At 63.5% G+C, this 57671-nt stretch carries 51 protein-coding genes (2 of these 51 running past the window's edge); 31 read left to right on the forward strand and 20 right to left on the reverse strand.

What is annotated here, in order from left to right:
- The 6 genes from ilvA to N826_RS22255 form a co-directional block, all read right to left on the reverse strand.
- Positions 1 to 940, reverse strand: the 5' portion of a protein-coding gene (gene ilvA / locus N826_RS22230) for a threonine ammonia-lyase, biosynthetic (protein WP_044432428.1). The gene continues 584 nt to the left of window position 1, outside the view; only the first 940 of its 1524 coding nucleotides appear in the window; it begins with the start codon at positions 938 to 940; the stop codon falls past the left edge of the window.
- 124 nt (positions 941 to 1064) lie between these two features.
- Positions 1065 to 2318, reverse strand: a complete 1254-nt coding sequence (locus tag N826_RS22235; protein WP_044432430.1) for an MFS transporter — start codon at positions 2316 to 2318, stop codon at positions 1065 to 1067.
- Between the two features lie 27 nt (positions 2319 to 2345).
- Positions 2346 to 2528, reverse strand: coding sequence for an aminotransferase class V-fold PLP-dependent enzyme (locus tag N826_RS45765; RefSeq protein ID WP_044432435.1), 183 nt, complete (start codon positions 2526 to 2528; stop codon positions 2346 to 2348).
- Positions 2529 to 2548: 20 nt separating this feature from the next.
- Positions 2549 to 3571, reverse strand: a complete 1023-nt coding sequence (locus N826_RS22245) for an aminotransferase class V-fold PLP-dependent enzyme (RefSeq protein WP_052831799.1) — start codon at positions 3569 to 3571, stop codon at positions 2549 to 2551.
- On the reverse strand, positions 3568 to 5034 hold the full coding sequence (locus tag N826_RS22250) for a phenylacetate--CoA ligase family protein (protein ID WP_044432437.1): 1467 nt from the start codon (positions 5032 to 5034) through the stop codon (positions 3568 to 3570). Before N826_RS22250 ends, N826_RS22245 begins: the two co-directional genes overlap by 4 nt.
- A gap of 622 nt (positions 5035 to 5656) precedes the next feature.
- Complete coding sequence (locus N826_RS22255; RefSeq protein ID WP_052831800.1) at positions 5657 to 6127, reverse strand: NUDIX hydrolase; 471 nt, start codon at positions 6125 to 6127, stop codon at positions 5657 to 5659.
- A gap of 254 nt (positions 6128 to 6381) precedes the next feature.
- Between N826_RS22255 and N826_RS22260 the strand changes: the two genes are divergently transcribed.
- The 6 genes from N826_RS22260 (at position 6382) to N826_RS40385 (ending at position 12860) form a co-directional block, all read left to right on the forward strand.
- Positions 6382 to 7290, forward strand: a complete 909-nt coding sequence (locus N826_RS22260) for a diacylglycerol/lipid kinase family protein (protein WP_044432439.1) — start codon at positions 6382 to 6384, stop codon at positions 7288 to 7290.
- The gene (locus N826_RS22265; protein WP_044432441.1) at positions 7287 to 8147 is read left to right on the forward strand and encodes an inositol monophosphatase family protein; all 861 of its coding nucleotides are present in this window, start codon (positions 7287 to 7289) and stop codon (positions 8145 to 8147) included. Before N826_RS22260 ends, N826_RS22265 begins: the two co-directional genes overlap by 4 nt.
- Positions 8148 to 8272: 125 nt before the next feature.
- Positions 8273 to 9946: an alpha-amylase family protein gene (locus tag N826_RS22270; RefSeq protein ID WP_044432442.1), complete on the forward strand. Its 1674-nt coding sequence runs from the start codon at positions 8273 to 8275 to the stop codon at positions 9944 to 9946.
- A 224-nt stretch (positions 9947 to 10170) separates the two neighbouring features.
- On the forward strand, positions 10171 to 10803 hold the full coding sequence (folE, locus tag N826_RS22275; RefSeq protein WP_044432444.1) for a GTP cyclohydrolase I FolE: 633 nt from the start codon (positions 10171 to 10173) through the stop codon (positions 10801 to 10803).
- Positions 10804 to 10813: 10 nt separating this feature from the next.
- Positions 10814 to 11395 carry a putative pterin-binding protein gene (locus N826_RS22280; RefSeq protein WP_147040923.1) on the forward strand — a complete coding sequence of 194 codons (582 nt, stop codon included), beginning with the start codon at positions 10814 to 10816 and terminating at the stop codon, positions 11393 to 11395.
- 64 nt (positions 11396 to 11459) lie between these two features.
- Positions 11460 to 12860: a sensor histidine kinase gene (locus tag N826_RS40385; protein ID WP_169789398.1), complete on the forward strand. Its 1401-nt coding sequence runs from the start codon at positions 11460 to 11462 to the stop codon at positions 12858 to 12860.
- Positions 12861 to 12897: 37 nt separating this feature from the next.
- Here the strand turns inward: N826_RS40385 and N826_RS22290 are convergent, their stop codons facing one another.
- A complete protein-coding gene (locus N826_RS22290) occupies positions 12898 to 13605 on the reverse strand; it encodes a class I SAM-dependent methyltransferase (RefSeq protein WP_052831805.1) in 708 nt (235 codons plus the stop codon).
- A 305-nt stretch (positions 13606 to 13910) separates the two neighbouring features.
- Here N826_RS22290 and N826_RS22295 point away from each other — a divergent pair, with 305 nt between their 5' ends.
- The gene (locus tag N826_RS22295) at positions 13911 to 15029 is read left to right on the forward strand and encodes a spore photoproduct lyase family protein (protein ID WP_244619669.1); all 1119 of its coding nucleotides are present in this window, start codon (positions 13911 to 13913) and stop codon (positions 15027 to 15029) included.
- A gap of 58 nt (positions 15030 to 15087) precedes the next feature.
- Here the strand turns inward: N826_RS22295 and N826_RS22300 are convergent, their stop codons facing one another.
- Positions 15088 to 15276 (reverse strand): hypothetical protein, encoded by a 189-nt coding sequence (locus N826_RS22300; protein ID WP_044432447.1) that lies wholly within the window; start codon positions 15274 to 15276, stop codon positions 15088 to 15090.
- A gap of 214 nt (positions 15277 to 15490) precedes the next feature.
- Between N826_RS22300 and N826_RS22305 the strand changes: the two genes are divergently transcribed.
- Positions 15491 to 15970, forward strand: coding sequence for a 2'-5' RNA ligase family protein (locus tag N826_RS22305; protein ID WP_244619670.1), 480 nt, complete (start codon positions 15491 to 15493; stop codon positions 15968 to 15970).
- Between the two features lie 533 nt (positions 15971 to 16503).
- A complete protein-coding gene (locus N826_RS22310) occupies positions 16504 to 17103 on the forward strand; it encodes a peptidoglycan-binding domain-containing protein (RefSeq protein WP_044432452.1) in 600 nt (199 codons plus the stop codon).
- Between the two features lie 42 nt (positions 17104 to 17145).
- Here the strand turns inward: N826_RS22310 and N826_RS22315 are convergent, their stop codons facing one another.
- Complete coding sequence (locus tag N826_RS22315) at positions 17146 to 17904, reverse strand: SDR family oxidoreductase (protein WP_044432453.1); 759 nt, start codon at positions 17902 to 17904, stop codon at positions 17146 to 17148.
- A 195-nt stretch (positions 17905 to 18099) separates the two neighbouring features.
- Here N826_RS22315 and N826_RS22320 point away from each other — a divergent pair, with 195 nt between their 5' ends.
- The 4 genes from N826_RS22320 to N826_RS22330 all read left to right on the forward strand — a co-directional run bounded on the left by N826_RS22320 (position 18100) and on the right by N826_RS22330 (position 20407).
- Positions 18100 to 18369, forward strand: coding sequence for a hypothetical protein (locus tag N826_RS22320; protein ID WP_044432455.1), 270 nt, complete (start codon positions 18100 to 18102; stop codon positions 18367 to 18369).
- A gap of 146 nt (positions 18370 to 18515) precedes the next feature.
- Positions 18516 to 18722: a hypothetical protein gene (locus tag N826_RS43250; protein ID WP_147040925.1), complete on the forward strand. Its 207-nt coding sequence runs from the start codon at positions 18516 to 18518 to the stop codon at positions 18720 to 18722.
- Positions 18723 to 18746: 24 nt separating this feature from the next.
- Complete coding sequence (locus tag N826_RS43255) at positions 18747 to 19256, forward strand: hypothetical protein (RefSeq protein WP_147040927.1); 510 nt, start codon at positions 18747 to 18749, stop codon at positions 19254 to 19256.
- Positions 19257 to 19414: 158 nt separating this feature from the next.
- Complete coding sequence (locus tag N826_RS22330) at positions 19415 to 20407, forward strand: TerC family protein (RefSeq protein WP_063772298.1); 993 nt, start codon at positions 19415 to 19417, stop codon at positions 20405 to 20407.
- A gap of 21 nt (positions 20408 to 20428) precedes the next feature.
- Here the strand turns inward: N826_RS22330 and N826_RS22335 are convergent, their stop codons facing one another.
- The gene (locus N826_RS22335; RefSeq protein WP_044432460.1) at positions 20429 to 21739 is read right to left on the reverse strand and encodes a hemolysin family protein; all 1311 of its coding nucleotides are present in this window, start codon (positions 21737 to 21739) and stop codon (positions 20429 to 20431) included.
- 435 nt (positions 21740 to 22174) lie between these two features.
- Between N826_RS22335 and N826_RS22340 the strand changes: the two genes are divergently transcribed.
- From N826_RS22340 to N826_RS22375, 10 genes are all read left to right on the forward strand, one after another.
- On the forward strand, positions 22175 to 25087 hold the full coding sequence (locus N826_RS22340) for a PAS domain-containing protein (RefSeq protein ID WP_169789399.1): 2913 nt from the start codon (positions 22175 to 22177) through the stop codon (positions 25085 to 25087).
- Between the two features lie 334 nt (positions 25088 to 25421).
- Positions 25422 to 26420: a ParA family protein gene (locus N826_RS41865; RefSeq protein WP_211099346.1), complete on the forward strand. Its 999-nt coding sequence runs from the start codon at positions 25422 to 25424 to the stop codon at positions 26418 to 26420.
- Positions 26421 to 26432: 12 nt separating this feature from the next.
- Complete coding sequence (locus N826_RS43260; RefSeq protein WP_147040929.1) at positions 26433 to 26855, forward strand: hypothetical protein; 423 nt, start codon at positions 26433 to 26435, stop codon at positions 26853 to 26855.
- A gap of 167 nt (positions 26856 to 27022) precedes the next feature.
- Positions 27023 to 27328 (forward strand): hypothetical protein, encoded by a 306-nt coding sequence (locus N826_RS22345; RefSeq protein ID WP_044432462.1) that lies wholly within the window; start codon positions 27023 to 27025, stop codon positions 27326 to 27328.
- Between the two features lie 335 nt (positions 27329 to 27663).
- A complete protein-coding gene (locus N826_RS22350; protein ID WP_044432465.1) occupies positions 27664 to 28521 on the forward strand; it encodes a branched-chain amino acid ABC transporter permease in 858 nt (285 codons plus the stop codon).
- A 2-nt stretch (positions 28522 to 28523) separates the two neighbouring features.
- Positions 28524 to 29774 carry a substrate-binding protein gene (locus tag N826_RS22355; RefSeq protein ID WP_044432466.1) on the forward strand — a complete coding sequence of 417 codons (1251 nt, stop codon included), beginning with the start codon at positions 28524 to 28526 and terminating at the stop codon, positions 29772 to 29774.
- A gap of 23 nt (positions 29775 to 29797) precedes the next feature.
- Positions 29798 to 30859 carry a branched-chain amino acid ABC transporter permease gene (locus N826_RS22360; RefSeq protein WP_044432467.1) on the forward strand — a complete coding sequence of 354 codons (1062 nt, stop codon included), beginning with the start codon at positions 29798 to 29800 and terminating at the stop codon, positions 30857 to 30859.
- Positions 30856 to 31620: an ABC transporter ATP-binding protein gene (locus N826_RS22365; protein ID WP_044432469.1), complete on the forward strand. Its 765-nt coding sequence runs from the start codon at positions 30856 to 30858 to the stop codon at positions 31618 to 31620. The genes N826_RS22360 and N826_RS22365 overlap by 4 nt, the downstream gene beginning before the upstream one ends.
- Entirely contained in the window at positions 31604 to 32347 is a 744-nt protein-coding gene (locus N826_RS22370; RefSeq protein WP_044432470.1) for a branched-chain amino acid ABC transporter ATP-binding protein, read from the forward strand. Before N826_RS22365 ends, N826_RS22370 begins: the two co-directional genes overlap by 17 nt.
- 45 nt (positions 32348 to 32392) lie before the next feature.
- Positions 32393 to 33910 (forward strand): amidase, encoded by a 1518-nt coding sequence (locus N826_RS22375; RefSeq protein ID WP_044432472.1) that lies wholly within the window; start codon positions 32393 to 32395, stop codon positions 33908 to 33910.
- A gap of 33 nt (positions 33911 to 33943) precedes the next feature.
- Here the strand turns inward: N826_RS22375 and N826_RS22380 are convergent, their stop codons facing one another.
- Positions 33944 to 34513 carry a hypothetical protein gene (locus N826_RS22380; protein WP_044432473.1) on the reverse strand — a complete coding sequence of 190 codons (570 nt, stop codon included), beginning with the start codon at positions 34511 to 34513 and terminating at the stop codon, positions 33944 to 33946.
- A gap of 519 nt (positions 34514 to 35032) precedes the next feature.
- Between N826_RS22380 and N826_RS22385 the strand changes: the two genes are divergently transcribed.
- The 4 genes from N826_RS22385 to N826_RS22400 all read left to right on the forward strand — a co-directional run bounded on the left by N826_RS22385 (position 35033) and on the right by N826_RS22400 (position 37016).
- Entirely contained in the window at positions 35033 to 35674 is a 642-nt protein-coding gene (locus N826_RS22385) for a YgjV family protein (RefSeq protein WP_169789400.1), read from the forward strand.
- 142 nt (positions 35675 to 35816) lie between these two features.
- The gene (locus N826_RS22390; protein WP_211099347.1) at positions 35817 to 35978 is read left to right on the forward strand and encodes a hypothetical protein; all 162 of its coding nucleotides are present in this window, start codon (positions 35817 to 35819) and stop codon (positions 35976 to 35978) included.
- A gap of 231 nt (positions 35979 to 36209) precedes the next feature.
- Complete coding sequence (locus N826_RS22395; protein ID WP_044432477.1) at positions 36210 to 36557, forward strand: hypothetical protein; 348 nt, start codon at positions 36210 to 36212, stop codon at positions 36555 to 36557.
- 108 nt (positions 36558 to 36665) lie between these two features.
- Positions 36666 to 37016 carry a hypothetical protein gene (locus N826_RS22400; protein ID WP_044432478.1) on the forward strand — a complete coding sequence of 117 codons (351 nt, stop codon included), beginning with the start codon at positions 36666 to 36668 and terminating at the stop codon, positions 37014 to 37016.
- Positions 37017 to 37045: 29 nt separating this feature from the next.
- Here the strand turns inward: N826_RS22400 and N826_RS22405 are convergent, their stop codons facing one another.
- Entirely contained in the window at positions 37046 to 37774 is a 729-nt protein-coding gene (locus N826_RS22405; protein WP_044432480.1) for a Crp/Fnr family transcriptional regulator, read from the reverse strand.
- A gap of 271 nt (positions 37775 to 38045) precedes the next feature.
- Between N826_RS22405 and N826_RS22410 the strand changes: the two genes are divergently transcribed.
- Positions 38046 to 41723 carry an alpha/beta fold hydrolase gene (locus tag N826_RS22410; RefSeq protein ID WP_044432482.1) on the forward strand — a complete coding sequence of 1226 codons (3678 nt, stop codon included), beginning with the start codon at positions 38046 to 38048 and terminating at the stop codon, positions 41721 to 41723.
- A gap of 46 nt (positions 41724 to 41769) precedes the next feature.
- On the opposite strand, the gene N826_RS22415 is transcribed toward N826_RS22410, so the two are convergent.
- Complete coding sequence (locus tag N826_RS22415; RefSeq protein ID WP_044432484.1) at positions 41770 to 42933, reverse strand: mandelate racemase/muconate lactonizing enzyme family protein; 1164 nt, start codon at positions 42931 to 42933, stop codon at positions 41770 to 41772.
- A gap of 128 nt (positions 42934 to 43061) precedes the next feature.
- Between N826_RS22415 and N826_RS22420 the strand changes: the two genes are divergently transcribed.
- The gene (locus N826_RS22420; protein WP_044432485.1) at positions 43062 to 43979 is read left to right on the forward strand and encodes a LysR family transcriptional regulator; all 918 of its coding nucleotides are present in this window, start codon (positions 43062 to 43064) and stop codon (positions 43977 to 43979) included.
- Positions 43980 to 44005: 26 nt separating this feature from the next.
- Here N826_RS22420 and N826_RS22425 read toward each other — a convergent pair whose 3' ends face one another.
- The 3 genes from N826_RS22425 to N826_RS45770 form a co-directional block, all read right to left on the reverse strand.
- Positions 44006 to 45349 (reverse strand): HlyD family type I secretion periplasmic adaptor subunit, encoded by a 1344-nt coding sequence (locus tag N826_RS22425; protein ID WP_052831813.1) that lies wholly within the window; start codon positions 45347 to 45349, stop codon positions 44006 to 44008.
- 10 nt (positions 45350 to 45359) lie between these two features.
- Positions 45360 to 47075, reverse strand: coding sequence for a type I secretion system permease/ATPase (locus tag N826_RS22430; RefSeq protein WP_044432487.1), 1716 nt, complete (start codon positions 47073 to 47075; stop codon positions 45360 to 45362).
- A 103-nt stretch (positions 47076 to 47178) separates the two neighbouring features.
- Entirely contained in the window at positions 47179 to 48351 is a 1173-nt protein-coding gene (locus tag N826_RS45770) for a calcium-binding protein (RefSeq protein WP_052831815.1), read from the reverse strand.
- Positions 48352 to 48674: 323 nt separating this feature from the next.
- Between N826_RS45770 and N826_RS22440 the strand changes: the two genes are divergently transcribed.
- Complete coding sequence (locus N826_RS22440) at positions 48675 to 49064, forward strand: response regulator (RefSeq protein ID WP_044432488.1); 390 nt, start codon at positions 48675 to 48677, stop codon at positions 49062 to 49064.
- Between the two features lie 232 nt (positions 49065 to 49296).
- Here N826_RS22440 and N826_RS22445 read toward each other — a convergent pair whose 3' ends face one another.
- From N826_RS22445 to N826_RS22455, 3 genes are all read right to left on the reverse strand, one after another.
- Positions 49297 to 50970: an alpha-D-glucose phosphate-specific phosphoglucomutase gene (locus N826_RS22445; RefSeq protein ID WP_147040931.1), complete on the reverse strand. Its 1674-nt coding sequence runs from the start codon at positions 50968 to 50970 to the stop codon at positions 49297 to 49299.
- Positions 50971 to 50985: 15 nt separating this feature from the next.
- Positions 50986 to 52299, reverse strand: coding sequence for a glucose-1-phosphate adenylyltransferase (gene glgC / locus N826_RS22450; protein WP_280178487.1), 1314 nt, complete (start codon positions 52297 to 52299; stop codon positions 50986 to 50988).
- Positions 52300 to 52441: 142 nt separating this feature from the next.
- Complete coding sequence (locus N826_RS22455) at positions 52442 to 52906, reverse strand: response regulator (RefSeq protein ID WP_211099348.1); 465 nt, start codon at positions 52904 to 52906, stop codon at positions 52442 to 52444.
- Positions 52907 to 53234: 328 nt separating this feature from the next.
- On the opposite strand from N826_RS22455, the gene N826_RS22460 reads away from it, so the two are divergent.
- On the forward strand, positions 53235 to 57623 hold the full coding sequence (locus N826_RS22460) for a chemotaxis protein CheB (RefSeq protein WP_084721042.1): 4389 nt from the start codon (positions 53235 to 53237) through the stop codon (positions 57621 to 57623).
- Between the two features lie 24 nt (positions 57624 to 57647).
- Here the strand turns inward: N826_RS22460 and N826_RS22465 are convergent, their stop codons facing one another.
- Positions 57648 to 57671 carry the end of a hypothetical protein gene (locus N826_RS22465; RefSeq protein WP_044432490.1) on the reverse strand. 195 nt of this gene lie beyond the right edge of the window, so the window shows 24 of its 219 coding nt (coding positions 196–219); its start codon lies off the right edge, out of view; its stop codon occupies positions 57648 to 57650.

Below are 57671 nucleotides of genomic sequence, written 5' to 3' on the forward strand. Positions count from 1 at the left end.
GCAGGCGGTCGAAGTTCATGTTGGCGCCGCTGTTGACGGTGATCAGCGCGCGTGAACACGGGCCTTCCCGCTCGACATACTTCTTCAAGCCCGCAAGGCCGACGGCGCCCGACGGTTCGGCGATCGCGCGGGTATCGTCGAAGATGTCCTTGATGGCGGCGCAGATGGCGTCGGCATCGACGGTGACGATCTCGTCCAGCAGGTCGCGGCACAGCCGGAAGGTTTCCGCTCCGGCCTGACGCACGGCGACGCCGTCGGCGAACAGGCCGACCTGTTCCAGGACGACGCGGTCACCGGCCTTGAGGGCGGCATGCATGCTGGCGGCGTCGTCCGGTTCCACGCCGATCACCTTGACGTCGGGCCTCAGGAACTTGACGTAGGCGGCGATCCCCGCCGCCAAGCCGCCGCCGCCGATCGGCACGAAGATCGCTTCTATCGGGTCGGGGTGCTGGCGCAGGATTTCCATCCCGACCGTGCCTTGGCCGGCGATAACGTCGGGATCGTCATAGGGATGGATGAAGGTCAGGCCGTGTTCGGCCTCCAGCCGGCGAGCCTCGGCATAGGCCTCGTCGAAGCTGTCGCCGTGCAGCACGACGCCGCCGCCCAGCCGCTCGACCGCCTGCACCTTGATGGCGGGTGTCGTCCGGGGCATCACGATCATCGATCTCGCACCGAGCTTGGCCGCCGCGAGCGCCACCCCCTGGGCATGGTTGCCGGCGGAGGCGCAGATGACTCCCTGGTCCAACTGGCAGCGGTCCAGTCGGCTCATCCTGTTGTAGGCGCCCCGGAGCTTGAAGGAGAAGACCGGCTGAAGATCCTCCCGCTTCAGGTGGACGGGGCCGCCGATCCTCGACGACAGGCGCGGCATCGGGTCAAGCGGGCTTTCGATGGCGACATCGTAGACGCGGGCGGTCAGAATCTTCTTCACATAGTCATGCACTGTAATGGGGCTCCTGCCACGATGCGCATCGGTGGCCGGATAATACGCCGCCGCGACGCCGGGAGAAGGGGCGGTTCACGCGGGCCTCTGAATTCCGACCTTTTCTCGCGGCTTAGCCGGGTCGTTAGGCTTGGAGGAGGTGGTCGAGCTTTCGGCGGCGGCTGGCGGCGATGGCGAGGCAGGCCATGACGGCGATCGGTATGCAGCCGAGGACGACGAGATGAAACCAGCCGATGACCGCCAGGACCCATCCCGACGCCCCGGCGGCGGCGGCCGATGCCGCCCAGATGAAAAGCTCGTTGATCATCTGGGCCTTGGATTGATCCGCCTGCGGCAGAGTGGTCACCAGCAATGTCGATGCTCCGACATAGACGAAGCTCCATCCGAAGCCCAGGAACACGAGGCCCAGGTTGAAGTCGATCAACCGCTGGCCACCAAGGAGAATCAACAGGCTCCCCATAAGGAAGCAGCAGCCGAGACCGACGATCCGCCAAAGATGCCGATCGATATCGATGAACTTCAGCACGAGCGACGGACTGAACATCGCGACGAGATGCCATTGGACGACCTGCGCCGCAGCGTCGGGCGGGAAGCCGCAGCCGACGACGGCGATGGGCGTCGCGGTCATCAGGTAGGACATCATGAGATGCGAGAACGACGCGAGGGAGCAGGCGATGACGAAGTTCGGGTCCCTGACGATCCGGCCGGCCGTCCTGCCCGGCCGGTCCGGGTCGGCGACCGTGGCCGGTGCGTCCCGGACTGCCGCGAACAGGCCGGCGTTGAGCGCCAGGATGCCGCCCAGGACGACGAACGGCCCGATGAAGATGAAGGGCGGAAACATTTCCTGTGAAAAGCTTGCGATCACCGGACCCAGGAACGCCGCCAGGATGCCGCCCACCAGCACGGTCGATATCGCTTGACCCTTTTCGGTATCGCGGACCGCTCCGGCGGCGGAGAAACGGTAATACTGGGCGAATGCGTGATAGAACCCGATGGCGACGCATCCAAGGCATAGCAGGGGAAAGCTGTGCCAGGGAATAGCCAGCGCCACGGCGAGCGATCCGGCAGATCCGGTCAGGTTGGACAGGACATAGTTCCGGCGGTGGCCGAACCTTGCCAGCAGCAGGGATGCGGGCAGGGTGATCAGGCCGGCGCTGAGCAGGACGACCATCATCGGGACCGTGCCATAGGCCGCGTCGCCGGCCAGGTCGCCGCCCACGATGCCGACGAACGACACCGTTATCGAGGTAACGAGGATCTGCGCCATCTTCGACCCGGACAGCAGCCAGACGAACCTCCAGGCGGCCTTGTCCTTGATTGCGCCGGTGGCAGCCTGTGTCTCGGCAGGGGCTGAGGCAGGGTTGTCGGCAGAGTTCACGGCGGGGTCCATTTCCGGCAGCCCGGCTTACCCGCCGAACCGGCGCAGCAGTTTCAGGATACAATCGCCGAGATAGTCGATCTCGGCGATCTCGTTGTATGCGTAAGCCGATGCGCGCAACGCGCCTTTTTCGGCGTCGATGCCTTTGAACAGCGGATGCGCGCAGTGGTGTCCCGCCCGGACCATGACGCCGTGGCAATCGCTGAGCATGCTTCCCAGGTTGGCGGGGCCTAGCCCGCCGCCGACCAGCAGGCTGGCGAGCGGCAGCTGGGACCGGTCTTCGCCTGGAGAAGCCGAACGCCCGGAATCCCGGACAGGACGACTTCCAGCCTGTCCGCCAACTGCTCGTGGTGCCGCGTCATCCGCTCCCCCATCAGGCCGCGCAGATACCCGACCGCGGCTCCCAGCCCGATCGCCCCGCTTATGTTGGGCGTCCCCGCTTCAAGCCGATGGGGAATGTCCTTCAGCGAATATCCCGTCAGCGTTACCTCGCGGACGGCTCCTCCCCCCAAGAGCAGCGGTTCAAGCCGTTCCAGGGCGTCGAGGCGCCCCGCCAGGACGCCGATGCCGGTCGGTCCCATCATCTTGTGGCCGCTGAAGGCGAGGTAATCGCAGCCGAGCGCCGAGATGTCGACCGGCAGGTGGGCGATGGCCTGGGATGCGTCCACGCAGGTCTTCACGCCGAGCGATCCGGCGAGTGCGCAGATCTCCGCCACGGGATTGATGACGCCGGTCACGTTGGAGGCGTGGCTGAAGGTGAGAAGATCGGGTTCGGTTCGCCGCAGATGCGCTTCCAGGGCCGCGATGTCGAGCGGTTCGCGGGGATCGTGATCGATCCATTCGACCTGGGCGGCGCGCATCCACGGAACGATGTTGGAATGATGCTCGCCGGTCGGGATCGAGACGCGCCGGATGCCCGACGCGCGCAGACCCGATGCGACCATGTTGAGGGCTTCGGTGGCGTTGCGGACGAATACGACCTGACGGGCGCCCGCTCCGATGAAGTGGCCGACCGTGCGCCGGGCGTCCTCGTAGGCCTCGCTCGCCTCCTCGGAGAAGAGATGGTTCCCCCGGTGGATGTTGGCGCAGTAGTTCAGGGAGTAGTCCCGCTCGGCGTCGAGGACCGGCAGGGGTTTCAGCGTCGTCGCGGCCGAGTCCAGGTAGACGGCGGGACGCCCCTGGACCCGCCGTCGCAGGATCGGGAAATCGTCCCGGATCGAGGCGGCGAAGGTCGAACCGGAGGAGACGGTCATGCGCGGCGCGTCAGCTGGAACTTCTGCGATGGCCCCGCGTCGAAGCCTTGGACTGGCACGACCTTGACGCGGCAATCCAGCCGCTCGCCGAGCGTCTTCGCGACCGCGCCGACCGACAGGTCGCCGGCGGTATCGGGCAGGACTTCGACCAACAGGTCGTTTTCATCGGCCTGGGTGCAGCGATAGAGTGCCACGCCCGAGGTGAACGCCATCACGGCGTCGAATTGCCTGGTCGTGACGCGTTCGCCGTTGATGAGGAGCGCTTCGCTTGCCCGGCCGTGAAGTTCGAAGCACTGCCAGTCTTCCAATGCGCAATCGCAGACCGCGTCGGACAGGCGTCCAAGGTCGCCGAGCTTATACCGGGCCAGGGGCAGAAGCCGGTTGGCGTGCGTGGTGACGAGCAGGTTCCCCACGCGAACCTCCGAGGGCGCGCCGTCGTCGTCCACGACTTCCAGCAGGGAGTGATCCTCCCTGACGTGCCAGTTGCCATGCGAGCATTCGACACCCAACTGGCAGCCGCACAGCTCGGTCGCGGTGTAGATGTTGTAGACCGGTGCGCCGGTCAACCGGCCCAGCACGCCGCGTTGCAGGTTCGACATGTACTGGTAGCTGGAAAGGACGAGTTCGACCGGGGGAAGGTCGAGGCCCAGCGATACCGCCCGGCTGCAGAAGATTTGCAGGTAGGTCGGGTTGACCAGCAGAAAATCGGGCCGGAACTCCCAAAGTTCATCGACGAAGGTCCGGATCGCGGCTTCCGGCACGTTGAAGATGTCGATATGGGAGTTCATGAACAACCTAGTGCCGAAACGGGTCCGCTCTTCCAGGGTCGCGGCGCTCAGCCAGCATTCCGTCGGCGAACAGCGCGGCGTCGTCAGAACAGCGGTCCGCGGGATCTTGTCGCCATGGTCGAGATTCCAGATCCTGTCGTAATCCGGCGGGACCCGGTCCAGGTCCAGGTCGACGGGAACCTGGATCCTCTCGCTCGTCGTCCCGCTGGTGCGGGTCCAGACCATCCGGCCTTCGGCAAGATGGTCGGAATAGCTGACGCCGTCGGACAGAAGTTCGTTGAAGTGCTCCCGCAGGTCCGCGCGCGCAAGGATCGGCAGGCGCCGAAGACCGTCGCGTCCGGTCAGATCCGACGGATCGAGCTTGAGCGTGTCCCTGTAATAGGGGACGTTCTTCGTGATGAATTCGCCATAGCCGCGTATCGCGTCATCCCGGACTTCGCCTTGAAGACGTATCCTGATCTCGTGCTGGCGCGCCCTGAGTTCCGCTATGGCTATGTCTTCGAAGAAGCCGAGCTGCCCGATCGCCCGGTAAAACTCGTCTCCCAGCATGGCCCTCAGGTCGTCCGCGGCGTTCAAGCGGGGGAAGCCGATATGAAGTCCCGTCCGCTGATCCAGCAGTTCAACGAAGTCGTCGGTTGTTTCGGAGACTATGGCTTCGTGAAGTGTGTTTCCCATCCGGACGACACTCGCTGGATATCGCTACAAGTAATGATGAACATCTTTTCGATCAGGGTTCAAACGATCCGGTTTCTGGAGATATCCTCGAGAAAACTCGAATCAGACAGATGAATCCTGAAACGACACGATGAGCCGTAGCTCATCGTGTCGTAAACCGATGCGCCGGTAATTAATCGGCGTCGATGCAGGCAATGCGCTTCTTGTTGGGAACTTTACGGACGAGCTTCATGTTAGCCTCATCTTACCTTGATTATTCAAAGTGTGAGTATAGGTGGAATATTCACACCTGAAGCTGGGCGGTTGTCGCCAGCGGCCAACCTGTTAGCACAGGCAAATTAATTATGTCAAGTTACTTGAAATTTTTCGGAAATTGCATAATAAAATTGTCTGCTTGCTTGAGGTTTTTACAGTCCATGGTATGCCGAACCCAGGGACCGGCAACGGCTCACGTTTGCCAGCGTCGGCTGCGTGCCGACGGATCTTGAAACCCGGGATCGATGCCATTTCCCCGGGAAACTCGTTTCCGGGTCCGGCTTGGTGTAAGCGCATTGGGAGAGGGTCGACACCGTCCGACCATACCGTCAGACCACCTGGCCTGACCACCCGGCTCAGGCGGATGTCAGGCGCGAAGCCGATGTTCCCATTGGGTTGCCGCCCTTCCTCCGCCGGAGGCCGCGACCGGCGGACGGACAGCCATGCTCAGCAGCAGCGCCGCCAGGGCGCCTTCCTGCACGGCCATGGCGGCCTGCGCCGGCGTCATCCAGCGGCGTTCCCGTTCGGCCATTTCCGGCCAGTCGTCCAGCAGTTCACAGACTTCCAGGCAGTATACGGCGACGTCGATCGCCTTGACCCGGCCGTCCTTCAGGCGTTTGTCGTAGCGGTAGCCGCCTACCGGCTTGTCGCCGAGGATGCCGATGGCGCCCGCCTCCTCGAAGGCTTCGCACAGGGCCTGGTCCCTGTCCGTGACCTTCTTCTCCTGCCATCCCTTGGGCACGATCCAGCGTCGCGTCTCACGCGAAGTCACCATCAGGATCAGCGGCTGGCCCTGATGCATCATGTAAGGAATAACGGCGAGCTGGTTGCGAGGCATTGAGCTGAAGTCTCTCGTGCGGGTGTGGAGTACTCGAATTATTAGGGTAAACAATGAATGAATGGTAATCGCCGGCACATTGTCCCAAGGGAAAATGGGCGTCTTCCAAAAGATGTATGTGGACAGGTCTGGAGGGGGTTTACGCGAGATCTTAAAAAACCGCTTAAATCCTATGTTAATGGCTATGGCTCGACTCCCGGCGTATTTCCTTCGGACCGCCGGAACTGCGAGCAAGTCCGGCATGTTTGCCGCGTATGCGCGCACTTCTCCTCCATAGCCCCTCCGCCGGGGAGGGTGGTCCATCCAAGGACCTTCTCCTCGACCTGTTCCGAAAATCGGGCTTCGACCCGTGCTATTGCTCCGTCAAGGACATCGCCATCGTCGAAACCCTGGGCCAGCCCCACGACCTGATCGTCGCCATCGGCGGCGACGGCACGGTGACCCGGGTCTTGACCCACATGCCCGACCGGAGCATCCCCGTCGCCATCCTGCCACAGGGCACGGCGAACAACATCGCCCGGTCGCTGGGCATCTCCGGCGATCCGGAAGCCCTGGTTCCCGCCCTGCGCGACGCCGCCAGGCGGCCGTTCGACATAGCGGCCGCGACGGGTCCCTGGGGCAAGCACCGCTTCATCGAGGCGGTCGGGCTGGGGCTGCTGGCGCGCGGCATGGCGGAGATCGACGCCGCCGACATTTCCGGCCAGGAGCAACTGGTGTGCAGCCGCCGGAAGTTCGCCCGCCTGCTGACGGAGGCCGAGCCGGAACACCTTGAAATGACCCTGGACGGCAAGGAACTCGCCGGCGACTTCCTGGTGCTGGAGATCATGAACATCAGCCATGTCGGACCAGGCCTCAACCTTGCGCCCAACGCCGATCCCGGCGACGGCCTGCTCGACGTCGTCCATGCCCATGCGGACCGACGCGAGGCCCTGCTGGAATGGCTCAACGAGGGCGACTACGGCGAAGAACCCCCGGTCGACATCACCCGCGCCAAGGTCGTGGAAGTCACCTGGGCGGGCACCTCGCTGCGCCTGGGCGACAACTTCTCTCCGGCGCCGGGCGCCGTGCCCAAGCTGACCGTCGGTCTGGAACCCGAACAGGCCTGCGTCCTGATCCCGTCCATCGATACTCCCTCTGCCAACCATGAAGAGGGCCGGCCATGACCACCGACGACATCCCCGATGTCATCCTGCGGGAGATCGAGCGCACGGCGGTCGAACTGGCTGGTCTGGCGGGAACGGAGATCATGGCGGCGCTGGGCCGGACGCTGGAGGTCCGCTACAAGGGCGTTCCCGGCGACACGCCAACCTTCCGCGATCCCGTTTCGGAAGTGGACAGTGAGGTCGAGGTGCTGATCCGGGCTCGTCTGGCCGACCGCTTCCCCGAACACGACATCCTGGGCGAGGAGATGGACGAGCGGCCTGGCCGCGACCACGACTTCGTCTGGGCGGTCGATCCGATCGACGGCACCACCAATTTCGTCAACGGCTTTCCGCTTTATGCCGCGTCGATCGGCGTGCTTCACCGGGGCCGGCCCGTCGTCGGCGCGGTCTGGTGCAGCACCAGCCACGCGCTCCGCACCGGCGTCTACCACGCCCGTGCCGGCGGCGAGCTTTGCTTCGACCAGGAACCGCTGAAGTCGAGGGCCAATCCCGCCGTGCGCCGGCGTCTTGCCGGCGAACCGGAGGCGACCGCCGACGCCGGCTTGTCCTGGGATATCCGCAAGACCGGCTCCGCCGCCATCGAATGCGCCTTCGTCGCGGCCGGGCTGCTGCGGGTCGCCCGCTTCCAGCGCCCGAACGTCTGGGACGTGGCCGGCGGAATCCCGCTGGTGCTGGCGGCCGGCGGCGAGGTCCGATGCGGCGATAAGGGTGGCTGGACGACGCTGGAGCGGATCGAGGCGACGACCGATCCGGCCGGAGGCGAACCCGATCTCCGCAACTGGCGGCTCCCACTGATCCTCGGCGATGCCGAGGCCGTGAGGCAGATGGCGGAGGCGCGGCAGTCCTCCAGCCGCTGAGCGATTTCTCGCCCGCTGAACCCGCCCGCTGAACCCGCCCGCTGAACAGACGGCCTTTTCCAAGCGTTACGCCTGCGACACGTCCGGAAAAGCCGTCTCCCCTCACCGGCAGCGAAAGCGAGAGCATGGATATCACCCGCACCAGCGATACATGGTGGAAGAACGCCGTTTTCTACTGCCTCGACGTCGAGACCTTCCAGGACAGCGACGGGGATGGCATCGGCGACTTCAACGGGCTGATCCAGCGGATCGACTATCTGGCCGGACTGGGCGTCACCTGCCTGTGGCTGATGCCGTTCTATCCGACCGCCGACCGGGACGACGGCTACGACATCACCGACTACTACTCGGTCGATCCCAGGCTTGGCACGCTCGGCGATTTCGTCGAGTTCATCCGGACCGCGCGGGACCGGGGCATCCGCGTCATCGCGGATCTGGTGGTCAACCACACCTCGCACGAGCATCCCTGGTTCCAGGCATCCAGGTCCGATCCCAACTCCCGGTACCGCGACTGGTACGTCTGGCGCGACGAGATCCCCAAGGACGGGCCGACGGATCTGGTCTTCCCGGACAAGGAGGACAGCAACTGGGAATGGGACGAGGTAGCGAAGCAGTATTACCTGCACCGTTTCTATAAGCAGCAGCCCGACCTGAACATCGGCAGTTCCGCCGTGCGCGACGAGATCCGCAAGATCGTCGGCTTCTGGCTGGAGCTGGGGCTGTCCGGCTTCCGCGTCGATGCCGTTCCCTTTCTGCTGGAGACGGTCGGCATCGCGGGGCGGGTCGATCTGGCACCCCACGATTGGCTGTGCGACCTGCGCGCCTTCCTCAGCCGGCGCCAGGGCGACGCCATCCTGATGGGCGAAGTCAACCTGGAGCCGGAGGAAGTCCGCCGTTTCTTCGGCGACGAGGACGGCGACGAGCTTCACATGTGCATCAACTTCAACCTGAACCAGACCATGGCGCTGGCGGTCGCGCGCGGCGACGCCGGGGCCATGGTCCACGGCATGCGGGCGCTGTCGTCCCTGCCGAAGAATGCCCAATGGGGCAACTTCGTGCGGAACCATGACGAATGGTCGCTGGACAAGCTGACCGAGGCGGAACGGCAAGAGGTCTTCAGCCAGTTCGGCCCCAAGGAGGACATGCAGCTCTTCGGCCGTGGACTGCGCCGCCGGCTTCCGACGATGCTGAACGGCGACGAAGCGAGGATACGCATGGTCTACGCCCTGATGTTCTCGATGCCGGGCGCTCCGGTGCTGTTCTACGGCGAGGAGATCGGCATGGCCGAGAACCTTGCGATCCCCGGACGCATGAGCGTGCGGTCCCCCATGCAGTGGTCCGACGAAAAGAACGGCGGCTTCTCCACCGCGCAGCCGGAGGATCTGCGCCGCCCCGTCGTCAGCGGCAAGCGCTGGGGACCCGCGACGGTCAACGTGGCGGCCCAGCGCCGCGACGACGGGTCCATGCTCAACTGGATCGAACGGCTGATCCGGCGCCGTCACGAAACGGCGGAGATCGCCTATGGCAAATGGAGCATCGTCCCGGTCAGGCAGGCTTCGGTCCTGGCGGTCAGCTACGATTGGGACGGAAGGGTCGTCCTGGTGATCCACAACCTGTCATCGAAGCCGACCGAAGCCTCCTTCGACGTCGAGCCGACGGCCGGCTGGCAGGGGCTGATCGACCTGTTCGGACGCGGCGACTTCTCGCTCGCCAAGAACGGCGCCGTGCATGTGGAACTGGAAGCCTATGGGTGCCGCTGGTTCCGCGTGCGCCGATCGGGAGACACGATCCTGCTTTAGCAATAGACTTAAAGTAACAGAGTTGAGCGTAAGTATTGCCTGTCCAAACCGTTTGGGGCAGATCTCCGCCTTTGGTCAAGAAAGGCGGAGAAAATACTCATAACTATTCGGCAAATTACAATCGTTTCACACGATCTTAAATGTTGCCCGTACATTCTTTGATGACTGGCGCGCATTTACCCTATGCGTATGATGGCTTTTTGGATCAGAGACGGCGGCAGTAAATGGCGCGGAACCCAGACCATTCGATTCCTCCGGCAATCTCCCAAGCCGGACCCCGGCCATCGCGGGCAGAAGCGGAGGAGGCCGTAAGGACCCTGCTGCGCTGGGCGGGCGACGATCCCTCCCGGGAAGGCCTGGCCGAGACGCCGGCCCGCGTCGCCCGCGCCTTCGACGAATTCTTCGCCGGCTACGCTATCGATCCCGGCCTGTTGCTGGCACGGACCTTCGAGGAGGTCGACGGCTACGACGAGATGGTCCTGCTCCGCGACATCCGGTTCGAAAGCTATTGCGAGCACCACATGGTCCCGATCATCGGCAAGGTGCATGTGGCCTATCTGCCGCGGCACCGCGTGGTCGGCATTTCCAAGCTGGCGCGCGTGATCGAAGTCTTCGCCAAGAGGCTCCAGATCCAGGAGAAGATGACGGCGCAGATCGCCAATACGATCGACGAGGTGCTTCAGCCCGAGGGCGTCGCCGTCGTCATCGAGGGAGAGCACCAGTGCATGACCACGCGGGGCGTCCACAAGCCGGGCGTCGGCATGATCACCAGCCGCATGCTGGGTGCGTTCCGAACAAATCCCTCGACCCGGCAGGAGTTCCTGTCCCTGGTCGGCAATCCCGGCATCCATGGATGAGATCGCCAGCATGATGTCTTCTCTTACTTCCCGGATCGCTGCCCTGGCCCTCGGCATGGCGCTGGTGTTCTCGCCCGCGGCTTTCTCCGCGGCTGCCGTCGCGCAGTCTTCGAAGGATTACCAGACCGTCACCGAACCTGCCCTGAAGCAGGGCATGGAGGTGCCGGAACCGACCGGGCCGGTGGTGCTGACGGTGAAGGGCAGGATAAAGTCCGGCAAGCCGGTTCGGTTCGACCTGGCGACGCTGGAGAGCCTGGGCCTGATTCGCTTCACCACCCCGACCAGCTGGACCACGGAGCCTGCGACCTTCGAAGGCGTGCTGCTGTCGGCCCTGCTCGACGTCGTGGGGGCCGATCCTGCCGCGAAGTCGCTCACCCTGACAGCGCTCAACGATTATGAAAGCCCGGCGCCGATCGCCGACGGGCGGAAATGGCCGGTGATGCTGGCGCTCAAGCGGGACGGCGAATACATGTCGCGGCGCGACCGGGGTCCGATATGGATGATCTATCCGCAGCACGCCTATCCCGAAGCCGGGAAGCGGGAATATCTTTCGCGCTGGGTGTGGCAGCTGAAGGCGATAACGGTGGAGTGATGCTCAGGAACGGGGCAAACTTCACCGGAGGCGTTTGCCACTGATGCTGACCGGGAAAAGGATCATGGACCTGGGCAAACTTGTATGGACGATATCGTTCCTGCTCGTGCTGCTCAGTTCGCCCCTGCTGGTCTTCGATCTGATCGCCATCCAGCGCTCCGTCGAAATCGCGAGTGGCGCCGATATCTGGTACGACGGGCAGATGTCCGCCGATTTGCTGCGCCTGCAGGTCGCGGTCCGCGAGATCGAGGCCGATTCCCCCCCCGAGGTCTTCGAGGAAGTCCGGCTGCGGCTGGACAATGCGTTCAACCGGCTGAACTCGCTGCCGGAGCCCGGCAGTTCCGCCTGGCATACCCAGGGCATCAGCCGTGAAGGCGAACTGAGCAGCATCCGGGTCCAGCTGGATGCGATCGATCACAACCTCAAGCTGATGGAAACCGATCCCCGGGCCTTCCGCGCCTTGGCCGACCAGGAAGTGCGCAACGCCATCGTCAGCCAGCGCAAGGTCTCGCTACAGGTCCAGGATCGCCAGAACGAGGTGATCGGGAGCATGCAGAGCCAGGTCAGCGCCTTCAAGATCAAGCTGATGGGCTATGGCGTCGGCTTCGTCGTCCTTGTGCTGGCGCTGGCGTGGCTGATGCGGCGTCACATGCAGTCAGAGTCGAGGCTGCGGGGGACCAACCAGCAACTCCTGGAACTGACCGACAACCTGGTGGTGGCGCGGGACGCGGCGCTCCGGTCCAGCCAGGCCAAATCGAACTTCCTCGCCAATGTCAGCCATGAGCTTCGGACGCCGCTCAACGCCATCCTCGGCTTCTCGGAAGCCTTGGCCAGCGGCATCTTCGGCCGGCTCGGCGAACGGCAGGCCGAGTATATCGGCGACATCCATCTTTCCGGCAAACGGCTGCTGGCGCTGATCAACGACATCCTCGACCTGTCCAAGCTGGAGGCGGGCAAGATGGAGATGCGGGAGGAACTGGTGGACCTGAGCCGGGTCGCGGCCGATGCGGTGCGCGACCTGCGCGAAGCCTCCCGCGCGGCCGACGTCGCGATCGAGCTGGACCTGCCGCCTACGCTGAGCGTACTGGGCGACCAGCTGCGTCTGCGCCAAGTGCTGGACAACCTGCTGTCCAATTCGGTCAAGTTCACGCCGCCCGGCGGGCTGATCGGCCTGTCGGTCAAGCGGCAGCCGGACGGCGGCACGATGATCGTCGTGACCGATACGGGCGTCGGCATACCGTCCGACGATCTGGCGCGGGTCTTCCAGCCGTTCGAGCAGTCCGACAGCCATCTGGCCCGCAAGGCCCAGGGCACCGGCCTGGGCCTGCCCCTTGTCCGCCAGTTGGTGGAGCGCCACGGCGGCACCGTCCGCATGTCGAGCGAGACCGGCGTCGGCACCGAGGTCGTGATCGAACTTCCGGCGGAGCGCACGCTGCGCACCGATTACGTCCGCTCCATTGGCTAAGCGGGACGGCGGCTAGGCAGGACGGCGGCGCCCCGGCTTACGAATATTCCGCCAGGGAGCGGGCCGGCGGCAGCGACGGCGCGTGGACCTTGGCGGACAGCAGGGCTTCGACCAATGGCGACTCCGGGTCGCGATAAGCGACATGCATCTCGCCGGACAGCGATTTCAGCCTAAGTCCTTCCCTGGACAGGCAAAGCTCCAGGCTTTTCGCGCTGTGCAGACGGATATGGCCGTTGCGGGGGCGGGCATACCACCAGCCCAGGCGCAGCTCGCCGATATCGGGCGGTTGCAGCAGCGTACTGAGCAGGATCGCGCCGTCCGCCGCCGTGTGGCGGGCCAGTTCGGCGAACAGCCCGCGCTGGTCCGGGACATGCTCGACCACCTCGAAGCAGGTGACGAGATCGAAGGTCCCGTCGGGGAACCGCGGGGTGTCGCCATAGAAGGGATCGCAGGAGATGACGTTCTGAAAACCACGTTCGATCAGCATCCGCGCCATCAACCCGTCGCCGCCGCCCCAGTCCAGGATCTCCAGATCTCTCCTGAAATTCCCGACCATGGCGTCGATCATGGCGGAGTTGCGCGCCGGCCGGTCATAGGTGAAGGGCGGGTCCGCCAGGACGTAGCTTTCGTTGTAGATCCGATCCTGGAAGTCGCGGGCGGTCCAGTCGTCCAGGCAGGCCGTCCAGATATGGCCGCACCTGCTGCAGGAGCTGTAGTGGACGGCTATCCCGGTATTGGAAAACATGCGACGGCCTTCGAAGGCGTCATTGCAGCTTTCGCCAAGATCGATAAGACCGATGGAAGTACCGGAAGCAGAGCAGCAGGGACAATAGCGCGCGAGCAAGAAACACCCCGAAATGCAGGAAGCAGTAATGATCCGTGCCTAGGTAACGCGGCGCCGGTTTATTGGTTTACAGGACAAATTGTTTCAACAGATTTTGATATAATGCGCAACTCCGCGATACGGAATATGACTGTCGGTGCACCCGTTGATTTGACGAATGTCTCAATATTATTTCAGATACATCCTTCCGCACGTAAGGCTTGGCCATGTCCGGCAGCGGCACGATGATGCTCGAAACCGCGATGGAGACACGGCAGAGCCGCCGGCTGGCCAACCTGCTCGATATCGGGCGCATATATCTGGAGCCTGCCGTTCACGCCCATGCGCGCGGGCGCGAGATACTGGCCCGGTTCCCCGAAGCGGAGCTGATCGAGGTGGCGAGCCACTGGCGCATTCCCGAGCTGTTCGGAAACGAGGGCGCGGCGCGGGACTGGGTGCGCAACAAGCGCACCGTGCTGGTGCTGGGCGTCAAGAAGGCGATGACCATCAGGCCCAACGGCCGCTCGGCCGACTATATAGCGCCAGGAGCCAGCAACGGCTGCGCGCTGGCCTGCGTCTACTGCTACGTGCCGCGCCGCAAGGGCTTCGCCAACCCGATCACGACCTTCGTCAATATCGGCCAGATCTGCGCCGCGATCGAGCGTCACGCCACCAAGCTGGGACCCAGGACCGAGCCGGGCCAGACCGACCCGCACCGCTGGGTCTACGATATCGGGGAAAACGGCGATGCTTCGGTCGACGACCTGATCGGCGGCAATGTCCGCGATCAGATCGAGCTATTCAGGCGGCTGCCCAATGCCAAGGGAAGCTTCGCGACCAAATACGTCAACCGCGACCTACTGGACCATGACCCGAAGGGCGGCATGCGGATCAGGTTCAGCATGCTGCCGCACCGCCCGGCCAAGTTGCTCGACGTCCGCAGCAGTCCGATGACCGAACGGATCCGGGCGATCGAGGATTTCGTCCGGGCCGGCTGGGAAGTTCACCTGAACTTCAGCCCGGTGGTGGTCTATGAAGGCTGGACCGCCGACTATATCCGCCTGTTCGAGGAGTTGAACGACACCCTGTCACCCGTTGCCAAGGCTCAGGCGAAGGCGGAGGTCATCTTCCTGACCCATAACGCCGACTTGCACGACGTCAATCTGCACTGGCACCCGAAGGCGGAAGACATGCTCTGGTCGCCCCGCCTTCAGGAAACGAAGCGCTCCGAGAATGGGCAGGAGAACCTGCGGTACCGCGCCGCGTTGAAGGCGCGGATGGTCCGCATGTTCCTGGATCTCATGGCGGAGCACCTGCCCTGGTGTCCCGTGCGCTATGCGTTCTGACGGGGCCGGTTTTGTCCGCCGGATGGCGGCCTTGCGCCGTCGCGCTTGGCGCCAGCGATCAGGCCGACATCTTCAGCAGCGGAAGCTCGTCGATCGAAGCCTGCGCCCTCAGCTTTTCCTGATAGGCGTTCCACAGCGGCCGGATCGCATCCAGGCATTCGCTGACGTGGCTGGAGTGGGTCTGCTTAAGCACGCGGTCACGTGCATCGGCGTATTCGGCATGAATTTGCTCGAACGAGGAAGACATGGCAAGTCCAAGGGTCGGTGAAGGATGCCCCAGATCTTGAGCGATACATGTTGATGAGACGTTAATGTCCTTCTATCTCTAAAGTATAGGGTGCTGGGAATGCTATGAAATTCGATCCACTTCAGTATCTGGTGTGACCATTTCACTTGGCTAATTTATGGGCAATGCATTGTTTGAAAGCACACAATCCCGACCCTTGATCCTGACGCTCAGGATGGATCGCGACTCATTTTTCCGGTTCGAGCGGCTGCGGCAGACGCACTTCCCGGCACACCGGAACTTCATCCCGGCGCACCTGACCCTGTTCCACCACCTGTCGGGAGACGACCCCGGCGCCATCGCGGCCGATATCGCGTCGGTGCTCCGGACCAGGGCGCCGGTCCGCCTGAATGCGACCGGACTGCGTTTCCTGGGACGGGGAGTGGCCTACACCTTCGACGCTCCGGAACTAAGCGCGCTACGCGGCGAACTTGCGGCGCGATGGGCGGCCAGCCTGACGCCGCAGGACCGCCAAGCGTTCCGTCCGCATGTGACGGTCCAGAACAAGGCCGATTCGGAGGTGGCGCGGATGCTGAAGCAGCGTCTCGAAGCGGAGTTCCAGCCCTTCGAGGTGACGGGGGAGGGGCTTCTGCTCTGGCGCTATCTCGGCGGTCCGTGGGAGCCGCTGGGCGACTTTCCTTTCGGCGGGTCATGAAGCCGGTAGCGGTGAGATCGGTGGGAGGGTGGGGATGCTTATAAGGGACGAAGGGTCCGGCGACGAGGACGCCTTCAGCGATCATCTGGACAGCGATCGGCGCTCGGTCTGAATACTTCCGGGTGATTCCGTTCGGTGTGGACATGCCGGCCTAAGGGCTAACCTGCATGCTTCAACGATTTTGTTTCATGAACGGCCAATACAGTTCTCAATAATCAATCCCGCGACCTATCCGTCATCTCTCATTTGTAATGGATCGCGCCTCTCGGTTGTCGGAGGCTTAGGCATGGCACACAAGGCAGCTACGGCATCTTTCAAGCTCTTGAGCGGCGGAAAGATCGTGCTTTCATCGTCCATTCGTGTGACCTCAAGTTCGCGTTCGTGTCTGCACGCGCAAACCCAAGTCATCCATATACATGGCCTTGATATCGACGGCACCGACCAGTATCGAACGTGGCACCCATTCCCCTACGCGAGGAACAAACCTCCCTTTCGCTGTTGATAACTTCAAACAGCAGAGGGGAGGTCGGAAGATGGGGAATTTCAGGATAGCGGCGATCGCGGCGGCGGCGGGCTTGTTGCTGGCGCCGGCGTTCGATGGCCGTGAGGCGCAGGCGCAGGCGCAGACGCAGACTCAGGCACAGGCGCCGGTCAGCTACGTTCAGCCGCTTTCACCACAGGCCCAGAAGGAAGTTCAGCGGCAATTGAAGGAACTCGGCGTCTATTCCGGCGCCGTCGACGGCATCTGGGGGCGCGACAGCCAGGAAGCGCTGGAGCGGTTCCAGCAGACGCGGGGGCTTCAGGTCACCAGCAACCTCAACCAGGCGACGCTGGCGACCATGGGGCTGAAGCCGGCGGAGTTGCTGTCGCTCGGCGACCAGACTGGAGCCATGGCCGGGCGCGACGTGCAGGGCAGGGCTCTGAAGCCGGAGGCCGTCCGCACCATCCAGGGCCGGCTGAAGCAGCTTGGGCTTTATGCGGGCGATGCGGACGGCATCTGGGGCGACAGCACCCAGGCGGCGCTCGAACGGTTCCAGCGCGACCGGGGGCTTCAGGCGAGCGGCCGTCTGGACCCCAATACGCTGACGACCATGGGCCTGGACAGCAACGTCGTGCTGGCCCAGACCCGGTAGTTTCCAAGTAAAGTCGTCAAGTAGGATGGCGGGCGGCTGGGTTCAGCCGCGTCCGATGAACGGCATCTTGGTCGCCATCACGGTGATGAACTGGACATTGGCGTCCAGCGGCAGGCTCGCCATGTAGACGACGGAACTCGCGACGTGGCGCGGGTCCATCCTCGGCTCCGGCTTGATGGACCCGTCAGCCTGCATCACGCCTTCCGTCATCCGCTGGGTCATGTCGGTCGCGGCGTTGCCGATGTCGATCTGACCGCAGGCGATGTCGTATTTACGCCCGTCAAGCGACGCCGATTTCGTCAGCCCGGTGATCGCGTGCTTGGTCGCCGTATAGGGGGCCGAGTTCGGCCGGGGCGACGTGGCGGAGATCGAGCCGTTGTTGATGATCCTGCCGCCGCGCGGGTTCTGGTCCTTCATGATGCGGAAGGCTTCCTGGGTGCACAGGAACGCTCCCGTCAGGTTGACGTCGACGACAGTCTTCCACTGATCGTAGGTCAGATCTTCCAGCGGAATCGCCGGAGCGCCGCTGCCGGCGTTGTTGAACAACACGTCCAGCCGGCCGAACTTTTCCTTCGTCTTCGCGAACAGCGCCTTGACCGAGTCGGGATCGCCGATATCCGTCGGCACCGCCAGCGTCGGCCGCCCGAAGGATTGCCCCTGCGACGCTGTCTCATTCAGCGCATCCTGCCGGCGTCCCGCCAGGACGACGGCGTACCCCGCCTCCATCAGCGCCAGCGCCACGCTTCTGCCGATGCCGGAACCGGCGCCGGTGACCAGTGCAATCTTCTCGTTGGAAGCCATATTCTTCAAGTCCCCCCATATGCTTCGGGCTTCATGGAGCCCTTCATCAAGCATGCTACACCAGGGTTGGCAACCTTGACAGGCGGGGGAACCGGAATGCCGGATGAGTGTAAAAGACGGTGTTCGAGATAACTTGACCGTCAAATCCGATAGGGGTAAGTTTGCCGGATTGGTTTTTCCTACTTGGTCGGTGCCATGTCCCCCAGTACCGCTGCGGCGAAGAACGTTGCCAGGCCTGATCCCGTTTCCGTCTTCGATTTTTCGGACGACCCGGAGCAACAGGCGTATGAGCAGCGCGCGGCTGCGGCATTCGCGGCGGCATTGCCCGAGATCCTCGCTCTCTATGATTCCGATCCGGAAGTGGCAATGGAGAAGTCCATGGTTGCCGCTCTCAGGCGAACGGTCGAGTATGCGGAACGGACGCGAATTCAAGCAGAGGAGAAGCAAACCGTAGCGGCTGAGTGAGCGGTTTCGTTCCTGAAGCCCATGATTTGCCGCTATGAAACGCTGTCAAAAGCCTGAGAGGGTCGACTCTTTTAACCGAACAAGCTGAGCTAAGGGCTTCTGGACATGATCCAGGTTCGCCCCTGGTGGCATTACTGAGGTACACCATGGCGCTTGGCGGAGACGTGCTTGATAACAAGTACGAGCAAATCCTGCGGCCAGCTTATGATGCTGCATTCCGAATTTCCTACCCGATCACCGACCCCGCCAAGAGTAAGATGTTCGATGATCTGATGAAATGCTTTCATTGCGAGCTAATAGATTTTTCCAATATTCCAACAGTTAAATATCATAAAAATTTAAGAGATTTTTGAGAGGGACTTGGAAGTCCTGCACTGATGGTTTGTGCATTTATTTTTCCGATCATGTCAGCTTACCATGTTGCTCCGGCTCTACTGAGAGCCTGGAATGCTCACCGACCGTCAGCGGAAAAACGGCTCAGAAGTATCGGCGTATCCAAGATCCCTAACCAAGCCGTGGAGATTTTTGTACTTCGTGCTTTCCTGGAATTATTGAAGTGGAAGTGGGCAGAGTTCAGTTCGTTTGAGGGTCCCGAAATGCCACGGGATGAAGTGGAAGCTAAGGAGCATGACGATAACCTGCGCGCTCTCGAGCTGATGCTTGTTCAAAGGGATGTCTGCATGAACGAGGCCGATCAGTTAGCTTCCCAACTCATCGGCGTCCAGCGGTATTCCGAAGCGGGTCTGTCCAGCGAAGGCCGGCGCCTCTTCAATGCCATCAGGATGGTGGTTCAGTTTCCCGACGACGGAAGGCACTGCGAAAACCTAGCCCATCTGGTCAAGGGTTATACGAATTATCTGATCAGGCTGCGCATGGGAAAGGCTTGAACAACCTGTCGCCACCATCTTGACATGAAGCTTCTCGGCCCCAACTAAGCGCGGATAACCCGAATCCGGGCCCCTCTGGTAGGTGGGTCGCCACCTATGATGTCGGATTCCTTCACCTGCTCTTGCGCCGACGGGCGTGACCGCATTTGGAGGGCCCGATGGAAACATCGCCCTTAATCTGGATAGGCTTCAACGCCTTTATCCTGGTACTGCTCGCGTTCGACCTGGGCGTGTTCAACCGCCGTCCCCGTCAGATCACCGTTCGCGAAGCGCTGATCGCCAGCGCCTGCTACATCACTATCGCCTTCACCTTCAATGCCGGTATCTACTGGTTCATGGGGATGGAGAAAGGCCTGGAGTTCACGACCGGCTATCTGATCGAATGGAGCCTGTCGGTAGACAACATCTTCGTCATGGCCATGATCTTCGGCCATTTCGCGGTTCCGCCGGCCTTTCAGCACCGCGTCCTGTTCTGGGGAATCCTTGGCGCCCTGGTGATGCGCGCTATCCTGATCTTCGCCGGTACCGCCCTGATCCACGAGTTCCACTGGACCATCTACATCTTCGGCGCGTTCCTGCTGTTCACCGGCATCAAGATGATGCTGGCGTCCGACGAGGAACCCGATCTGGAGAACAACCGCATCATGCGGTTCGTGCGCAAGCGCGTGAAGATGACCGACACGTATGAAGGCACCAAGTTCTTCGTTCGCCGCAACGGCGTCCTGCTGGCGACGCCGATGCTGCTGGTGCTGATCATGATCGAGGCGACCGACCTGATGTTCGCTCTCGACAGCGTGCCCGCGATCTTTGCCGTAACTGACGATCCCTTCATCGTCTACACGTCCAACGTCTTCGCGATCCTTGGCCTGCGTTCGCTTTACTTCGCGCTCGCCGGCATCATTCATCGTTTCAGCTATTTGAAATACGGTTTGTCCCTGGTCCTGGTCTTTATCGGCACCAAGATGATCCTGATCGATATCTGGAAGGTGCCGACGGCGCTGGCATTGGGCGTCACCGCGACCCTGATCGGCGGCTCCATCGTCCTGTCGCTGATCAAGACCCGGAACGATCCGCCTCTGCCCGATCCGGCTCATGAGTCCGAGGGCAAGCCCCGGGTCTACTCCCAGCCGCAGCCGGGTATCGCCGAGTAACCGGCGATACCGGTCCCCCGCCTAGGCCGCATCCTCGTTCACGGCCTGGGCGCGCGGGATCACCAGGACCTTGTCGATCCGCCGTCCGTCCATATCGACCACTTCGAACCGCGTGCCATCGCGCTCGAAGCTTTCGCCGGCGGTCGGGATGTGCCCGATGTGGCGCAGGACGAAGCCGGCGACGGTGTGGAAATCGCCGTCGTCGCGCAGCCCGCGCATTCCGAACTGGCTCTCGAACTCGTCGACCGGCATCGACCCGTTGACCAGCCATGACCCGTCGTCACGCTGGACCGCCGCCTGTTCGGCGATCTCGCCGGGGTCCGGCATGTCGCCGGCGATGGATTCCATCACGTCGGTCAGCGTCACGATCCCCTCGACGCTGCCGTATTCGTCCACCGCCACCGCCATGTGCAGGCCGGTCCGCTTCATCAGGTCCAGCAGCTTCAGGATCGGCGTCGCGTCGTGGACGACCATCGGCTTGACGGCGACCGCTTCCAGGTTCAGCGGCTTGCCCTGAAAGCCGAAGCTCAGCAGGTCCTTGTTCTGGACGATACCGACCAACTCGTCCAACTCGCCCCGGCAGACCGGAAAGCGCGAATGGCCCGATGTCTGGATCTCGGTGATCACCGCTTCCGGCTTGTCGTGGACGTCCAGCCAGACCACGTCGGGCCGGGGCGTCATGATCGCGCGCACCGTCCGGTCCGCCAGTCGCAGCACCCCGTCGATCATCTCCTTCTCGCGCGGGTCGAACACACCGGCCTGGGTGCCTTCCGTGATCATGGAGCGCACCTCTTCCTCCGTCACCGTCGCCTCGCGCTCGCCGTGCAGGCCCAGCAGGCGCAGCAGCGCGTCGGTCGAAGCGCCCAGCAGCCAGACGAAGGGGGCTGCCACCCGCGACAGCAGGCTCATCGGCCGGGCGATCAGGCTGGCCGTCCGCTCCGGGTTCTTCAGCGCGATGCGCTTCGGGATCAACTCGCCGATCACGATCGACGAATAGGTGATGATTACCAGCACGCTGCCGACGCCGACGATCCGTCCATAGGCTTCCAGACCCGGGATCGTGATCAGCCAACTGCCCAGCCGGTCGCCCAGGGTGGCGCCGCCATAGGCGCCCGCGACCACGCCGACCATCGTGATGCCGATCTGCACCGTCGACAGGAAGCGGCTGGGATCGTCGATCAGCCGCAGGGCGGTGCGGGCTCCGTGAACCCCCTCGTCGGCCATGTGCTGAAGGCGGGACTTGCGGGAGGATACGACCGCCAGTTCGGACATCGCGAACACCCCGTTTAACAGGGTAAGGGCGACGATGATGGCGATTTCAAAGACGAGCATGGATTAGGGGTTCCGGATAGGGGATCGGGCAGCGAGCGGCATGGATCGGCGGCATGGCCGGCGGCCGGGGGCCGACGCCAGGAGCGGTTCCATCGACAGGCGCCCCATCAACAGGCCGGGATGCCGCGAAGGCACGGCCGGAGGGGCAGGGTCGGGTGGATCGGAACTGCTGCTCATTCGATCTCCGGCCGGATAGGCGCGGAGGAACTCCATCGTCGCTGCTGCTCATGCCATAATGTGCGATGCCGTCCGATACGGCAAGCATCCATCCCCTGAGCATCGGGGACGGGATGGTCGGCCTGCCAACCAGTTCGATTGGAAACTAGTTGTTGGGTAAAGGATTAAAGGGCTATGGTCGCGCCGTAATCACACAGTTGCATGTCTATGAGCGCCTCCTCTGCGTCCCATCCCATTTTCCTGTCAGGCGGAGGCGAAATGGGCGCGTCGATGCGCGCCCGCGACTGGGAAGGCTCACCGCTGGGGCACCCCGCACACTGGCCGGCGCCGCTGCGCACGTCCATCGGCATCATGCTGAACTCCCGGCATCCCATGTATGTCGCCTGGGGGCCGGAGCTTGCATTTTTCCATAACGACAGCTTCATCCCGATCCTGGGCGGGCGGCATCCGGTGCTGCCGGGAATCCCCATGGCGGAGCTTTGGCCGGACCTATGGGATAAGATCGGCGATCTGGTCGCCCGCGTCATGGCGGGAGAGTCGGTCTGGCAGGACGATTTCCCCGTCGTCATGTCCCGCAACGGCCATCCCGAAGAAGCATGGTTCACGTTCTCGTGGTCGCCGATCCATGACGACAACGGGCAAGTCGGCGGCCTGCTGTGCGCCTGCATGGAAACGACGGGCGAAGTCAGGAACAGGAGCCAGGTGGCGGTCCAACTCGGCCTTGCCGACCGGCTACGCCGGCTGTTCGACAATGCTCCCAGCTTCATGGCGGTCCTGCGGGAGCCCGGCCATGTATACGAGTTCGCCAATGCGTCCTACCGCCAGCTCGTCGGCAACCGCGAGATCATCGGCAAGTCCGTGCGCGAGGCGCTGCCCGAACTGGAGGAGCAAGGCTTCATCAGTCTGCTCGACCGGGTCTATGCGACCGGCGAACCCTATGTCGGCCGCGCAGTCCGCGTCATGCTCCGCCGGGGGCCGGACGAGGCCGAAGAGGAGCTTTTCGTCGACTTCATCTTTCAGCCGATCTGCGGCGCGGACAGCCAGACCAACGGCATCCTGATCGACGGCAGCGACGTCACCGATCTGGTCCGGGCGCGCGAGCGTTCCGCCTGCCTTGTCGAACTGGGCGACCGCCTGCGCGACCTGAACGACACGGGCGAGATCGCCCAGGCGGCGGCGGAACTGCTGGGCCGGACATTGGGGGTTTGCCGCGCCGGATACGGCCGGGTCGACCCCAGCGGCCAACTCGTCACGGTCGAGCGCGATTGGAGCGACGGCACTGCGTCGAGCATCGCCGGCGTCCACCGTTTCCGCAACTACGGCACCTTCGCCGCAACCCTCCACCGCGGCGAGATCCTGGTCATCCCGGATGTCGCCTTCGACCCTCGCACGGCGGACAGCACGCAGGCGCTGAGCCAGATCGGCGTCGCCGCGCTGATCAACGTCCCCGTTATCGAGGATGGCCGCCTTGCCGCCGTGCTGTACATCCATTCCAGCGAGCCGCGCACGTGGTCTCAGCGCGAAGTGGACCTGATCCGCGACATCGCCGACCGAACCTGGGCCGCTGCCGAGCGTGCCCGGTCCGAATCCTCGCTCCACCGGCTCAACCGCACGCTGGAAGAGCAGGTCGCCGAACGCACCCGCGACCGGGACCGCATGTGGCGGCTGTCGACCGACATCATGCTGGTCGCCCGCTTCGACGGTACGATCATTGCGCTCAACCCGGCCTGGGGGACGCTGCTTGGCTGGACCGAGGACGAGTTGATCGGCACCAGCTTCCTGGACCTCGTCCACGAGGACGACGTGGCGGCCACCACCGGCGAGGCCGCGCGCCTGAACAAGGGGCTGGTGACGCTGCGGTTTGAGAACCGCTACCGCCACAAGGACGGCAGCTACCGCTGGCTGTCCTGGGCGGCGGTCCCCGACGAGACCTATATCCACGCGGTCGGCCGCGACATCACCGCCGAGCGCGAGGCGCTGGACGCCCTGCGCACCGCCGAGGAAGCCTTGCGACACGCCCAGAAGATGGAGGCGGTCGGCCAGCTTACCGGCGGCGTCGCCCATGACTTCAACAACCTGCTCCAGGCGATCCTGGGCAACCTGGACATGCTGAAGGACAAGCTGGAGCGCCAGGACGCGCTGGAAGGTCGCGACGACCTGCTCCGCCATGTCCGCTTCGCGACCCAGGCGGGCGACCGCGCCGCAATCCTGACGCAGCGCCTGCTTGCCTTCGCCCGGCGCCAGCCGCTTGCCCCGACCAGCCTCAACCTGAACGCCCTGGTCGGCGGCATGCAGGAACTGCTTCAGCGTTCCGTCGGGGAGGCGATCCAGGTCGAGGCCATCCTGTCCGGCGGCCTGTGGCGCACCTGGGCCGATGCCAACCAAGTCGAGAACGGCCTGCTCAACCTTGCCATCAACGCCCGCGACGCGATGCCGTCGGGCGGCAAGCTGACGATCGAAACAGCCAACACCCATTTGGATAATACCTATGTCACCGCGGAGTTCGGCCTGACCCCCGGCGAATACGTCGTCCTGTGCGTCACCGACACCGGAGCCGGCATGTCGCCCGACGTGCAGGCGCGGGCGTTCGAGCCGTTCTACACGACCAAGCCGATCGGACAGGGCACCGGCCTTGGCCTGAGCCAGCTCTACGGGTTCGCCCGCCAGTCCGGCGGCCATGCGGCGATATATTCGGAAGAGGGCAAGGGCACGACGGTCAAGCTGTACCTGCCGCGCCACCACGAGGCCGTGCAGGCCGAGCCGGTCGTTCCGGCGCTGCCCGAACCGGAGCCGGCGCAGGAGGGCGAAACGATCCTGGTGCTGGAGGATGAGGGGCTGGTCCGGATGCTGCTGGTCCAGACCTTGGAACGCCAGGGATACCGCGTGATCGAGGCGCACGAGCCACAGGTGGCCCTGGATGCGCTGGAGACGGAGCCGAAGATCGACCTGCTGGCGACCGATGTCGGCTTGCCCGGCATGAACGGCCGTCAGGTCGCGGAGATCGCCCGGCGCTTGAAGCCGGAGATCGCCGTGTTGTTCCTGACGGGGTATGCGCACAATGCGGCGCTGGGGGATGAACCGCTGAGTCCGCGGACGCAGGTTCTCAGCAAGCCGTTCAACGCGCGGGCGCTGCTGACTAAGATCTCCGCGATGCTGGAGAGTGGTGGGTAGCGGGACGGGGTGAAGGGGACGGTTGCGGGGGTTGGCTTCAACTCCGGGCTAACTCTTGGGAGAAGCCGAGGACTTAGCCTTCGGGATCGCGGACAAGGCAGTGGTGCTCCCGCAAATTGCCAGTAAAGAGGGATGTATCCAGCGTTGAAGCTGAACGTATCTCGCAGCTTTGTTCGTAGCAGTATCACAAAATGAAAAACATCCTTATAATTCTTTCATAAAGAATTAAGTATTGACGTGACGTCAACATCAATAAAAAATAATCCGTAGAATGCTAAGCATGCATTAGCATGAATGACTGATAAATCATAAATATGACTAATATGTAAATCAGATGTTGAAGAAGAAAAATTGGCGTGATATGATAGGTCCGTCTGCATGGGTGATCGATGGAGCATTTGTTATGCATATTGTTTCAGTAATAAATTATAAAGGCGGTGTTGGTAAAACTACCGTTACTACTAATCTAGCTGGCGAGCTCGCTTGGCGAGGTTATAAAATTCTGATGATCGATCTTGATCCACAGGCAAGTCTAACCTTTTCTTTTATTCGCCCTGAGGACTGGAAAAACTTATTTTCCGATAACAAAACGATCAAGAACTCCTTTGATGCTCTCCTGGCAGGTACCTCGTCTCCGCTTGCAAATCTTATACTTGAACCCAAGCGTGCGAAAACTGTTTTGAGCGGGCGTGGTAAGCTGGATTTGATTTGCTCTCATTTGGGGTTGATTAACGTTGATCTTGAGTTAGCCACTCTTTTGGGTGGTGCCAATATGAAGCAATCAAAGCAAAATTTTCTAAAAGTACATAGAAGGCTGGCCGATGGCCTTAGTCAGATTCCGAGTGATCAATACGATCTTGTGCTTATTGACTGCCCGCCAAATTTCAATATTGTTACAAAGACCGCAATTGTTGCAAGTGATTTTATACTAATACCAACCCGCCCAGATTATCTATCTACATTAGGCATAGACTATCTCATCAAGAATGTTAGTAGCCTTGTAGAGGACTATAACGATTATGCCCAAGAAAATACTGGAAGCTATACACCCGAAATACAGCCTGCTGCATTGGGGGTGCTATTCAATATGATTCAAGAAAGAAGTGATGATCCAATAAGAACTCAACACAATTATATGCAGCAAGTTAGAGCGCAAAGTGGACTAAATGTTTTTGATAGTTATATTAAGAGAAATGACACAATTTTTGCGCGCGCTCCTGAAACAGGGGTTCCCCTTGTGCTAAATGGGTACACTTCAGGAACTTACAAAAATGTGGTTGACGGTTTGGAAGAAGTTGCTTCAGAATTTGCAAACCAAATCGGCCTTATTTAGGGAAAAAATATTATGATTGAGCAGAATAAAGCAACAGCGATACTACTTCGTCAATTGGCATCACTTGTTGAAGCGATGACTATATCTGATATTGAGGCTGTTGTAAATAATAATGCTAAACTATCTTTAAATATTCGCAAATCGAAGAAAGAAAGAATTTTAGATAAAGGTCAAGTGGGTGAGTTTCTAAACACAAAAGAGCCAAAACTAGATATAGAATTAATCCGTATGAAATTAGATCAAATAGACACGCGAGATAATGCTGCCAACTTTTTATTGGACGTCGCTGGAAAGAAGCATGATTTAGTGTTAATAGCAAGAGAGATGTCTATTCCTGTGCAAAGCTCCGATACTATAGAAACAATAAGAAATAAGATCGTTGATGCAACAGTCGGCTATAGGCTCAGGTCAAAGGCGATAAGAGATAAAAATTGAATTCTCTTGCTTTGTAACTATTATGTGCGTTGTAAATTATTGATATGTCTTAAACACAGCTAGCCGGAGAATATTTTATTTGGCTAATGTTTACCACATCGTGGTAGTGTGTAAGCGGTGTGATCTGGCATCCGTGGTTCGTGCATCTGGTCGAAAGCCGGCACCGAATGAAACCGGGGGAGTGTCTGGCGGTCTTTCCAGTCGCGGCGCTGCTGCTGGGATTGTCGGTGTGCGGGTTTCGGGGGCCGTTGCCGGTGGAGGATAATCCCCGGACGGCGGCGCTTTCCGCGATGACGCGGGTTGTTTCCATGAGACGGCGGATGGTCCTGCGGTGCTTGCCGAGGAATGCTTCGGCGAGTGACGGCGGGAGGCTTCTGGTTGCCGGGGTGCCACTGGCTTCGGTCGGGCGGGTGGAGCGGGTCTTGTTCGCGGTCGTCAATGCGGGCGATGAGCAGGATGGGCGGTCGAATTGAGGGGCGGAGTGGGGGAGGCGGCGGCTGGCTGGCTGGCGTGCTCCCTCACCCTCCCATTGCTGCGCAATGGGTCCCTCCCTCTCCCGCAAGCGGGCGAGGGGCTTTTTGTTCTGGTAGGGGCGTTGGTTCCGGTTTTGGCGATGAAGGAGTTTTATTGAAGCGGCAATATTTGCGGTTTCGATTAAATTTTTGGCAGGACGCTTGCCTTGCCTGCCGCGACGGTGTGCATACGGCTTCGCCGACGGCTTGATGCGGGGGTAAAGCCCGGTTTTCTCATACTGGCATATGCATTGCTCAATGACATCCCATGACCGCCAGCGTGGGAGACGGGCTTTATGGGGAATTTCGTCAATATCGCCTTCGATATTGTCAGTTTCAGCGCGATCATCGTGCTTGTGGTGCTGGGGCTGGGCGTCATCGCCAGCATGATCGGCATCTTCAACTTCGCCCATGGCGAGTTCGTGCTGCTCGGCGCCTATGTCGTCTTCCTTTTTCACAGCAACGGGTTGCCGGCCTGGGCCGGGATGCTGGTGGCGCCGTTCGTCGTCGGCGCCATCGGGTATCTGCTGGAACGCACCGTCATCCACCGGTTCTACGCGACGCCGGTGATCGCCATGCTGGGCACCTATGCCCTGGGGCTGACGATCCGGGAGATCGTGCGCAGCCTGACCGGCGGGCTCTATCACGCGATACCGGAACCGCTGGTCGGCTCCTGGTCGATGGGCGACTTCAATATCGCCAAATGGCGGGCGGTGATCATCGTCGTGACGCTGCTGGTGATCGCGGCGACCTGGGTGTTTCTGACGCGCAGCTCCTATGGGCTGCGGGTGCGGGCGTCGCTGGAGAACCCGTCGCTGGCCCGTGCCTCTGGGATTTCCACGGCGCGGCTTTACGCCATGACCTTCGCGTTCGGTGCCGCCTTGGCGGGGCTGGCGGGGGCGCTGATGGTGCCGCTGTTCTCGCTCTACGCCGATCTCGGCGTCCGGTTCCTGATCCAGAGCTTCCTGGCGGTGATGCTCGGCGGGGTCGGCACCTTCGAAGGGCCGATCCTGGGGGGAGCCATCGTCGGCGGCATCAGCGCCAGCCTGCCGTGGCTGGTCCCGCCGGTGCTGGCCGACGTCCTGGTGTTCGTCATCGCCATAACCATCGTCAAGCTCCGTCCACAAGGCCTACTCAAAGCAGGGAGAATATGAGGATGATAATTCCTCCGCATGGAAATGCCGGAAAAGGTCTGTCGCGGCGCGACTTCCTCCGGGCCACGGCCGGGACGGCGGCTTTCGCGGGCATGGTCTCGACCGGGCTGGGAAGCTGGGTGCTGCGGCCGAAGGGGGCCTATGCAGCATCTCCGATCAAGGTCGGCATCGCGACCGACATCACGGGCGCCATCAGCCATTCCGGCAATTCGTGCTGGAACACCGCCCGGCTCGCCATCGACGAGATCAATGCGGCGGGCGGCATCAAGGGCAGGCCGCTGGAGGTCTATCTCGAGGATACCGCGTCGAACGAAACGGTCGCGGTCGCCAATGTCCGCCGGCTGATCCAGCGCGACCGGGTCGACGTGGTGCTGGGCGGCATCACCAGTTCGATGCGGGAGGCGATCAAGGACCCGATCGCGAAGCGGGGACGCACTCTCTATATATACCCGCAGCTCTACGAGGGTCAGGAATGCACCCCGCACGTCTTCTGCACCGGGCCGACCCCGGCGCAGCAGTGCGACGACCTGATCCCGTGGCTGATCGGGCAGGGGGCCAAGCGCTTCGCGTTCCCGTCCGCCAATTACCTGTGGCCGCAGCTTCTCAACAAGTATGCCCGCAAGGTCGTGGAAGCCAACGGCGGCGAGGTCGTGTTCGAGGAATACTACCCGATCGACCAGGTCGAATACTCGTCCACCGTCAACCGGATCATGACCGACAAGGTCGATTGCGTATTCAGCACGGTCATCCCGCCGGGCGTCGGGCCGTTCCTGAAGCAGCTTTACGAGGCCGGCTACCATGGCCGGGGCGGCAAGATTGCATCGGTCTACTACGATGAGAACATGCTGAACGTCCACCAGCCCCATGAGATGGAAGGGCTGGCGAGCTGCCTGGACTATTTCCAGGGGGTGGACGATCCGTTCTCCAAGGCGCTGCTGGCGCGCTACAACGCCAAGTATCCGGGCTCTCCCTATCGCTTCACCGCCGGCAGCGCCGCCACCGGCATGTGGCGCGGCATCAAGCTGTGGGAACAGGCCGTCATCGCCACGGACGGCGACCTGGACCGGGAATCGGTGTCGAAGGCGCTCCAGACGACCAAGATCGCGGAAGGTCCCGGCGGCGGGGCGGAGATGGTGCCCGGCACCGGCCATTGCCGCATGAACATGTATATCGCGGTCGCCAAGGCGGGGACCTACGACCTGATCTCCAAGTCGAGCAGCGCCGTCGAACCGAAGGAATGCGGGCCGGCCTGATGACGTATCGCGGAGACCGATAGATGGCGGATGTGGTTCATAAGCCGGTCGTGAGCAAGGCGGGAGAGGGCGCTTTGGCGTTCTCCCGGCCGTCGCGGCTGCCCCGGCTTCTCATGGTCGAGATCGCCGTTTTCCTGGCGCTGGCGGTGATGCCGCTGTTCCTGGAGTTCTTCTGGGTGGTCTTCCTGACCAAGGTGATGATCCTGGGCATGGTCGCCCTCAGCTTCGACCTGAACTGGGGCTATTCAGGGATCATGAGCTTCGGGCAGGCGCTGTTCTTCGGGACGTCGGCCTATGTCGTCGGGCTGCTGGGGCGCGACATGGATCTGGCGCAGGGGCTGATCACCCTGCCGCTGGGGGCGCTGGTCGGCATGACGCTGGCGCTGCTGATGGCGATGTTCCTGCTGCTGGGGAAACGGGCGCCGACGGTGATCTTCGTGTCTCTCGGCACGCTGACCGGGTCCTATGCGGCGGAGCGGCTGGCGGCGGCGTGGTACTATATCGGCGGGGCCAACGGGCTGTCGGGCATCCCCGTGCTGATGCTGGGGCCGGTCGAGTTCTTCGAGGGGCCGGAGTTCTACTATCTGGCCTTCGCGCTGCTGGCGGTCGTCTATCTGGGGTGCCGGTTCTTCGTGCGCTCGCAGTTCGGTCTGGTGCTGGCGGGAATGCGGGAACAGGAGCGGCGGCTGGCCTTCTTCGGCTACCGGGTGCAGCTGTTCAAGGCGATCGTGTTCTCGCTGTCCGGCCTGATCGCCGGGCTGGCAGGAGCGCTGTATGCCTATCACGAGGGGTTCGCCGGGCCGCGCATCCTGGGGATCAACCTTTCGACCATGATCGTGCTCTACGCGCTGCTGGGCGGGTCGGGGACGCTGATCGGGGCGATCATCGGCTGCGCCATGATCGAGGTCGGCAGCCTGTTCCTGGCGGACCAGCCGGTCATCCGCGACTTCTGGCCGGTCATCCTGGGCGTGTTGATGCTGCTGGTGATCCTGCTTAAGCCGACCGGCATCCTGGGCCTGTTCGTGCCGGACCGGGAGCGGATCGGGTCGTTCCGGCGGGAAAGCGGGACGGGGGGTGCGCCATGACGGCGGCGGTGGCGGCTACGGCGGCGGCTCCGATCCTGGAGATCAGGGGCGTGCATAAGGTCTTCGGGGCGCTGAAGGCGCTGGACGGGGTCGACATGCAGGTCCGGTCCGGGGAGTTCCACGGGCTGATCGGGCCGAACGGGTCGGGCAAGAGCACGCTGATGAAAGCCATCGCGGGCGAGCATCTGCCGACGTCCGGCACCGTCACCTTCAAGGGCGGCGACATCACCCGCGCGACGCCGTCGGAGCGGTCCAGGGCGGGGATGTCGATCAAGTTCCAGATCACCAGCGTCCTGCCGGGGCTGACCGTCTACGACAACGTGCTGCTGGCGACCCAGGCGCGCGAGGGGATCGGGTCGCTGCTGCGGTCCTCGTCGCGTCGGCGGCTGCATGGGAAGGTCTGGGCGGCGCTGGAGCAGTTCCGCATGCTGCACCGGGCCGACGACGTGGCAAGCAGCCTGTCGCACGGCGAGCAGCAATGGCTGGAGATCGCCATGGCGATGGCGACCGGGCCGGACCTGCTGCTGCTGGACGAACCGACCGCCGGGATGAGCATAGAGGAACGCCGGATCACCGGCGAGCTGCTGGAGCCGATCCGGGGACGCTGCGCCGTCGTCATCGTGGAGCACGACCTGGATTTCATCCGCGAGATCTGCGACGTGCTGACCGTGCTGGACCAGGGCGCCGTGCTGAACAGCGGCACTATCGAGACCATTCAGAACTGCGAGAAAGTGAGGCAGGTCTATGTCCGTCGCACTTGACGTCGTCGGGCGGACGGTCCCGCCCGTGCGTGGACCCTCGGCGCTGGACGTGCAGGAAGTCTCCGCCTTCTACGGCACCAGTCAGGCTCTGTTCGACGTGTCGCTGCTGGTGCCCGCAACCGGAGGGCTGGCGGTGCTGGGCCGCAACGGAGCCGGCAAGACGACGCTGATGAAGACGATAGCCGGCGAGATGAAGGCGGCCACGGGGCGGATGTTCCTGGGCAAGTCGGAGATCACGGCGCTGCCGACCGAGCAGCGGATACGCTCGGGCATCGGCTACGTGCCGCAGGAAGGGGCCGTCTTCGCCAAGCTGTCGGTGCGGGAGAACCTGAAGGTCGGGTCGCTGATGAAGCCGAAGTCGGACGCGATGGACCGGGTCATGGCGATGTTCCCCAAGCTGGGGACGCGGCTGGACCAGCAGGCCGGCACGCTGTCCGGCGGCGAGCGCAAGATGCTGGCGGTCGGGCGGGCTTTGCTGGGGGAACCCCGGCTGCTGATCCTGGACGAGCCGACCGAAGGCGTCTGGATCGGCGTGATCGAGGAACTGGCCGACCGGCTGGGCGAGCTGTCGAAGACTATGGCGCTGATCATCGTCGAGCAGCACCTGGATCTGGCGCTGCGGGTCGCCACCCACGCGCTGGTCATGGCGCGGGGGCGGGTGGTGCTGGAGGGCGGTGCCGGCGAGATCGGCAGCCATCCGGAGCTGTTGCGGTATCTGGCGCCGTAGGCGTTTTACCAATTCAATACTGTCATAAGCAGGAGGAAGGGATTCATGCCCATCAAGAAGCCGTCCCGTGAAGCGGTGCTGGATGTCGGCCGTACCATCGGCCTGTCGCTCACTTCGGCCGAGGCCGAGGAGTTCGCCACGCTGATGGGGCCGAGCGTCGAGCAGTTCAATCAGGTGGACCGGATGCGCGATGAGTTGCCGGAGGTCAAGTATCCCCGGACACCCGGCTACCGTCCGATGGTCGAGGACAACCCTTACAACGCTTGGTACGTCAAGACGACGATCGAGGGCGCTCCGGGAGGCAAGCTGTCCGGCAAGACGGTCGTGCTGAAGGACAACATCATGCTGGCCGGCGTGCCGATGATGAACGGCTCGGCGACGCTGGAAGGCTATGTCCCGGAAATCGACGCGACCATCGTGACGCGCCTGCTGGACGCCGGCGCCACCATCGTGGGCAAGTCGCACTGCGAGGCCTTCTGCCTGTCGGGCGGCAGCCACACCAACATCACCGGGCCGGTCCACAACCCGCTGAAGCATGGCTATTCCGCCGGCGGGTCTTCATCGGGCAGTGCGGCGCTGGTGGCGGCGGGCGAAGTCGATCTGGCGGTCGGGGGCGATCAGGGCGGCTCGATCCGGATGCCGGCTTCGTTTTGCGGCATCTACGGGATGAAGCCGACGCACGGGCTCGTGCCCTATACCGGCATCATGCCGATCGAGATCTTCGTCGATCACACCGGGCCGATGACCAGGACGGTCAAGGACAACGCCCTGATGCTGGAGGTGATGGCGGGGCCGGACGGCTACGATCCGCGCCAGTACGACGTGAAGACGGCGCCCTATGCCGAGATGCTGGAGGGTGGCGTCAAGGGGATGACCATCGGCGTGGTCAAGGAAGGCTTCGGCCATCCGGACTCGGAAGAGGCAGTGGATGCGGCGGTGCGGCGCTCGGCGGAGCACTTCGCCAAGCTGGGCGCGACGGTCAAGGAAATCTCGATCCCGATGCACCGTGAGGGTGTCGCGATCTGGATGCCGATCGGCGTGCTGGGGCTGACCCAGACGATGATGTACGGCGACGGCTATGGCTTGAGCCGGCCCGACCTGTATGTGTCGAGCCTGATGGACCGGCACCATTCCTGGCGGCAGCGGGCCGACGAGCTGTCGGAAACCACCAAGCTGATGCTGCTGCTGGGGACTTACGTGCTGGATAAGCGAGGCGTCCAGCCCTATGGCAAGGCGATCAACATCGCCCGGCGGCTGCGCGCGGCCTATGACGCCGCCCTAGCCGATTGCGACCTGCTGCTGATGCCGACGACTCCGATGAAGGCGACCCCGATGCCGGAAGCGGATGCGCCGGTTACCTCGATCGTCAAGCGGGCCTTCGAGATGATCACAAACACGGCACCCTTCGACATCACGCACCATCCCGCGATGGCCGTCCCCTGCGGCCTGATCGATGGACTGCCGGCCAGCACGATGCTGATCGGCAAGCACTTCGACGAAGCGACGATCTACAAGGCGGCCTACGCGTTCGAGCAGTCGGGCGGGGCGGAGTTGAAGGGGTGAGTGAAAGGCCAGACTTGACGGGCGGAGCCGCTTTCAGCGGCTCCGGGCGCGGCGGGGGAGGTCGAAGAGGGAGGTGTAGGAGGCGTTCTGGGCGGGGCGGGCGGGTTGGATCGGGATGACGTGGCGGTCGGCTTCGGTGTCGACGTCGACGTCCTCGAAACGGGCGCCCAGCTTGGCGAAGCGGCGCTCCAGTTCGGCCTCGGAGATCAGCCAGCCGCGTGGGCAGCCGGCGCGGGAGACCAGGCCGTTGGAGTTGAGATCGTCGTCATCGTCGTCGGCGTCGAGATCGGCCATGGCGGGAGCCTGCCGGACGAGCGGGGCGGCGGCGGCCGAGCGGCGGTCGATCGCGGGGGGCGTCTGGGGCTGCGCCTGCGGACGCTCGGGGGTGGCGAAACGGTCCGGCATGCCGCGATGGTCCATCCGGCGCATTGGCGGACGCGGCAGGGGACGGGGAGCATAACCCTGGGACTCTCCGCCGTTGTAGCGGGAGGCGCCCTGATAGGAGGAGGTCTCCATCGGGCTGTCGAGCAGGTGGCGTCCGGACAGAGCCTGTCCGATCACAAAGGAGCTTTCATCAGGGCCGGCATCGTGATCGTTGTTCATGGTGTGCTTGTTCCATCCACAGCGAGATCTGTTAACACTTCGATACGGCTGTTTAGGTTAATGAATACTTACCCATTCCGATAATCTGGGTACCTTCACCCATTATTTCCATCTCCATTTAGTTCGTTGAAATTGCGAATAAATTCGCCGCAATCCGGCCTATGACCGGGGAAAGGCGACTAGACCCAAATGCTTAATATCCACATCCTCCGGTCTATGACGGGAGGGTTTGATCTAAGTCAAATTACAGCTCCCGGTTATGATTGCCTGAGGGACGTCGTTAACGTGGCGAATTGCCGCTCATGAAAAATTTACCAGCCTGTGCGACCGCCGGTGAAACCACCCGGCGTGCGCAGCCCTTGCCTTCCGACGGCATCGAGTCGGCCGCTCTCCTGTCGAGGCAATCCATATTGTCGTACTCACAGCCGCTAATCCCTTCTCTCGGGTGTGGTGCAGATGTGACAACTGCGGCTAATGGGCCACATTTTCTGCATGGCTCCCCGGCGGAGATCGCACGGGATGCGGATCATCAGGGGGCGTATATACGGTCCTGTCTTCTCCCCCACACCTCCATCAGTGCTGTTCATAGCCATGCTCGCCGCCGAAATTTTTGGCCTTGCCGGGGTCGTTGCCGGTTCATCCTGGGGTTTCCTCAAGGATCGCCGCGCGATTCTCGCCGTTCAGGCATTCGCCACCGTCATGTTCGGCATCCATTATGGGCTGCTCGGCGCCTGGAGCGGTGCGGGCATGTGCGTCATGACGCTGGTGCAGGCGACCGCCTCGCTTCCGCAGAAACACAGCCGGGCGACCACGATCCTGTTCTGGTCGACGGTTCCGATGATCGCGGTGCTGACGTTCCTGACCTGGAACGGTCTTGCTTCGGCCGGCGCCGCGTTCGGGATGGCGATGGCGACGCTGGGGCGCTGGCAGAAGGACACCTTCAAGCTGCGCTGGTTCTTCGTGCTGTGCTCGATCGGATGGGCGACCCATAACGCGATCGTCGGCTCGCCCTTCGGTCTGGCGTCCGACACGATGTGCTTCGTCAGCAACCTGTGGCGTCTGCGCAGCGAGCTGAGCCTGCGACGTCTGCGCCACCAGGAAAGCCGGGGCGTTCCGGTGCTTTCCGGAGGAATCCCGACAGGGCTGCCCGCCTCGGCATAGAGTCTTCGAAGCTGGTTCTTCGATCCTACACCAATGAATTGGACATCCCGCAGGGCCGTTTTGCACTGCGGGATGTTGTCATGGTGAACAACAGGATTGAGAGAACACCATGCAGAACCCTTATACCGCCAAGAACCCCTTCATGAGCATGTGGCTGTCGGCTGCGAATTCTTCCGCCGGCATGATGCGTGGCGCCTGGACTGCCGAAATGCATCGGCAGCAGCAGGAATTCGTCCAGAACTGGATCAAAATGTCGATGCAGTTCTGGATGCCCATGCTGAATCCGCCGCGCGACCGCAAATAACCCGCATGTAACGGGTAACGGCCGGACCGGCGACACGGTCCGGTCGATAACATGCTTATTCAGGTGGTACCGCTGTCGTGTACACAGCAGGGCAAAGGCATCCTCAAAAGGGATGCGCATATTGACGCAAGCCACCTATAGCTTTTTTGCACTGCAAAAATTCATGCTTTCTAAACCATGGGAGCCTATATGGGATTGCAGTATATTGCACTGCACCATAAGGAGCTTCCCATGCGTCGCTTTATCGGCCTTGCCACTGTGGCAGCCCTGCTCGTTCCTTCGATCGCTTCCGCCGCCGATGTCGTGAGCGCCCAGCAGGCCCGGACTGTCGCCCTGCGTGACGGTTCCGCCGTGGTCTTCTTCACGAACGCCGAAGACAAGTTCGAAGTCGTCACGACCGTTTCCGCCACCGAAGCCGCTCCGGCCCTGCGCTTCACCCACGATCTGGCCGCCGGCCAGTCCGCCACGATCGAGCTGAGCGGCGATGCCGGCACGCCGGCCGCCCGTCTCGTCCTGACCCGCGACGGCGACAAGCTGCGCGTCGAGAGCGGTTCCAAGACGGCCTCCACCGGCCTCTGACAGCTTGATCCGGACCGGTTTCTTGTTCCGGGACCATCCCTAAAGATAAGGATGGTCCCAGGGACGACCGCCGGAATAATCGGGCCGCTTTTTTGTTGATACTTGCAGATGAACAATCCGCTAGGTGTCGCCATGCGTGTCCGGCTACTGGTCGCTTCCGCCTCCCTTCTCTTGATGTCCGTCCTCCCGGCAGCCGCCGACTGGGACAGGCATCGGGGATGGGACAGGGGCGGCAGGCATTATCAGGCCGATGGGCTCAAGCGAGCCTGCAACTACGGCGATCGCCGCGCCTGCATCCAGTTGGGTGAGGTGATCGGCCGCCACCGCGAGGCCCGGCGCCAGCAGGAATGGCGGCGCGACCGATTCGCGATGCCGGACCGGTATTATGAAGAACGCTCCCGCTACTACCGTCCGCCTCCGCCGCCTCCGGGCTTTTCCTGGCGCTTCGAGTCGCGGTGAGCCGGGTGTGACAGATCCTATGTGATCCTTCACTCCGCGTCGCTGTTGGCGATGGCCTGAAGGGCTTTCCAGTTCTGTATGGCGAAGGCGTTGCCGTCGCGCGCGATGATGCCTTCCGCCTGCCACTGTCCCAGATGAAAATTCACCTTCTGCCGGCTGGCGCCGATCAGCTGGCCCAAGTCGCGCTGGGTCGGATTGCCCTTGAGCCGGGGATTGCCGATTCCGGCGATGGGCTTCGATGACTGCTTCGAGGCCTGGGCCGCTATCGTCAGCAGCAGACGCGCCAGCCTGACGTTGACGGGGTGCAGCGTGACGCCTTCGACCTGATCGGTCGAACGCCGCAGCTTTTCCGACAGCATCGCGCAAAGGCGCAGCGCCGCTTCCGGGAACTGGCGCAGCGTGGCCGTGAAATCGAAGCGCTCCAGCGTCAGGACCAGCGTGTCCCCCATCGCCGTCGCGTCGGCGCTGCGCGACTGGCCGTCCAGCAGGCTCATCTCGCCGAAGATCTGGCCGGGTTCCATGATGGTCAGCAGCATCTCCCGCCCTTCCGCCGTATTGACGCCGATCCTTACCCGGCCCTCGACCACGATCATCAGCGTCGATCCCGGATCCCCCCGCATGAAGATCGTTTCGCCGTCCTTGAAGCGGCGCGAGTTCAGCCGGGCGGCGATGGACTCCCGTTCCGCCGGGGCAAAGTTTTCAAAGAAGGATGCGCGTGCGAGGAACTGCACTTTGCTCGAATGCGATAACGCTGCCATCAAGGCTCTCCTGGCTGCCCGGTCCTCGAAGCCGAAGATCGGGTTGACCTAAGATTGTACGAGTCCACCGACCTGTCGGGATGGTCGTTGATTTACCCAGTAATCGTGTATGCGGTCGTTTGAGCCATAGTGGTATTTTCGGCCTTCGCCGTTGGAAGCGGTGTGAAGCGCTGCACAGTCGCCGGTCGTTTTGGTGCCGGCTACTTCGCATGAGTTATTTCTGCCAAAGCCGCCCCGCTTCGAATCCTGCAAATTCCTTCCGGAGGAATCGATGCTCGGCATCCGACTCCTGGGCGAAATGGAGATATCGCGCGACGGAGAGCGGCTTGAAATGCCCCCCTCCCGGAAGACGCGCGGGCTGCTGGCCTATCTGGCGCTGGCGAACCGCCCGCTGCGCCGTGAGCGGCTCTGCGCGCTGCTGTGGGACGCTCCGGACGACCCGAAGGGCGCCTTGCGCTGGAGCCTGAGCAAGCTGCGGCCGATCGTCAACGACCCCGACCGGGCACGGATACTGGCGACGCGCGAGCTGGTGTCGTTCGATCCCGCCGGTTCGCATATCGATCTGGCTGCCGTGAGGACGCGGCTCGACGGTGGGATCGAGGGCGTCGACACCGCCACGCTGAAGGAACTGCAAGCCGAGTTCCGGGGCGACTTCCTGGAAGGGATGGAGCTTTCCGCCTGCCCGGACTTCGAAGTCTGGCGGATAGCCGTCCGGGAAGAGGCGCGGGCCCTGCACCGCCAGATCCTGTCGGCCGTGGTGGAGCGTCATGCCGGCGAACCCGATATGGCGCTGCCGTTCGCCCGCCGCGCCGTGGCACTCGACCCGGACGACGCGGGCAGACATTCGCTGCTACTGCGTCTGCTCGCCGAGAGCGGCCGGCGGGACGCGGCCGAGGAGCAGTATGTCGTTTCCCTGCGCCAGCTTCGCGACCATGCAGCACCCGCCGAACCGCTGGTGGCGGCGTGGCAGGACCTGCGGCGGAAGACGCCCGCCGCACCCGCCGTATCCGCCGCAGTGGAGCCGGCGCAGGCGCCGGTGCCGGAGTTGGATCGAGCACCGGTTCCAATCGCGGTTTCGGGACTGGCTGGGGCGGAGCGGAAGGTCGCGACCGTGCTCGCCGCCTGCGTTCACCGGATCGCGGATGACGGCGCCGACCCGGAGGAACTGTCGAGGCAGGCGGATTTCCTGACGGCGCTCCGGCCACTGGTCGAAAGCTTCGGCGGGATGATGGGGGCAGCGCTAGGCACCTCGGCGGTCGTGCTGTTCGGCGTCGAGCGGACCCTCGAGGACCACGCCGTCCAGGCTTGCCGGGCGGCGCTCGCGATGCGGGCCGCCCTGGCGTCCGGCAGCGGCGGCGAGCTTTGCCTGTCGGCCTGCCTGGATACGGGCGAGGTCCTGGTGCGGGAGACGGCGGCGGGCGGGGCGGAAACCATCGGACCGGCCATCCAGACCGCCGCCCGGCTGGTGCACCTGCTCCCCGTCGGGATCATGGCAGTGACATCGGCCGTCTTCGACCGGACGGCGGGATATTTCCGCTTTGCCGATCCGCGCGACTTCGCGCCGGAACACGCCGCCGGACCGGCGGCCCTGCGGGACCTGCTGGGCGCTACCCGTGCCCGCACCCGCTGGGACCTGACGGCGGCGCGCGGGCTCGATGCCTTCATCGGACGGGCGGCCGAACTCGCGACCCTCGACGAAGCGCGCCGGAAGGCCGGCGCCGGGCAGGGCCGGATCGTCTCCATCGTGGGGGATGCCGGGATCGGGAAGTCCAGGCTGACGCATCATTTCGCCCAAGCGCTGCCGGACGCCGGCTGGACCCTGCTGCTTGCCGACAGCGCCCCGCACGAGACCGGCGCTTTCCTGCCGGTCCGCAGGATGCTGCGCGGCTGGCTGGGCATCGCGGACACGGCCGAACCTGAGGCGGTGGCGGGCCGGCTGCGCGAGATGGTGGAACCGCTCGATCTTCTACCGGCCGCTCCAGCCCTGTCCTGGCTGCTCGACTTGCCCGTCGAGAACCCGGACTGGAAGCGGATGGGAGCTTCCCAGCGCCAGCGTTCGATCATCGACGGCGTCCTGGCGCTGCTGACGGCCCAAGCGCGGCGCGGACCTGTCGTGATCGTCATGGACGACCTGCACTGGGCCGACGAGGAAAGCATCGCTGTCATAGACGGGCTGGTGCGGATACTGCCGCCCGCCGCGATCCTTCTGCTGGTGACGTACCGGCCCGGTTTCCGTGATGCCTGGACGGCGCACAGCTGCTACACGCTCTGCCATCTGGACCCCCTGACGGACGATCATGCCGACACCCTGCTCAGCCGCCTGCTGGGTCCGGGCGAGGACCTGGACCCGGTCAAGCGCGGCCTGATCCGGCGTGCCGAGGGCAATCCCCTGTTTCTTGAGGAAATGACAAGAGCCTTGGTGGAAACCGGACGGCTGGAGGGACGGCCCGGCGCCTATCGCGCGGTGGGGGATGTCGATGACCTCGGCATGCCCGCCACGGTCCAGGACGTGATCGCGGCCCGCATCGGTCTGCTGGGAGCGCTGGAAAAGCAGGTGCTCCAGACGGCGTCCGTGCTGGGCCGGACGGTCCCGCTTGATCCGCTGCTGGCGGTCTGCCGCTACGGCGACGAGGCGGTACGGGATGCGCTGGCGGTGCTGAACGCCGCCGAGTTCCTGTACCAGACGCGTTTCCTCCCCTCCGCCGAATACAGGTTCAAGCACGAGCTGACCCGTCAGGTCTCCTATGGAAGCCTGCCCCGGCCCCGCCGTGTCGCGTTGCATGCGGCGGTCGCCGCCGCGATGGAAAGCCTGTGGCCCAACGGCCTTGCGGCTGTCGTCGATGCGCTGGCGGACCATTGCGAAGCGGGGGAACAGTGGGACAAGGCCGCACGCTACCTGATCCAGGCGGCGGCCAAGGCGAAGTCGCGCTACGGGCTGGCCCAGGCGATAGCCTTGGCCGAACGCGGTCTTGCCGCCGCCGAGAAGACCGGAGATCCGGACGAGCGATGCCGCATCGAGGCTCTGACCCTGCTGGGCGACCTGCTGAGCCTGCGCGGAGATCTGGCGGGGGCCAACGGGGCTTACGTGCAGGCGCTCGGTTTGGAAGAGGACGGGCATCGCCGTCCGGCGATCGCCAACCGGCTTCACCGCCCTCTCAGCATGACGCGGGCCGGCGGGCGCGTTGCCTATTACGAGCACGGGGCGGGATCGACGACGCTGGTCTTCATCCATCCCTTCGTCTACGGCCTGCCGGTGTTCCAGCCGCTGATCGAGGACCTGTGCCAGGAGTTCCGGATCATCACGATCGACCCGCGCGGCACCGGCGCATCGGACCCGCTGGCGCCCGGCTACGACATGCACGACCACACCGAGGACGTCCGCGCGGTGCTGGCGGAGGCCGGAGCCGGCGGACCGGTCGTCGGCGTCGGTATTTCCCGGGGCGTGCTGCTGCTGATCCGGCTTGCCGTGCTTCAGCCGGAGCTTCTCAGCAGGATCGTCCTGGTCGGGGCCTATTGGCGTCAGACCGTCGGTCTGGGGACGAAGGTCCCGGAAGGGGCGGAGGCCGGCGGCCTGATGGCGGCGCTGGAAGCCGGCGACCTGCGCCGCGCCGTCGAGGCCTTCGCGCCGACGATCTTCTCCGAGCCGGGGACGGAGGAGTTGCGGAAGCAGTTCATCGATCAGTGCCTCAACCTGCATGAGGATACCATCAGGCGCTTCTTCACCTTCGATCCCAGGAACGATGTCACCGGCCTACTGGGGCGCGTCACCGTCCCGACGCTGTTGGCCCATGGCGGCGACGACCGGGACGTGCCCTTCGCCGCCGCCCGCGAGATGGCGGGCAGGATACCGGGAGCGTCGCTCTACTGCTTCGAAGGAAAGGGCCACCTGCCGACCTTCACCGCCACGGCGGAGTTCTGCGACGTGCTGAGGCGTTTCGTGCGGGGGTGAGGGTGCATGGCGTCAATCTACACTGCGAGAACCGTTGCTCCGACCATCACTCGGCCAGTTCGCGCATGACCTTGATCAGGTCGGACTTGCCTTCGAAGCCGATGCCAGGCAATTCGGGCATGACGATGTGCCCGTCCTGGACACGCACACCGTCCGGGAAGCCGCCGTAAGGCTGGAACAGGTCCGGGTAGCTCTCGTTGCCGCCGAGCCCGAGGCCGGCGGCGATGTTGAGCGACATCTGGTGTCCGCCGTGGGGGATGCAGCGCGACGGCGACCAGCCGAACTGATCCAGGACGTCAAGGGTGCGCAGGTATTCGACCAGGCCATAGGACAGGGCACAGTCGAACTGCAGGAAATCGCGGTCGGGCCGCATCCCGCCATAGCGCAGGAGATTGCGCGCATCCTGGTGTGAGAACAGGTTCTCGCCGGTCGCCATCGGGCCGGGGTAGAACTCGGACAAGGCGGCCTGGAGAGCGTAGTCCAGCGGGTCGCCGACCTCTTCGTACCAGAACAGGGGATAGTTGCGCAGCATCTTGGCGTAGGCGATGCCGGTCTCAAGATCGAACCGCCCGTTCACGTCGACCGCGAGCTGCGCCTGCGAGCCGATTTCAGTGAGTACCGCCTCGATCCGGCGCTGGTCCTCGTCGATGGGGACGCCGCCGATCTTCATCTTCACGACGTTATAACCGCGGTCGAGGTAGCTGCGCATCTCGGCCCGGAGAGCGGTGTCGTCCTTGCCGGGATAGTAATAGCCGCCGGCCGCGTACACGAAGACCCTCGGGTTCGCCTCGCGGCCCTTGCGCTCGGCCAGCAGGCGGAAGAGCGGCTTGCCCGCGATCTTGGCCGTGGCATCCCAGATGGCCATGTCGAGGGTGCCGACCGCCACCGAACGCTCGCCGTGACCGCCCGGCTTCTCGTTCGTCATCATCGCGGCCCAGATCCTGTGCGGATCGAGGTTGTCGCCGCTGTCGTCGAGCAGGCTCTCGGGAGCCGCCTCGAGGATCCGGTCGCGGAAGCGCTCGCGGATCAGGCCGCCCTGGCCGTAGCGGCCGTTCGAGTTGAAACCGTAGCCGACCACGCGCCGCCCGTCGCGGACGACGTCGGTGACCACCGCCACCAGGCTCGCGGTCATTTTCGAGAAGTCGATGTAGGCGTTGCGGATGGGCGAAGCGATCGGCTTGGTGATCTCGCAGACGTCGATGATACGCATGGATGGTTTCCCCAGGGTAAGATTTGGTTGAAGGCTCCTCATGCGGAAGCCTGACTATCAACTACCTCTGGACGCTGCCGATTGGCCAATGCCAAGATCGGTGCGCCTTATGCAGGATCGGTATCGTCATGGATCTGGACTGGCTCAAGGACTTCCTGGCGCTGGCGGAGCATAAGAATTTCTCGCGCGCGGCGGACGCTCGCAACGTGACGCAACCAGCCTTCAGCCGGCGCATCCGCGCACTGGAGGATTGGATAGGCACTCCGCTCTTCGTGCGGGGCGCACAGGGAGCAACCCTGACGCCGGCCGGCAGCTATTTCCTGCCGCTGGCCGACGACCTGATGCGCAACCTGCATCGGGCGCGCCGCGACACGAGGGCCATGGGCGAGCACGCGGGAACGACGCTGTCGATCGCCGCGACGCACGCCCTCTCGTTTACGTTTTTTCCCGCCTGGATACGCGGGCACATGCGTTTCGAGGCGCTCGGCACCCTCAACCTGATCTCGGACAGCATGGAAGCCTGCGAGGAGATCATGCTCGGCGGCGAGGTGCATTTCCTGCTGTGCCACTATCATGCGGACGCGCCGACGCGCTTCGAGCCTTCCCGGTTCCAGAGCGTCCATGTGGGCGACGATGTGCTGGTTCCGGTCTGCGCGCCGGACGCGGAGAACCGCCCGGTCTGGCCGCTTCCAGGCTCACGGGAAAGACGGACGAGGCTGCTCGCCTACAGCCAGGCTTCCGGGCTTGGCCGGATTTTGGCGGCACATCAAGGCGGCGGGGACGGGATCGCCTGCCTGGAGACCGTCTTTACCTCGCATCTCGCCGCAACGCTGCTGACCATGGCCCGCGAAGGGCACGGCGTCGCCTGGCTTCCCCTGACGCTGGCCGCGGACGACCTGACACACGCGCGTCTGGTACGGGCGGGACCGGAGCAGTTCGATATTCCTATCGAGATCAGGCTTATCAGGGCGTTCGATTGCCGCAACCATGCCGCGGACGAGTTGTGGAATCTTCTGAGCGGGAGCCCCACAAATCACATCGGCTGATTTGAAAAAGCCTGTCCTGCCCGCCTTCACTCCTCCCTGAACGCGGCGCGGAAGGTGTCGCTGACGGGTTGCAGCAGGTATTCCATCATGGTGCGCTCGCCGGTCACGATCATGGTTTCCGCCGGCATGCCGGGCTGGAGCTGGCGGGTGCCGAGCTTGGCGAGTTCCTTCGCATCGACGGCGATCCGGGCGGTGTAGTAGGTGACGCCGGTCCGTTCCTCCGTCATCGCGTCGGCGGAGACCAGCGAGACCGTGCCTTCCAGCTGCGGCGTGGTGCGCATCTTGAAGGCGCTGAAGATCACCTTGGCCGGCAGCCCGGCATGGACGACGTCAATATCGGTCGGACGCACCTTCGCCTCGATCACCAGCCGGTCGTCCCGGGGCACGAGGTCGAGGATCGCGCCGCCGGGGGCGACGACGGCGCCAGGGGAGAAGTAGCGCAGGCGGACGACGGTGCCGGCTTCCGGCGCCGCGACGTCGCGGCGGCCCTGGCGGACCTGGGCGGAGGCCAGCTTCTCCCGCACTTCGGCCAGCCGCATCTGCACCTCGCGTAATTCGGTCGCGACTTCGCGCTGGTCGTCCGCTTCCATGCGGATGATCTCCAGCTCGGCTTCGGCGATCGCTTCGCGGGCTTGGGCGATGCGGTTGGCGTATTCCCCCTGTTCGCCCTCCAGATCGACGGCCTGACGCTTCAGCGCCAGCAGGCGCGGCTTGCGTTCCAAGCCCTTGTCGGCCAACTCCTGGACTCCGACCAGTTCCTCGCGGATCAGGGCCGACTGGCCGCGTCCCGATGCCAGTTGCGCGTTGAGCGCGCCGATCTGGGCGTCGTACTGCGCGATGCGCTGGCGCGTGACGGTGATGCGGCCGTGGAGGGAAGCGCGGCGGCTTTCGAAGATGCGTTCCTGGCCGGTCAGGATCTCGTCCATCTCAGGGTCGGTGCGGAGTGCGGCCAGCAGGGCCGGGAAGATCAGGCGGTCCGCGTGGCGCTGCTCGGCGAGCAGTCTCGCTTCCTGGGCGGCATAGGCGCGGCGCTGGCCTTCCAGCAGGGTCACGACGGAGCGGGTCTCCAGATCGTCCAGCCGCATCAGCACCTGTCCGGCTTCGACATGGTCGCCGTCGCGCACCAGGATCTCGGCGATGACGCCGCCGTCCAGGTGCTGCACCGTCTTGCGGTTGGTGTCCGCCGTGACGACGCCGGGCGCCACGGCGGCGCTCGACAGCGGCGCCAGCACCGCCCAGGTGCCGAAGCCGCCGAAACCGGCGACCGCCATGAAGATGCCGGCTGCCAGCGTGCGCGCGACCGGCGGCTTGTCGGCGAGGACGGCGGCGGTGGAGAAGGCGGCGGGAGATGCATAGGTGAGCGATGTCATGACAGCTTCCTCACGATGCCGTTTGCGGCATAGGCTGGTTCTTGGCGGGGACGGCCTGGACCTGATGGCGGGTCAGCCGCTCGATCACGTCGGCGCGCGGGCCGAACATGTGCAGGCGGCCTTCGCGCAGCATCAGCACCCGGTCGGCCTGGGCCAGGGTGCTGGGCCGGTGGCCGACGATCACGACGGTCGTGCCGGCCTGCTTGATGGCGGCGATGGCGCGGTTGAGCGCCTCGTCGCCCTCCACGTCCAGGGCGGAGTTCGGCTCGTCCAGCACGACCAGCCTGGGCTGGCCGTAGAGGGCGCGGGCCAGCCCGATCCGTTGCCGCTGCCCGCTCGACAGCATGGCCCCGCCGTCGCCGATCTCGGTGTCGTAGCCGTTGGGCAGGCGCAGGATCATGTCGTGGCAGTCGGCCAGCCGGGCGGCGGTTACCACCGCTTCGGCGTCCGGTGTGCGGAGGCGGGCGATGTTGTCGGCGATGGTGCCGGCGAAAAGCTCGACGTCCTGCGGCAGGTAGCCCAGGTGCCGGCCGATGTCGTCGCGCCGCCAGGAGAAGATCTCCGCCCCGTCGAGCCGGACGGTGCCGGCGGTCGGGGGATGAAGGCCGACCAGCATGCGGGCCAGCGTCGACTTGCCGGCGGCGGAATGGCCGATCACGGCCAAGGCTTCACCCGGCGGGACCTCGAACGTTATCCCGGCCAGGATGGGCTTCTGCCCATCGGGCATCCGGAACGTCAGGTTCTCGACCGTCAGGTGGCCCTTGGGGGCGGGCAGCGGCAATCCCGCCGGCCGGCGTGCCGGGCGGTTGAAGAACTCCTCCAGCCGCTGGCGGGCGGCGCGGGCGTTGGAAACCTGCTTCCAGCCGCCGACCGCCAGCTCGACCGGCTGGAGCGCCCGGCCCAGCAGGATCGAGCCGGCGATCATGGTGCCGCCGGTGATCTCGTGGCGGACGACCAGCCACGCGCCCAGGCCGAGGATCGCGATCTGGACCATCTGGCGCAGGAACTTGGTCGCGTTGACCAGCACGGCGTTGCGGGTCATGACGGTGGCCTGATATGTCAGCTGGACTTCGTGATCCGCTTCCCAGCGCCGGATCAGTCCCGGCATCAGGTCCATCGCCTCCACCGCCTCGGCATTGCGGAGAGCGGAGTCGGCGGTCCGCATCGCCCGGCGGTTCGCCATCCCGGCGGCGGACAGCGGCTTGGCCGTGACGTGGCTGTTGACCAGGGCCAGCGCGAACAGCACGACCGCGGCGCCGGCCGCCATGTGGCCCAGGACCGGGTGCAGCAGGTAGATCACCGCCAGATAGACCGGGACCCACGGAGCGTCGAACAGGAACGTGATGCCGCCGCCGAAGAACCCGCGCAGACTGTCGAGGTCGCGGAGCGCGTCCATCCGGTCGCCGCGCCCGGCCAGCACGCCGTCGAGCGAGCGCTCCAGCGCGGGGGCCGAGAGCCGCCGGTCCAGCCACTCGCCGAGCTGGCCGAGCATGCGGGAGCGGACGAAGTCCAGCGCCGACATCAGCGCCAGGGCGCCGCCGGCCGCCAGGGTCAGGAACGCCAGCGTGGCGAGGCTGCCCGACGCCAGCACCCGGTCGAACACCTGCATCATGTAGAGCGAGGAGGTCAGCATCAGGATGTTGATCAGCAGGCTGAAAGCCGCGATCCAGAGGAGAGGTTGGCGGCACCGTCCCAGCGCCGCGGCCAGGGGCCGGTCGTTCGACATGATCAATCGTTCCCGATGGAGGGAGATCAAACCTTGAGGCTATGCGAAAAGCCCCGGCGGAAGGCTGTGCCTCCCGCCGGGAAATCAGCGCGTCCGCGCGGCGTCAGACGATGAACACCGTGTCGATGCCGTGCTGGAAGTCGGTGATGATGTCGCCGGCGCCCTTGTAGAAGATGTCGGCACCGAGGCCGCCGGTCAGGACGTCATGCCCGGCGCCGCCCTTCAGGATGTCGTGGCCCTTGCCGCCGGTGAGCACGTCGTCGCCATCGCCGCCATATAGCTTGTCGTCGCCCGACCCGCCGACCAGGATGTCCTTGCCCTTGTCGCCATAGGCTTCGATATCGACATGGGTCTTGGAAGCGTCGAGCACGTCCTTGCCGTCGCCGCCGTTGAAGACGATCTTGTGCAGGTCGGTGCCGGCGAGGTTCTTGACGGTGAACTTGTCGTCGCCGCCGCCGCCGTTGACCACCAGCTTTTCAATGTTCTTGTCGTTCAGGGTGAACTGCCCAAGGTTGATGCGGTCGAACAGGAAGTCGTTGCCGCCGGCCTTCACGACGAACTCGTCACCCGCCTGATTGGCGCCGTTGACCACCTGGGTATCGGTTCCGGACCCGCCGTTGTTGGTGTCGGAACCGTCGCCGTTGTTCCACACGATGGTATCGTGACCGGCCCCGCCGTTGTGCTTGTCGTTGCCCCGGTTGCCGACCAGCAGATCGTCCCCGTGGTCGCCGTTCAGCTCGTCGTCCGCCGAGCCGCCGAACAGCTTGTCGTTGCCGTCGCCGCCCCAGGCCTTGATCTTGACTTCCGTGGCGCTGCCGTCGAGTTCGTCGTGCCCCTTGCCGCCGTTGAACCAGACTTCCTTCAGGTCCGTACCGGCAAGGCTGTGGATCTTGAAGATGTCCTTGCCGCCGTTGCCGTTCAGCTCGAGCTTCTCGATGTTCTGGTCGTTGAGGGTGAAGGGGAAGGGGCTGACACGATCGAATAGGAAGTCGTGGCCGCCGGCCTTCAGCGCGAACTTCTCGTCGCCGTCGCCGCCGTTGACTTCCTGGACGTCGTGGCCGCTGCCGCCGTCGTTGAAATCGGAGCCGTCGCCGTTGTTCCAGATGATGCGGTCGTGACCGTGGCCGCCATTGCTTCGGTCGCTGCCCCGGTCGCCGATCAGCGTATCGTTGCCGCCCTTGCCGTTCAGGACGTCGTCGCCGTCGAGACCCCGGATCAGGTCGTTGCCGTTGCCGCCGTCAAGAACGTTGTTGCCGTTGTTGCCGATGATCGCCATGGTGATTTCTCCAGTCGCTTTGAAATGAAACCCATGATGGGTCGTTGCATTCGCAAGGGTTTGTCTGTTGTTCGGCGGTGCATTCCGCTTCACGAACCGGATATTGACGGCAACGGACAATGAGAAATGTCACCTGGGTGACAGGCGATTCACTTTTCAGTTCTCTTGTGGGTAAATCCGTTTTCTAATATAGAGCTCAAGTTTAATAAATTATTTCTTGATAAAATGATGCATATGGCAAATACGGTCGGTTTTTCATTTAACGTTGGCGTTGGTATGGAATTCCGCGTTCACTTTGGAGAATCATATCGAGGAGACCGCCCATGGCCATTCAAGCTCACGTCCTTGTCGTCGACGACGAGGTGCTGGCGGCGATGGCGCTTCAAAATGTCCTTCAGCGGCGAGGATTCCGTGTCAGCGTGGCGGGAGACGGGCAGCAGGCGCTGGAAATCTGGAACCGCGACCCGGCCGACGCGGTGGTCACCGATCTGAAGATGCCACGCATGACCGGCGACGAATTGGCGGTGCGCCTGCGCACCCTGGCGCCGCATCTGCCGCTGATCGTCGCCAGCGGCTACCTGTCGGAAACGGTCGAGCAACGCCTGCGCCACGATGTCGACGATCCGATCGAGATCTTCACCAAGCCGATCAATCTGGCCGGCGTGCTTCGGGCGCTGAGCACGATGCTGGCGCGCGAGAGGCCGGATCATTAGGGGCTGACTTATACCAACCGCGTTTGAGCCTGACTGGTCTGGGACGTTAGATGTCGGGCTGAAGAGGCCCGACCTACGTCAGCGTGCTCGTGTACAATGGCGGAGCGCCGGTCAATAGGATTGCACGCTTTCGTAGGTCGGGCCTCTTCAGCCCGACAGCTCTGCTGGAATTCAACGGTTAAGCTTCAACGCCGTTGGCGTCTTGGCGTTCCTGTGCGTCCTGCCCCGCCCCTTAAGTAATGACCGAGGGCTTATCGCGGCCGGTCCGCTTCGAGATTCCGGCGACCGCGTCGGCCGTCGCGATCAGGCCGGCCAGCGCTTCCTGCGAATCGAGCTCCTGTTTCGCCGGATCGGGCTCATAGCGCTCCATGTAGACGCGGAGTGTCGCTCCTCCCGTGCCGGTCCCGCTGAGGCGGTAGACGACGCGGGAGCCGTCGGCGAAGGAGATGCGGATGCCTTGGCGCTTCGAGATCGAGCCGTCGATCGGGTCGCGGTACTCGAAGTCGTCGGCGGTCTTGACCTCGGCGTCGCCGATGCGGGTGCCGGGCAGCGTGGGCAGGGATGCTCGCAGGTCGGCCATCATGGCGTCGGCCGTCGCGTTGTCGATGTCCTCGTAGTCGTGGCGGGTGTAGTAGTCGCGGCCGAGTTCCCGCCAGTGCTGACGGACGATCTCGCCGATCGGCTGGTTGCGGGCGGCCAGGATGTTCAGCCACAGCAGCACCGCCCACAGTCCGTCCTTCTCCCGGACATGGTCGGAGCCGGTACCGGCGCTCTCCTCGCCGCACAGGGTCGCCTGACCGGCGTCGAGCAGGTTGCCGAAGAACTTCCAGCCGGTCGGAGTCTCGAACCCCGGGATGCCGAGCTTTGCCGCCACCCGGTCGGCGGCCCTGCTGGTCGGCATCGAGCGCGCTATGCCGCGCAGACCCCCGGCATAGCCGGGCGCCAGATGGGCGTTGGCCGCAAGGAGCGCCAGGCTGTCGCTCGGCGTGATGAACAGACTGGGACCCATGATCATGTTGCGGTCGCCGTCGCCGTCGGACGCGGCGCCGAAGTCCGGTGGGTTCGGCCCGGTCATGGCCGCGACCAGATCGTGAGCGTGGACGGGGTTGGGATCGGGATGGTGGCCGCCGAAGTCGGGCAGGGGCGTGCCGTTCAGCACGGTTCCTGCCGGAGCGCCGAGACGCTTTTCCAGAATCTCGGTCGCGTAGGGGCCGGTGACGGCGCTGAGCGCGTCGAACACCATGCGGAATTTTCCGCCCTGGGTACCGCCCTGGCTGCCGCCCCGGAACAGCGAGCGGATCTGGTCGAAGTCGAACAGGCTCTCCATCAGCTCGGCATAGTCGGCGACCGGGTCGATGATCTCGACCGTCATGCCTTCAAGCTGGGACGTGCCCAGCCGGTCGAGGTCGATGTCCGGCGTCTCGACCGTGCGGTATTCGGTGATTTCGCCGGTTCGCTTGAAGATCGCGTCGGTGATCTTCTCCGGCGCGGGGCCGCCGTTGCCGGTGTTGTACTTGATGCCGAAATCGCCGTCGGGACCGCCCTGGTTGTGGCTGGCCGACAGGATGATGCCGCCGAACGCCTTGTATTTGCGGATAACATGCGAGGCGGCCGGCGTGGACAGGATGCCGCCCCGGCCGATCAGCAGGCGCCGGATGCCGTTGGCGGCTGCCATCCTGACGATGATCTGGATGGCTTCGGGATTGTAGAACCGGCCATCGCCGCCGACTACGACCGTCTGGCCCTGGATGCCATCGTCGCCGCTGCCTGACATGACGTCGAAGATGGACTGGATGAAGTTAGCCACGTAATGCGGCTGGCTATAGACGGTCACCTTCTTGCGAAGCCCTGAGGTGCCGGGCTTCTGGTCATTGAAGGGAGTGGTCGGGACGATCACCGGAGCCATTTTCTCGATTTACCCTTAGACTGTAATGCTGCCGAGCGGCACGGGAGAGCGGTGGCCCTCGACGATGACGATGCCGGTTTCGGTGACGTGGTAGTGCTTGGCGTCCTCTTCCAGGTCGTAGCCGATCACGGCGCCTTCCGGGATACGGGCGTTCTTCTCGATGATCGCGCGGCGGATCTTGGCCCGGCGGCCGATATCGACATTGTCGAAGATGATGCTGTCCTCGACCAGCGCTCCGGAATGGACGCGCACCCAGCGGCCGACTACCGAGCGCTTGACGATGCCGCCCGATATGATGCAGCCGCCCGACACCATGCTGTCGATCGCCTGACCCCGGCGCTGCTCCTCGTCGAAGGCGAACTTGGCGGGCGGGTCGGAATAGCCCGACGTCCGCAACGGCCACTGCCGGTTATAGAGGTTGAGGGGAGGATCGATCGCCCGCACGTCCATGCTCGCTTCGTAATAGGCGTCCAATGTGCCGACATCGCGCCAGTAGGGCATGCCCTCCGGCGGGTCGCCGGCGATGCGGTTGGTCTGGAAGTCGTAGGCGAACATCTCGACCTTGCCGATCAAGGCGGGCAGGATGTCCTTGCCGAAATCATGGGAGCTTTCGGGGTTCTTGACGTCCTCGTAGACCATCTTGAGCAGGAGTTCGCTCGAGAAGATGTAGTTGCCCATCGACGCCAGCACCTTGGTCGGGTCGCCAGGCATGGTCGGCGCGTCTTCGCGCTTCTCGACGAAGCCGATGATCCGGCCGTCCTTGTCGACCTCGATCACGCCGAACTCCTTGGCGTATTTCTTGTCGACCGGGATCACGGCTATCGTGACGCCGGCGTTCTTCTTGGAATGGAACTCGACCATCTGCCGGATATCCATCCGGTAGATGTGGTCGGCGCCGAACAGCACGACGAGGTCGGGCTTGGACTGCTCGATCAGGTTGGCGTTCTGGAAGACGGCGTCCGCCGTGCCGCTGTACCAGGTCTCGCCCGGCGAGCGCATCTGCGCCGGCACCGGGATGATGAACTGCTCCTGAAGCAATCCGCCGAACTGCCAGCCGTCGCGCAAGTGTTGCAGCAGCGACTGGCTTCGGAACTGAATCAAGACATAGATCGAGTAAATTCCGGAATTGATGAAATTACTCAAGACGAAATCGACGATGCGGTATTTACCGCCAAATGGCACCGCCGGTTTGGCACGCTCCCTGGTCAGTGGGGATAATCTTGTGCCTTTGCCACCGGCCAGGATCAATCCCATAATCTTCAACTGCATCGTGCTGTTCCTTCTCTTGGCGCCTGATGGTCGCGGACACCGTGGGCATGCCTTTCGCACTTCGGTCCGAGTATAACAATCAGGGCGGAAAAAGGGAGCTTTGTTGCAGCGCAGCGATGCTTTTGTTCAGAGGGTTAACCCCTCCTCGCTGGCATTGCTTGAATCATCTTGAATTAATAATCACGTCCGGTTTGCTGAGTTTTCATGCTGGGTTTGGGAGATGGCCGCCGCTGTCCGTTCTTTTCAGCGCGCTCTTTACTGCTCTCACCAGTTCAGGAATGGTGAAGGGCTTCTGAATCGCTATAGTATCTGGGCTGAGCGATCGGCCGATCAAAGGATCGCCTGTCACGAATACGTATGGAATATGTATGGACCGGTTTATTTTCGTCATGGCCGAGACACCGCTTCCCCGGCGCAGCCACTCGTCGACGATCATAAGGTCGGGGTTGTACTGAATGGCCGCCGCTACCGCGGCGTCTTCGGTGGTCGCGGTGGCGCATATTTCATACCCCATTTCCTGGAGCACCTCGGCGAGAAGCATGGAGATCACGGCCTCGTCCTCCACGATGAGGACGCGGGGCGTGCCGCCGGCTCGTGCCATCCCGGAAGCGCCCGCCTGCCGGCCGGTGCGATTGTCGATCAAACGCCCATCGTCCATGTTCATCATGCTGAAATATCCAGTCCGCATCCAGCCGGCCCGGCAATTCGCTCCAGCGACTTGTGTATTCCGGGCAAGACTAAAGTTGGGCGAATGTTTACATCCGCCTTGTTCCATTTAAACATATCCGATGGCGCAGACCGGATAGGAGGGTCGGAATCTACTCATGCCCGGATTTGCCTGGATACGGGGACCATGTGTCATTTCAACACGGCTGCCTGTGACGGATGAGTGGGGATGCGTCACAGTAGATATGTGGTAGTATCAAATTACACGCGGTTACCCGCAGGAATTCGCCGTGCCCGACGGACGGAAACATCTGGAAAACGACTGTCTAATGTCTGGAACGCCATCCAATCCGGCCGAGTCCGTTCCGCTGCCGAGTCATGCCCTTCCAACATCGACGGGAGAGACCGGTGATGCCCTGGACTTCTCGATCGTCGGCATAGGCGCCTCGGCGGGTGGTCTGGATGCTTGCCGGAAATTCGCGGACGCCCTGCCGGCCGGCAACGGCATGGCCTTCATCCTGGTGCAGCACCTCGACCCCACCCATGAAAGCATGATGGTGGACCTGCTGGCCGACAATACGCCGATGACCGTGGTTCAGGCGGTGGATGGCATGCCGGTGGAGCGGGATCACTTCTATGTCATTCCGCCTGGAACGTATCTCTCGGTGGCAGGCGGAGCCCTGCGTCTTTCAGAACCGCTGGCGCGGCACGGTGCGCGCCTGCCTTTCGATTTCCTGCTGCATTCGCTGGCGGAGGAATGCGGCGAGCGGGCCGTCTGCGTGATCCTGTCCGGAACTGGGGCCGATGGCAGCCTTGGACTGAAGTCGGTCAAGGAACTGGGGGGACTGGTGATCGCCCAGGACCCCGCCGAGGCGGCCTATGACGGCATGCCGCGCAGCGCTATCGCAACCGGTCTGGTCGATATCGTTCTGGCCGCCGCCGATATCCCGCGGAAGCTGGTGACCTATGACCGGCGCATGAGGCTGACGCGCCGGCCGGGAAATTCTCCTGCCCAGTCCGAGGGAGGCGACTGGCTGCCCGCGATCATCGAGTTTCTTCGGACCAATACACCTCACGACTTCACTCTATATAAGCAGGGCACCTTGCGGCGCAGGACCGAGCGCCGCATGGCGATGGCCGCGATCGAGCCGGAGGAGTCCGGCCGCTATCTCGATATTCTGAAAAGCGACCCTAAGGAGCTGGACCTTCTGGCCAAGGACCTGCTGATCAACGTCACCAGCTTCTTCCGCGACGGCAAGGTGTTCGATCTTCTCGCGGAAAAGATCGTTCCCGGTCTGGTCGCCGGGCGGAAGTCCGGTCAGCCGCTACGGATCTGGAGTGCTGGATGCAGCTCGGGCGAGGAGACCTATTCTCTCTCCATGCTGTTCCATGAACGGATCGCCGCCCTGAACCCGAGCCTGAAATTGCAGGTCTTCGCCTCCGACGTCGATCCCGATGCCATAGCCTACGCCAGGGAGGGGCTTTATCCTGAAACGATCGATGCGGAGGTTTCCCCGGAGCGTCTGAAGCGCTTCTTCACGAAGGAGGATCATGGTTACCGGGTAACCTCCGCACTGCGCGAGTCGGTGGTGTTCACGGTTCAGGATGTGCTTGCCGATCCGCCTTTTTCGCGGCTCGACTTCATTTCCTGCCGCAACCTGCTGATCTATCTCGGTGCGGAAGCGCAGGCCAAAGTCATTTCGCTCTTCCATTTCGCTCTGCATGAAGGCGGTCTGCTGCTGCTGGGGAACTCGGAAACGATCGGCGCCGCCGAGGGGCGCTTCGAGGTGATTTCCAAGCAAGAAAGACTCTACCGGCGCAACGGCGGCCACGGCAAACCGGCCGAGCTGGGCTTCGCGATGAACCCCGGCGGCGGAATGCGGATGCCCACGCGTCCGGGACAAGGCCCGGCATCCCCGCGCCCCGGCGTCCTGGCCGAACTGTGTCAGCGTCTCGTCATCGACTCGTGCGCACCGGCAACCGTCCTGATCAACCGTAAGTATGAGTGCCTTTATTTCCTGGGGCCGACCGACGCCTATTTGCAGGTGTCGCCGGACTACCCGATGCACGATATCATCGCCATGGCGCGTGACGGCGTCCGGACAAAACTCAGGCAGGCGATCCAAAGGGCTTCCCATGAAAACACCCGGATCGTCCTCGACGGCGGCAAGGTAACCCGCAACGGCGACCTGTTCTCGTTCAGCATCGCCGCCCAGCCCGTCTCGAACGATGGCGAAGAGTTCCTGCTGATCTGCTTCATCGACGGGCCGAAGGTGGAGCGGAAGCCGGACGGTCAGGCTGTCTTGCAGGATGTTCCACGCGTCCATGAGCTTGAGCGTGAGCTGGAGGCCACGCGGCGCGACCTTCAGGACGCCATCCATAACTTCGAAGTGCTCAGCGAAGAGCAGAAGGCGATCAACGAAGAAGCGTTGTCGGTCAACGAGGAGTATCAGTCCACCAACGAGGAACTGCTGACGTCGAAGGAAGAGCTGCAATCGCTCAACGAGGAGCTTACCGCGCTCAACACCCAGCTTCACGAGACCCTGGAGCGGCAGCGTACGGCGTCCAACGATCTTCAGAACGTCCTGTACAGCTCCGAGGTCGCGACGCTTTTTCTCGATATGGACCTCAACATCCGCTTCTTCACGCCGGCCACCAAATCGCTTTTCCGCGTCATCTCCAGCGATATCGGCCGCCCCCTGGCGGATCTCAAATCGATCTCGGCCAACGACACTCTCATGGCCGATGCGGCAATCGTATTGCGGACGCAGGCCCGTGTCGAACAGGAGATCGAAACTCTGGACGGCTCCTGGTACATCCGCCGCGTGATGCCCTACCGCACCCAGGAGGGTGGGGTTGAGGGCGTCGTCGTCACCTTCGTCGACATCACGGAGCGAAAGCGCGTATCCGATGCGCTGGTGGTGGCGAAACAGGAGGCGGAACAGGCAAGCGCCGCGAAGTCGCGCTTTCTGGCCGCGGCCAGCCATGACCTGCGCCAGCCGCTTCAAACGCTGACACTTCTTCAAGGACTGCTCGGAACGGCCGTGGAAGGCGACAAGCCGAGGAGGCTGCTGGAGCTGTTCGAGGCGACGCTGGCGGCGATGTCGGGGATGCTGAACACGCTGCTCGACATAAACCAGATCGATGCTGGCATGATCCATCCGGATATCGCCAGCTTCCCGGTCAGCGACCTACTGGACCGGCTGAAGAGCGAATTCACCTATCATGCGCAGGCCCAGGGAATCGATCTGCGCGTGGTTCGGTGCGGCGCCACGGTCAGGAGCGACCGGAACCTGCTGGCGCAGATAATCCGCAATCTGCTTGCCAACGCGTTCAAGTATACCCGGCAGGGCAAGGTGCTGCTTGGCTGCCGCCGCCGCGAGGGACGCATCGTCATAGAGGTATGGGATACCGGGATCGGCATCCCGGAAGGCGAGCTTCAGTCGATCTTCGAGGAGTACCGCCAGCTTGACAACGCGGCGCGCGAACGGAAGCGGGGCATGGGGCTCGGCCTCTCCATCGTTCAGCGTCTGGGCAACCTGATGGGGCATCGTGTCGGCGTTCGCTCCTGGCCCGGCAGGGGCTCGGTCTTCTCGATCGAAGTGGAGCTTCAGACGACAGGGGTAGTATCCTTGCCGGGAAGCCCTGTCGGGGACGGTGCCGTCACGTCGGCGCAAGCCGTCCATCGGACCGGAAAGATCCTGGTCGTCGAGGATGACAGCGAAATGCGCGACTTGCTGGAACTCATCCTTACCGACGGCATGCATCGCGTAACGACGGCTCCCGATGGCGTCTCGGCGCTGAAACTGGCGATGCGGGACTCTTTCCAGCCCGACCTCATGATCGCGGACTACAATCTGCCGAACGGAATGGACGGGTTGACGGCGGCGGTAAAGCTGCGCCAGCATTTTAACCGCGATATTCCGGTCATCATCATGACCGGCGACATATCGACGGACACCCTGCGCAGCGTGGCGCTGGAGCGGTGCGTGCAACTGCACAAGCCGGTAACGGGTGCGGATTTGCTGAAGACGATACAGCGGATGCTTGCGAATTCGCCCGCTGCCGCCGCACCGGCGGACGCCCCGCCCGGCTCATCCGTGATCTTCGTCGTGGAGGACGACAACGCCGTACGGGCGGGGATCAGCAGGGTGCTGGAGGAGGGCGGCCACGTCGTCGAGAGCTATGCGGACGGCGAAACTTTCCTGGACGCCTATCATCCCGGCCATGGATCATGCCTGTTGCTGGACGCCAATCTTCCGGGGATGAGCGGGTTCGATCTGCTGGAGCGGATGTCGGATGCGGGTCACCGCGTGCCGGCCATTATGGTCACTGGAAACAGCGATGTCCGGACGGTGGTCCATGCCATGAAGGCGGGAGCTTCAGACTTCATCGAGAAGCCGGTCAGCCGGGAAGAACTGCTTGCCAGCGTCAGGCATGCGCTCGAAGAATCGCGGGATGAGAAGGTGATCGTCTCACGGCGGGAAAAGGCTGTTTCGCAGTTGTCCAGCCTCACCGAGCGTCAGCGGCAGATCATGGACATGGTCCTGGACGGTCATCCCAGCAAGAACATCGCCGCGGATCTTGGCATCAGCCAACGCACCGTCGAGAACCACCGGGCCGAGGTCATGCGGAAGACCGGCACGAAGTCCCTCCCGGCGCTGGCTCGGCTGGCGCTCGCCGCCGCCCGGAAAGGCGGCGACGAACCGGCGGCGTGAGGCGGCTTCCGGTTCCTCCGGGGATCAGGAGCGTTTGCGGCGGTTGTC

Origin of the sequence: Skermanella aerolata KACC 11604, from assembly GCF_000936425.1 — a bacterium.
GTDB lineage: Bacteria > Pseudomonadota > Alphaproteobacteria > Azospirillales > Azospirillaceae > Skermanella > Skermanella aerolata.

Coding starts and splice junctions, on each gene's coding strand:
- N826_RS45765 (WP_044432435.1), bottom strand. CDS start 2,528: ATGCTCAGCGATTGCCACGGCGTCATGGTCCGGGCGGGACACCACTGC.
- N826_RS22245 (WP_052831799.1), bottom strand. CDS start 3,571: ATGACCGTCTCCTCCGGTTCGACCTTCGCCGCCTCGATCCGGGACGAT.
- N826_RS22250 (WP_044432437.1), bottom strand. CDS start 5,034: ATGGGAAACACACTTCACGAAGCCATAGTCTCCGAAACAACCGACGAC.
- N826_RS22255 (WP_052831800.1), bottom strand. CDS start 6,127: ATGCCTCGCAACCAGCTCGCCGTTATTCCTTACATGATGCATCAGGGC.
- N826_RS22260 (WP_044432439.1), top strand. CDS start 6,382: ATGCGCGCACTTCTCCTCCATAGCCCCTCCGCCGGGGAGGGTGGTCCA.
- N826_RS22265 (WP_044432441.1), top strand. CDS start 7,287: ATGACCACCGACGACATCCCCGATGTCATCCTGCGGGAGATCGAGCGC.
- N826_RS22270 (WP_044432442.1), top strand. CDS start 8,273: ATGGATATCACCCGCACCAGCGATACATGGTGGAAGAACGCCGTTTTC.
- folE (WP_044432444.1), top strand. CDS start 10,171: ATGGCGCGGAACCCAGACCATTCGATTCCTCCGGCAATCTCCCAAGCC.
- N826_RS22280 (WP_147040923.1), top strand. CDS start 10,814: ATGATGTCTTCTCTTACTTCCCGGATCGCTGCCCTGGCCCTCGGCATG.
- N826_RS40385 (WP_169789398.1), top strand. CDS start 11,460: ATGGACCTGGGCAAACTTGTATGGACGATATCGTTCCTGCTCGTGCTG.
- N826_RS22290 (WP_052831805.1), bottom strand. CDS start 13,605: ATGTTTTCCAATACCGGGATAGCCGTCCACTACAGCTCCTGCAGCAGG.
- N826_RS22295 (WP_244619669.1), top strand. CDS start 13,911: ATGTCCGGCAGCGGCACGATGATGCTCGAAACCGCGATGGAGACACGG.
- N826_RS22300 (WP_044432447.1), bottom strand. CDS start 15,276: ATGTCTTCCTCGTTCGAGCAAATTCATGCCGAATACGCCGATGCACGT.
- N826_RS22305 (WP_244619670.1), top strand. CDS start 15,491: ATGGATCGCGACTCATTTTTCCGGTTCGAGCGGCTGCGGCAGACGCAC.
- N826_RS22310 (WP_044432452.1), top strand. CDS start 16,504: ATGGGGAATTTCAGGATAGCGGCGATCGCGGCGGCGGCGGGCTTGTTG.
- N826_RS22315 (WP_044432453.1), bottom strand. CDS start 17,904: ATGGCTTCCAACGAGAAGATTGCACTGGTCACCGGCGCCGGTTCCGGC.
- N826_RS22320 (WP_044432455.1), top strand. CDS start 18,100: ATGTCCCCCAGTACCGCTGCGGCGAAGAACGTTGCCAGGCCTGATCCC.
- N826_RS43250 (WP_147040925.1), top strand. CDS start 18,516: ATGGCGCTTGGCGGAGACGTGCTTGATAACAAGTACGAGCAAATCCTG.
- N826_RS43255 (WP_147040927.1), top strand. CDS start 18,747: ATGGTTTGTGCATTTATTTTTCCGATCATGTCAGCTTACCATGTTGCT.
- N826_RS22330 (WP_063772298.1), top strand. CDS start 19,415: ATGGAAACATCGCCCTTAATCTGGATAGGCTTCAACGCCTTTATCCTG.
- N826_RS22335 (WP_044432460.1), bottom strand. CDS start 21,739: ATGCTCGTCTTTGAAATCGCCATCATCGTCGCCCTTACCCTGTTAAAC.
- N826_RS22340 (WP_169789399.1), top strand. CDS start 22,175: ATGGGCGCGTCGATGCGCGCCCGCGACTGGGAAGGCTCACCGCTGGGG.
- N826_RS41865 (WP_211099346.1), top strand. CDS start 25,422: ATGTTGAAGAAGAAAAATTGGCGTGATATGATAGGTCCGTCTGCATGG.
- N826_RS43260 (WP_147040929.1), top strand. CDS start 26,433: ATGATTGAGCAGAATAAAGCAACAGCGATACTACTTCGTCAATTGGCA.
- N826_RS22345 (WP_044432462.1), top strand. CDS start 27,023: ATGAAACCGGGGGAGTGTCTGGCGGTCTTTCCAGTCGCGGCGCTGCTG.
- N826_RS22350 (WP_044432465.1), top strand. CDS start 27,664: ATGGGGAATTTCGTCAATATCGCCTTCGATATTGTCAGTTTCAGCGCG.
- N826_RS22355 (WP_044432466.1), top strand. CDS start 28,524: ATGATAATTCCTCCGCATGGAAATGCCGGAAAAGGTCTGTCGCGGCGC.
- N826_RS22360 (WP_044432467.1), top strand. CDS start 29,798: ATGGCGGATGTGGTTCATAAGCCGGTCGTGAGCAAGGCGGGAGAGGGC.
- N826_RS22365 (WP_044432469.1), top strand. CDS start 30,856: ATGACGGCGGCGGTGGCGGCTACGGCGGCGGCTCCGATCCTGGAGATC.
- N826_RS22370 (WP_044432470.1), top strand. CDS start 31,604: ATGTCCGTCGCACTTGACGTCGTCGGGCGGACGGTCCCGCCCGTGCGT.
- N826_RS22375 (WP_044432472.1), top strand. CDS start 32,393: ATGCCCATCAAGAAGCCGTCCCGTGAAGCGGTGCTGGATGTCGGCCGT.
- N826_RS22380 (WP_044432473.1), bottom strand. CDS start 34,513: ATGAACAACGATCACGATGCCGGCCCTGATGAAAGCTCCTTTGTGATC.
- N826_RS22385 (WP_169789400.1), top strand. CDS start 35,033: ATGCGGATCATCAGGGGGCGTATATACGGTCCTGTCTTCTCCCCCACA.
- N826_RS22390 (WP_211099347.1), top strand. CDS start 35,817: ATGAGCATGTGGCTGTCGGCTGCGAATTCTTCCGCCGGCATGATGCGT.
- N826_RS22395 (WP_044432477.1), top strand. CDS start 36,210: ATGCGTCGCTTTATCGGCCTTGCCACTGTGGCAGCCCTGCTCGTTCCT.
- N826_RS22400 (WP_044432478.1), top strand. CDS start 36,666: ATGAACAATCCGCTAGGTGTCGCCATGCGTGTCCGGCTACTGGTCGCT.
- N826_RS22405 (WP_044432480.1), bottom strand. CDS start 37,774: ATGGCAGCGTTATCGCATTCGAGCAAAGTGCAGTTCCTCGCACGCGCA.
- N826_RS22410 (WP_044432482.1), top strand. CDS start 38,046: ATGCTCGGCATCCGACTCCTGGGCGAAATGGAGATATCGCGCGACGGA.
- N826_RS22415 (WP_044432484.1), bottom strand. CDS start 42,933: ATGCGTATCATCGACGTCTGCGAGATCACCAAGCCGATCGCTTCGCCC.
- N826_RS22420 (WP_044432485.1), top strand. CDS start 43,062: ATGGATCTGGACTGGCTCAAGGACTTCCTGGCGCTGGCGGAGCATAAG.
- N826_RS22425 (WP_052831813.1), bottom strand. CDS start 45,349: ATGACATCGCTCACCTATGCATCTCCCGCCGCCTTCTCCACCGCCGCC.
- N826_RS22430 (WP_044432487.1), bottom strand. CDS start 47,075: ATGTCGAACGACCGGCCCCTGGCCGCGGCGCTGGGACGGTGCCGCCAA.
- N826_RS45770 (WP_052831815.1), bottom strand. CDS start 48,351: ATGGCGATCATCGGCAACAACGGCAACAACGTTCTTGACGGCGGCAAC.
- N826_RS22440 (WP_044432488.1), top strand. CDS start 48,675: ATGGCCATTCAAGCTCACGTCCTTGTCGTCGACGACGAGGTGCTGGCG.
- N826_RS22445 (WP_147040931.1), bottom strand. CDS start 50,970: ATGGCTCCGGTGATCGTCCCGACCACTCCCTTCAATGACCAGAAGCCC.
- N826_RS22455 (WP_211099348.1), bottom strand. CDS start 52,906: ATGATGAACATGGACGATGGGCGTTTGATCGACAATCGCACCGGCCGG.
- N826_RS22460 (WP_084721042.1), top strand. CDS start 53,235: ATGTCTGGAACGCCATCCAATCCGGCCGAGTCCGTTCCGCTGCCGAGT.